At 53.7% G+C, this 57,671-nt stretch carries 38 protein-coding genes and 2 pseudogenes (1 of these 40 running past the window's edge); 25 read left to right on the forward strand and 15 right to left on the reverse strand.

The window, feature by feature from the left end:
* Positions 1–622 precede the first annotated feature (622 nt).
* Positions 623–1,528: a hypothetical protein gene (locus CHU32_RS23220; protein ID WP_032625852.1), complete on the forward strand. Its 906-nt coding sequence runs from the start codon at positions 623–625 to the stop codon at positions 1,526–1,528.
* 331 nt (positions 1,529–1,859) lie between these two features.
* On the opposite strand, the gene CHU32_RS23230 is transcribed toward CHU32_RS23220, so the two are convergent.
* From CHU32_RS23230 to CHU32_RS23240, 3 genes are read right to left on the reverse strand one after another with little or no spacing between them, the layout of a single operon-like run.
* Positions 1,860–2,531: a hypothetical protein gene (locus tag CHU32_RS23230; protein ID WP_103678501.1), complete on the reverse strand. Its 672-nt coding sequence runs from the start codon at positions 2,529–2,531 to the stop codon at positions 1,860–1,862.
* 14 nt (positions 2,532–2,545) lie between these two features.
* A complete protein-coding gene (locus CHU32_RS23235; protein WP_103678500.1) occupies positions 2,546–3,658 on the reverse strand; it encodes a hypothetical protein in 1,113 nt (370 codons plus the stop codon).
* Between the two features lie 2 nt (positions 3,659–3,660).
* Positions 3,661–4,719, reverse strand: a complete 1,059-nt coding sequence (locus CHU32_RS23240; RefSeq protein ID WP_103678499.1) for a PD-(D/E)XK nuclease domain-containing protein — start codon at positions 4,717–4,719, stop codon at positions 3,661–3,663.
* A 199-nt stretch (positions 4,720–4,918) separates the two neighbouring features.
* On the opposite strand from CHU32_RS23240, the gene CHU32_RS23245 reads away from it, so the two are divergent.
* Complete coding sequence (locus tag CHU32_RS23245) at positions 4,919–5,143, forward strand: DUF2188 domain-containing protein (protein WP_032625860.1); 225 nt, start codon at positions 4,919–4,921, stop codon at positions 5,141–5,143.
* Positions 5,144–5,180: 37 nt separating this feature from the next.
* On the opposite strand, the pseudogene CHU32_RS28670 reads toward CHU32_RS23245, so the two are convergent.
* From CHU32_RS28670 to CHU32_RS28810, 3 genes and pseudogenes are all read right to left on the reverse strand, one after another.
* Positions 5,181–5,300: pseudogene (locus CHU32_RS28670) on the reverse strand (phage portal protein); the annotation flags it as partial.
* A gap of 467 nt (positions 5,301–5,767) precedes the next feature.
* Complete coding sequence (locus CHU32_RS23255) at positions 5,768–6,397, reverse strand: hypothetical protein (RefSeq protein WP_103678498.1); 630 nt, start codon at positions 6,395–6,397, stop codon at positions 5,768–5,770.
* 451 nt (positions 6,398–6,848) lie between these two features.
* Positions 6,849–6,974, reverse strand: coding sequence for a hypothetical protein (locus tag CHU32_RS28810; protein ID WP_256098372.1), 126 nt, complete (start codon positions 6,972–6,974; stop codon positions 6,849–6,851).
* 70 nt (positions 6,975–7,044) lie between these two features.
* Here CHU32_RS28810 and CHU32_RS23260 point away from each other — a divergent pair, with 70 nt between their 5' ends.
* Genes CHU32_RS23260 through CHU32_RS23280 form a run of 5 tightly spaced genes read left to right on the forward strand, consistent with a single transcriptional unit; the run spans position 7,045 to position 13,307 of the window.
* Positions 7,045–7,284 carry a hypothetical protein gene (locus CHU32_RS23260; protein WP_103678497.1) on the forward strand — a complete coding sequence of 80 codons (240 nt, stop codon included), beginning with the start codon at positions 7,045–7,047 and terminating at the stop codon, positions 7,282–7,284.
* 51 nt (positions 7,285–7,335) lie between these two features.
* Positions 7,336–7,626: a helix-turn-helix domain-containing protein gene (locus CHU32_RS23265; RefSeq protein ID WP_103678496.1), complete on the forward strand. Its 291-nt coding sequence runs from the start codon at positions 7,336–7,338 to the stop codon at positions 7,624–7,626.
* Between the two features lie 34 nt (positions 7,627–7,660).
* A complete protein-coding gene (locus tag CHU32_RS23270; protein WP_245880265.1) occupies positions 7,661–8,578 on the forward strand; it encodes a reverse transcriptase family protein in 918 nt (305 codons plus the stop codon).
* Positions 8,579–8,618: 40 nt separating this feature from the next.
* Positions 8,619–12,470, forward strand: coding sequence for a hypothetical protein (locus CHU32_RS23275; RefSeq protein WP_103678494.1), 3,852 nt, complete (start codon positions 8,619–8,621; stop codon positions 12,468–12,470).
* Positions 12,471–12,515: 45 nt separating this feature from the next.
* Complete coding sequence (locus tag CHU32_RS23280) at positions 12,516–13,307, forward strand: hypothetical protein (protein WP_245880266.1); 792 nt, start codon at positions 12,516–12,518, stop codon at positions 13,305–13,307.
* Between the two features lie 86 nt (positions 13,308–13,393).
* On the opposite strand, the gene CHU32_RS23285 is transcribed toward CHU32_RS23280, so the two are convergent.
* Complete coding sequence (locus CHU32_RS23285; protein ID WP_103678493.1) at positions 13,394–13,612, reverse strand: helix-turn-helix domain-containing protein; 219 nt, start codon at positions 13,610–13,612, stop codon at positions 13,394–13,396.
* A gap of 39 nt (positions 13,613–13,651) precedes the next feature.
* Positions 13,652–13,915, reverse strand: a complete 264-nt coding sequence (locus tag CHU32_RS23290) for a helix-turn-helix domain-containing protein (protein ID WP_103678492.1) — start codon at positions 13,913–13,915, stop codon at positions 13,652–13,654.
* A gap of 107 nt (positions 13,916–14,022) precedes the next feature.
* Here CHU32_RS23290 and CHU32_RS23295 point away from each other — a divergent pair, with 107 nt between their 5' ends.
* The 6 genes and pseudogenes from CHU32_RS23295 (at position 14,023) to CHU32_RS23315 (ending at position 39,882) form a co-directional block, all read left to right on the forward strand.
* Complete coding sequence (locus CHU32_RS23295; protein WP_103678491.1) at positions 14,023–14,298, forward strand: helix-turn-helix domain-containing protein; 276 nt, start codon at positions 14,023–14,025, stop codon at positions 14,296–14,298.
* Positions 14,299–15,349: 1,051 nt separating this feature from the next.
* Positions 15,350–31,810: pseudogene (locus tag CHU32_RS23300) on the forward strand (Ig-like domain-containing protein); the annotation flags it as partial.
* Between the two features lie 6 nt (positions 31,811–31,816).
* Complete coding sequence (locus CHU32_RS28975) at positions 31,817–35,065, forward strand: beta strand repeat-containing protein (protein ID WP_425444909.1); 3,249 nt, start codon at positions 31,817–31,819, stop codon at positions 35,063–35,065.
* Positions 35,066–35,133: 68 nt separating this feature from the next.
* Positions 35,134–36,540 (forward strand): TolC family outer membrane protein, encoded by a 1,407-nt coding sequence (locus CHU32_RS23305; RefSeq protein ID WP_103750939.1) that lies wholly within the window; start codon positions 35,134–35,136, stop codon positions 36,538–36,540.
* Positions 36,537–38,711 (forward strand): type I secretion system permease/ATPase, encoded by a 2,175-nt coding sequence (locus CHU32_RS23310; RefSeq protein WP_103678488.1) that lies wholly within the window; start codon positions 36,537–36,539, stop codon positions 38,709–38,711. The genes CHU32_RS23305 and CHU32_RS23310 overlap by 4 nt, the downstream gene beginning before the upstream one ends.
* The gene (locus tag CHU32_RS23315) at positions 38,692–39,882 is read left to right on the forward strand and encodes a beta-barrel domain-containing protein (protein WP_103750940.1); all 1,191 of its coding nucleotides are present in this window, start codon (positions 38,692–38,694) and stop codon (positions 39,880–39,882) included. The genes CHU32_RS23310 and CHU32_RS23315 overlap by 20 nt, the downstream gene beginning before the upstream one ends.
* Before the next feature lie 63 nt (positions 39,883–39,945).
* Here the strand turns inward: CHU32_RS23315 and CHU32_RS23320 are convergent, their stop codons facing one another.
* A complete protein-coding gene (locus CHU32_RS23320; protein WP_103678486.1) occupies positions 39,946–40,506 on the reverse strand; it encodes an Ail/Lom family outer membrane beta-barrel protein in 561 nt (186 codons plus the stop codon).
* A 391-nt stretch (positions 40,507–40,897) separates the two neighbouring features.
* Here CHU32_RS23320 and CHU32_RS23325 point away from each other — a divergent pair, with 391 nt between their 5' ends.
* Complete coding sequence (locus CHU32_RS23325; RefSeq protein ID WP_103678485.1) at positions 40,898–42,871, forward strand: PhoX family protein; 1,974 nt, start codon at positions 40,898–40,900, stop codon at positions 42,869–42,871.
* A 137-nt stretch (positions 42,872–43,008) separates the two neighbouring features.
* On the opposite strand, the gene CHU32_RS23330 is transcribed toward CHU32_RS23325, so the two are convergent.
* Positions 43,009–43,344 carry a hypothetical protein gene (locus CHU32_RS23330; RefSeq protein ID WP_103678484.1) on the reverse strand — a complete coding sequence of 112 codons (336 nt, stop codon included), beginning with the start codon at positions 43,342–43,344 and terminating at the stop codon, positions 43,009–43,011.
* Positions 43,345–43,645: 301 nt separating this feature from the next.
* Between CHU32_RS23330 and fhuE the strand changes: the two genes are divergently transcribed.
* Positions 43,646–45,802, forward strand: coding sequence for a ferric-rhodotorulic acid/ferric-coprogen receptor FhuE (fhuE, locus tag CHU32_RS23335; RefSeq protein WP_103678483.1), 2,157 nt, complete (start codon positions 43,646–43,648; stop codon positions 45,800–45,802).
* Between the two features lie 44 nt (positions 45,803–45,846).
* Here the strand turns inward: fhuE and lysM are convergent, their stop codons facing one another.
* Positions 45,847–46,287: a peptidoglycan-binding protein LysM gene (lysM, locus tag CHU32_RS23340; RefSeq protein ID WP_103678482.1), complete on the reverse strand. Its 441-nt coding sequence runs from the start codon at positions 46,285–46,287 to the stop codon at positions 45,847–45,849.
* A gap of 218 nt (positions 46,288–46,505) precedes the next feature.
* Complete coding sequence (locus CHU32_RS23345; RefSeq protein WP_103678481.1) at positions 46,506–46,901, reverse strand: YdeI family stress tolerance OB fold protein; 396 nt, start codon at positions 46,899–46,901, stop codon at positions 46,506–46,508.
* Positions 46,902–47,100: 199 nt separating this feature from the next.
* Between CHU32_RS23345 and CHU32_RS23350 the strand changes: the two genes are divergently transcribed.
* Positions 47,101–47,655 (forward strand): nicotinamide-nucleotide amidohydrolase family protein, encoded by a 555-nt coding sequence (locus CHU32_RS23350; RefSeq protein WP_103678480.1) that lies wholly within the window; start codon positions 47,101–47,103, stop codon positions 47,653–47,655.
* A gap of 16 nt (positions 47,656–47,671) precedes the next feature.
* On the opposite strand, the gene CHU32_RS23355 is transcribed toward CHU32_RS23350, so the two are convergent.
* A complete protein-coding gene (locus tag CHU32_RS23355; protein ID WP_103678479.1) occupies positions 47,672–47,830 on the reverse strand; it encodes a YqaE/Pmp3 family membrane protein in 159 nt (52 codons plus the stop codon).
* Positions 47,831–47,999: 169 nt separating this feature from the next.
* Here CHU32_RS23355 and CHU32_RS23360 point away from each other — a divergent pair, with 169 nt between their 5' ends.
* Together CHU32_RS23360 and alaE are read left to right on the forward strand one after the other, a co-directional pair.
* Positions 48,000–48,179, forward strand: a complete 180-nt coding sequence (locus CHU32_RS23360) for a hypothetical protein (protein WP_103678478.1) — start codon at positions 48,000–48,002, stop codon at positions 48,177–48,179.
* A 442-nt stretch (positions 48,180–48,621) separates the two neighbouring features.
* Positions 48,622–49,071, forward strand: a complete 450-nt coding sequence (gene alaE / locus CHU32_RS23365; protein ID WP_103678477.1) for an L-alanine exporter AlaE — start codon at positions 48,622–48,624, stop codon at positions 49,069–49,071.
* Positions 49,072–49,081: 10 nt separating this feature from the next.
* On the opposite strand, the gene CHU32_RS23370 is transcribed toward alaE, so the two are convergent.
* The gene (locus tag CHU32_RS23370) at positions 49,082–49,432 is read right to left on the reverse strand and encodes a DUF2002 family protein (RefSeq protein ID WP_103678476.1); all 351 of its coding nucleotides are present in this window, start codon (positions 49,430–49,432) and stop codon (positions 49,082–49,084) included.
* Positions 49,433–49,595: 163 nt separating this feature from the next.
* Between CHU32_RS23370 and CHU32_RS23375 the strand changes: the two genes are divergently transcribed.
* The 5 genes from CHU32_RS23375 to nrdF all read left to right on the forward strand — a co-directional run bounded on the left by CHU32_RS23375 (position 49,596) and on the right by nrdF (position 53,925).
* Entirely contained in the window at positions 49,596–49,925 is a 330-nt protein-coding gene (locus tag CHU32_RS23375; RefSeq protein WP_103678475.1) for an ElaB/YgaM/YqjD family protein, read from the forward strand.
* A 242-nt stretch (positions 49,926–50,167) separates the two neighbouring features.
* Complete coding sequence (gene nrdH, locus CHU32_RS23380; RefSeq protein WP_103678474.1) at positions 50,168–50,428, forward strand: glutaredoxin-like protein NrdH; 261 nt, start codon at positions 50,168–50,170, stop codon at positions 50,426–50,428.
* Positions 50,425–50,835 (forward strand): class Ib ribonucleoside-diphosphate reductase assembly flavoprotein NrdI, encoded by a 411-nt coding sequence (gene nrdI, locus CHU32_RS23385; protein WP_103678473.1) that lies wholly within the window; start codon positions 50,425–50,427, stop codon positions 50,833–50,835. Before nrdH ends, nrdI begins: the two co-directional genes overlap by 4 nt.
* Positions 50,808–52,952 (forward strand): class 1b ribonucleoside-diphosphate reductase subunit alpha, encoded by a 2,145-nt coding sequence (gene nrdE, locus CHU32_RS23390; protein WP_103678472.1) that lies wholly within the window; start codon positions 50,808–50,810, stop codon positions 52,950–52,952. The genes nrdI and nrdE overlap by 28 nt, the downstream gene beginning before the upstream one ends.
* 10 nt (positions 52,953–52,962) lie before the next feature.
* Entirely contained in the window at positions 52,963–53,925 is a 963-nt protein-coding gene (gene nrdF / locus CHU32_RS23395) for a class 1b ribonucleoside-diphosphate reductase subunit beta (protein ID WP_103678471.1), read from the forward strand.
* A 442-nt stretch (positions 53,926–54,367) separates the two neighbouring features.
* Here nrdF and CHU32_RS23400 read toward each other — a convergent pair whose 3' ends face one another.
* Positions 54,368–55,471: a cellulase family glycosylhydrolase gene (locus CHU32_RS23400; RefSeq protein ID WP_103678470.1), complete on the reverse strand. Its 1,104-nt coding sequence runs from the start codon at positions 55,469–55,471 to the stop codon at positions 54,368–54,370.
* A gap of 186 nt (positions 55,472–55,657) precedes the next feature.
* Between CHU32_RS23400 and CHU32_RS23405 the strand changes: the two genes are divergently transcribed.
* On the forward strand, positions 55,658–56,665 hold the full coding sequence (locus CHU32_RS23405; protein WP_103678469.1) for a LacI family DNA-binding transcriptional regulator: 1,008 nt from the start codon (positions 55,658–55,660) through the stop codon (positions 56,663–56,665).
* A gap of 355 nt (positions 56,666–57,020) precedes the next feature.
* On the forward strand, positions 57,021–57,671 hold the 5' portion of the coding sequence (proV, locus tag CHU32_RS23415) for a glycine betaine/L-proline ABC transporter ATP-binding protein ProV (protein WP_103678468.1). 552 nt of this gene lie beyond the right edge of the window; only the first 651 of its 1,203 coding nucleotides appear in the window; its start codon is at positions 57,021–57,023; its stop codon lies off the right edge, out of view.

Raw genomic sequence — 57,671 nt, forward strand, 5'->3', positions numbered from 1 at the left:
GAAAGCGTGCGTATTGCCTGAAAACACAACCCGCTACGGGGGAGACTTACCCGAAATCTGATTTATTCAACAAAGCCAAAAATAGTATCCATTATACTCATAAAGGCAATATCCCTCCCTAAAAAAGCTCCGGTCTATCTGGCTGAAACTATGACGCTAACCCATTAGGGAATCTGAAAAAGTTAAGGCGATGTGATTTGATAGCTTGATTGCATTGTAATCCCACGTCACTGCTGATATTGCTGGAACACCATCGGCAAATAGACGATAGTCCACACGAAGAAACGAGGACACATGCCAGCTTATGTTGTCCAGAAACTTCCGCTTAGTGTCATAAGTTGACTCAGTTGGCACGCACATAGTGTGCAACCACAAGCGACCTACTTATTTTGTTCTAGTTTTGTCACTCATGCGTATAGTAATGATAGAAAATTTAATGAGTTATAAGTATTCTCTGGCGGGATAACTCGCATACGTGCTATCGTGAATAAATGGATTTGACAATTGTCAGTAATTGTCTGACTTTAAGTAATGATTCACAGCATGGTCGTGCTGGCTGAACGCGCATGCGCGTTATTAAAATATTAGCCGGTCAAGAGTTCACTTTCACGGATGCAGAAAAATGAAGTTCAAAAATCAAGTATATGAAGATTTAGTTAAAGATTTAATTAATGACGCCTTTTACATTGAATCAAGATCAAATAGAGGTAAAATCTCTACAATTCGACAATATTCAGAAGTTGTCATACGCAAATTATGTGACATCCCTCAAGGCGAAGAAGTTACCCTCGGTAATTTCGAAGTTATTAAAAAGTTAAAGGCCACAAGTTCAGATGATAAATTTTTAATGGGAGCAGTTAGAAAGCTACAAAAATTAGGGAATAAATGCACCCATACAAAAAACACAAAACCTATTCTTGATACTGATGTGGATTCTGCAATTGATGCGTTGTTTAAGTTGTATGCAAGCTTGTTTATTTTGTACTTTAAAAAGTATAAATTTGGTTCCTGTAATGAAATTGTGCGCGCATTTTCCATACTCCCTCCAATCATTAGATTTTTTGTTCTCGACAATCTGTATGACAGTGATAAAAAAAATTTACTAGTTATTGATAAGTTATGTTTGGTTCTGCTCAAAGCATTTGACAAAAAAGATGCATTAAACTGGCTAACTGAAAGGAAAAGTGAGTTATCTGACATATTGCCGTACACGCCTGAAGCTATTTCTGACATTGAAGTTGCCCATGGAAAACTGTATGCGAAGTTAGTTGTAGCTAACGCTCCTGCTAATATGTACATTTGTTGCCTAGACCGATTGGAGGAAGTCGACTTAATACTTAAGAAGCAAGGGTTGCTTTACAATAACTTTGAGCAGGCAAAACCACTCTATTTAGATGAAGGAGTTCTCGATAATAATAGTGCGGAGAATGAGGAATTTAATGACATAATGGAATTTGTCTATCTTGGACGAAAATCCGAAATAAATGAAAAGCTTAATAAACGGCATTTATACAGTATTACGGTTTAGAATAAATAGCTCAACTAAAAAGGCGTTCATCAGATAAACCGTTGAACGCGGAGTTAATGTCTGCTACTCGCTGTGAGTTCAACTGATGGATAGAGAGCTAAACTAGCACCTTATGATTGAGCGGGTCGAAATGATTGCGCGACTAGCAACAGAGGGCGTGTGCTAGGAAAGAGATCGTTGGATATCATTGGGGCTCATTGCAGAAGTCGCAAAGGAACAAACGATGAGAAATAATAGTTCCTCAGTTTTTTAGGCCAGCTTAATAGAAAAATTATAAATTGATTATTTTTGATAAAAGCACTCTGTTCTTAGAGTGCTTTCTTAGAATGCTTCAACTAGTGAAATTTTCAACTGTAGAGAAAATCTCTTTGAATATATCCTCTGAAAAATTTATCGAACCATTAGTATTCACTTCTAGAGTTTCAAAGCCACTAAAGGTTTTAACATTTAGCTTGACTTTATCAATCGTGAATTTTGCATTTTTGAAAATATTATTTATTTCTTCAATGGCATCGCTTGAGGATTCAAGCTCCAATGTTCCAGATGTCGTTTTGCTAAAAGTAAGATCTTTTAACTTAGCCTTGTGTACCTTAACCCTCTCGAAATGAGGGGTAATGCATTGTATGAAATCATCAATTCTAATATTGATACACGACACATTGAAATCAGCTTGCGTTTTTTTAATAATATTGGATATAAAGCTTTTTATGCTTCTAGGCGGAGATTCAATCACTAAAATAAAGTTATTTTTTTGAGTTTTGCAAAACCAAAATTTAAACTGAATATACTTGAAGTGATTGAATTCTGTTTCATTACCATAAGGGTCAATAATAATTTCATTTAGTTCAACTCTTTCAATATACTTTGATGAGATGGTATTATCTTCATACGAATTAATGCTAAAACCCCATCCTTTGTCACTGTCAAACGGAGTGTTAATGATAGCTTTATATAAAATATCAAGTCCACAAGGGAAGTTGGCATTAAACCATTTTGTTTTCATAACAACTCCTTTTACTATTCAGTGACAACCTCAAGTGTATGAGATGAGATTATTTTATTCGCAATTTCTCGCGCTGTTTTTTCTATAGACCACAATAGCACATTTTCTTTATCTTTTACGACATTTTGACGATTAGTAAATTCGTTAATTTTTTTATATTTATAAAGTCCACGAACTAAATAAGAGAAAAGCTTGCAATTATCTGAATCTACAAATTGAGCCTCAAACTCATATTTATCTGAATCTTTAAAACCATCCACAATAGAACACCAAATAATTTTGGAAATGTAGAATCCTTTATTAAGCAATTCTTCAAGTTCTGGTGACTCTAAGACACCTCGGCCTTTGAGAGAGGCTTTAGATATATGATATCCAGTATCTATAACTGAATCATCATCAGTATCCTCATCAGCATCTTTCTCGGATGATTTTCTTGCCTCTAAAATAGGGTGTGTAACATAAACATCAGAAACATCAACGCATTTATATTTAGGCATGCTAACAATTAATTCTTTGAAAAACCTGCTCCGTTCTACAGGATCCTTTACTGATTCTAATGATATTTCTTCAAGGCTTGCTGGGTCGTCTTTATTGTCTTCTTTTATTTTTTCAACTAGACGATCATTAAATTCTCTCGCTTTGGCGTTTTGTGGAAATCGGGTGATATATTCTCCTGTTTCATTAATTTCAATTTGAATTTTAGCTTCGCGAGAGGAAGACTGACGGAATTCACTCATTTTGAAATCGAGTTTTACATATTTAATGGAAACTTCAAAACCTTTTTCAGTAAAGGTTAAATTGGTAACATCTCCATCTTTTTGGAGGTCCTCACAAATAGATTTTACCGTAGCTTCTAAGGCATTGGTATCTATGTTTGTATTTACAATATTTAAAGAAACTTTTTCTCTACGTCCTACTGAGCCAAGAATTTCAGACAGATATTCAAAATCATAATAACCATGATAGTTTTTTGAAAAATCTAAAGCTAAGGCTTTTCTTTTGGTATCTTTCGAAATAATAATGCCTCTTTTAAAGAAAAGGCTTTTTATGTCTTCGTGTGTAACTTTAGTCTGATTGAGGGCATCAAACATAGCTTTGTCATTAACACTATACAAACCAACTTTCATATTTATCGCTCCCAACCAATCTCAACTGAACTAAAACGAGGTTTAGTGAACTCTACCTGATGAAAATCAATTGCATTAATTATTGTTCTTTTATGACTATCAAACCCCCACTCTTTACAATATGTTTCTTTTGCACGCATAAAAATTCCACGAACATCTTTGTATATATTAGGATTGATAATTCTAATTCTTATTTTTTCATTCCCATCTAATAATTGATATTTGGAAAGAGTATCCAATATATACACAAATTCTAACTCATTTTCACCTACCCCATTGTAGTAAATGATATATCCGTGGTCATAAGTTTTTTCCCATTGTAAAGTTTCTTCATTACAATGCTTTACATCTTGGTGCTTAATAATCAGGAATGGCCCTGTAAGTAACTCAATTGTGGCAGGGTGTTCTTCTGGTGCCCCACTTACTTTATGAAGAGATAAGTCAGGATAAAAGAATTGATATTTTTTCCCTAGAGGAAATTCTCTATTATGACTTAACTGCGATAAATCTGAAATTATTGATTGCAAATAATTTATAGTTCTTGGCTCAATGATGTGGATTTTTTGCCCTTGTTTTAAAGGGATGTTGTCAAGATTGATGCCGCGTTTAGTTTTATCAGTCTCGGCATTATGTGATTGATAAAATACATCATAAAATGATTGATCAAATTCACCATCATGATTATAAACAAACAGCATCCCTCTTACTTCTGATGAACCACTTTGGTAAGAATATCTTTCCTTCCATTCCTTACTCCCATCAGCGCAATCAATTGAGTTAGCTAAAGAAACTAAAGCGTTTCTCATTGATGTCGATGTAATCGACCCTTTTACATAACTTTTTAAGTCTGTATTCAAAAATATTGTTCTATTTAAGTAAGGATCTTTGTAGGAGAAAACTACATCTGTAGGATGTTTTCCAGCCTTCGTTTTATGTTGATCTGACTTCATGCATGGAAAATTTTCATTAGTTGCCCCAACTAACTCCCACTTGAACCACTTAAATAAGTCGGCAGAAATTTTTTCTGCCATTTCTGAAATATTTTGAGTTTCACCAGCCATGTATTGTCACCTTGTTATTTATCCTAGGTGGTTATAAGGTCGCTAGCATCAAATGTAAAACAATGAGATAAGCATAACCAACCGATCATTACCACAAACACACATTGTAGGATGAGATCTGTCGCACAATCCCACGGCTGCGCTTCCGTTAATATCCTCATCGGTATGTCATGTTTCCCACCAACAGATGGAGGCTTTAATGGATAACTACCACATTACCAAAGATGGCGATAAGTGGAAGCTTCAAAAGGAAGGAAATGAACGATCTAGCAAGACTGCAACAACTAAGGCTGAAATCATCAAAGCTACTCAGGATTACATGTCCAACAAGACTGGCTCTGTAAAAATCCACAAAGAGGATGGGAAGTTTCAGGAAGAGCGCACTTACCCTCGCAAAGCTGATCCTAAAAAGTCTAAAGGTTAATGAAGTCAAAGCCGCCATGATTGGCGGCTAAACTGGATTATACCGGATTGTCGAGGCTGTACTCTTTGAACTTGATGACCTTCATGCCGAGCCAGTCGTTCACCTCCCTGAACCTGTCCTACAGTGGCAACACCTCGTTACGTACGAATACCTTTGAAGTCGTTAGGCATGTTGGAACCATGTGATATAGTATGGCTCTAATTTATGGTTCCTCTTTGGAACCCACAACAAAAATAATTTTAACAAAAACATTAAATATCAATCAACTAAAATTAAAAACACAGGGACGCCAGCCCACCAAAATCCTTCGAAGATGATTCCAGAGTCATCCGTAGAAGTCCTGAAAGCCCGCACGGTGTAAGCCCTGCGGGCTTTTTTGTGCCTTCAATTTGTCCCGCGAAGTCTGATGCCAACTAATTAAATCCGAACCTTTTAGGCCCATTGATAGGCCCAACGAAAAGCCTGAACTACATCCCAAAAGTTGGACAGTTATATTAAGCGATGATCATGCACATTACGTCTGCTCTTGATGCACCACAGTGGTTTTTTCTGGTATTAAATTGCAGCGACTGGCAGGCAGATAGCAAGTGAATTATCTGTTGGTAGAAGAAAAAGCCAAATGGTCTATAGTTTTCCAGCGCGCACAAAAGTCACACATAACTCTGTAGGAACAATTATGCTTTTCCATGCTCCATTGCTTTTTCCCAAACCAGCGTTAACGAGGCTATCCAAAAAGGCCTCATCCATTTCTACTGGTTGACCAGAGTTGATGGCAGCAAATGCCGCGAGTTCTCTGATATCAAATGAGGGAATACGTTCAAGAGAAACCAGCAAACGCCGAAGAATATTAAAATCGATTTCTTCTCGTGCAAATGCCTTGAGGAACTCTGCCGCAACTTCAGGCTTGTCTGCGCTTTCCATTCTGTCAATGATTTCAATCAGTCTTGCTCCAGCCTTGCCTGCAAACTTATCGTCTTCATTCAATTGCTGGGTCATATTAATCCGTTCAGCGTCGGACAGATCTGAGAATCGAGTAAGGAAACGAATAACCTTTTCAGTAAAAAGCTGATCTCTAACAGTGCTGGTAGCTTTGTATAGTCCGACCACAGTACTGACAAAGGGGATAGATTCAAGAATATTCGATTCAATCAAAGATTGAACGCCAAGCTCAGCATATTCTTTGCCTAATTCGACTACCTCATCAGATTTTAAGGCACTCATTAATGCGCTGCCACGTTTGTTATCTTCTGTCATGATTCCTCAATTACATATTTCGATAGGTGATTCGTGTTGAGATATTGAACCAAACGCAGAGAAAGTATGCGTCTGTTCTTTTAAAAAATAGTAGCTGTAGTAGCGTACTCATTTATCGTTACAAATAAAATTTTGTTATTTATAACTTGGTAGTAGCTTGCACTCTCTTGGATTTTTGGGGATTGATTGCTCCACTCTTCGCCCAAAGCAGACCTAAACCATAAGTACAGAATGTACTATAATGGCAATAAAAATTCACCACTAGTGAAATTTTTATTGCCTAGAATCACAGAATTTGTTTTACTAGTCATAGGTCAGGCGTTCCGCCTGAGCTGTGTTCTTTAAAATGATTGTTCTCATCGTAACAGCGAAGGTTTAGCGTAATTGCCTGTTTAGCAGGCCGCTCCTTCATCCGGTGTTGGAGATTTGACGGGCAGACTAGCGTCATCGGTCAGTCTGAAGCACGTTCGTCATGATGGTGATTCGTAGCCAGTCGCGAAATGCGGCTACTGGGCAACTGCACTGTCGGGATAAACGGGGCTTCATCGTCGCGAAGACTGGTGTTGGGCTTGCGCATCGGGTTGGCTCCTTTCGGCCATCGCCTTGTTACGGGGCTTCGGCGTTTTGCCGATTCAAAGGAGAGCAATATGAAACACGATACTTTAGAGAACACCATCGCAACGCTTGAAAAGCTGCGCGATGCTCACTGCAGCCAACTCGATGCTGGCGCTCTGGCAGAGCTGGAAGATGTATTGCGTCAGTTACGCATACATCGTGACAGCCCGGTAAGAAGCGGGCTTCGGTTTGACGATATCGTCTTCCGGGCACTGCGTATTATTGACGTTGTGGTTCGTCTGATCACAAACATTGATGATTGGATGAAATAATGCAACAGAGCCAAGACGCAGCAGGCCCAATATTTATTTGCGGAGTTAATTATGAATATCGGACAGGCTATCAAGTTATGCCGAACCAGAAGGGGAATATCACAGACGGATTTAGCTCGGAAGGCAGAATGTTCTGTTTCTTATCTTTCCATGCTCGAAAACAATAAGCGAGATCCGACGCTTTCAACCCTTAACAGCATTGCTTCTGCTCTCAACATTCCTGTCAGCATTATTTTCTTTATTGCAGCAGAGGCCGGGGATCTTAACGGTATTGATAAAAGACTCCAGGGAGAACTTGCGCGTACTGCGTTGGAGCTGCTTAATGATTCACACTCCGTCTGACTCACCCTTCTATAGCAAACGACGCATCAGCAGTATGACAGCGCTATCAAAAGCGCTGAACATCTCTCCTATCGAACTACTTAATCTAGCCAATCGTGCGGACCATATGTACCGACTCGCCAGCACGATCACTAAGCCTGACGGAAGTACGCGCCAGACTTGGGATGCATATGCACCTCTAAAAAAAGTACAACGCAATATCAGGCGCAATATTCTTGATTACGTTGTTTATCCAGCATATTTGACTGGTAGTCTGAAAGGCTGTGATTATAAAGTTAACGCATCATTGCACGTTGGCGCAACGATTGTCATTAACGAAGATATCACGCGTTTTTTTCCGTCAACTTCAACCGCAATAGTGCAAAGCATATGGCGGTATTTCTTTGGCTTCAGTCATGAAGTAGCTGAATGTTTGACCAAGCTGACGACCCGGCAAGGGGAGCTACCTCAGGGTGCCATCACTAGTTCATTTCTGGCTAACCTGGCGTTTTGGAAAGATGAACCGGCACTGCAAGCCAGTTTTCGGGCAAGAGGAATAATTTATTCCCGCTACGTTGATGATATCGCCGTCTCGTCAGTAAACTTTCTTGATAAACCGGCAAAAACGAATGTGATAGCCTCGATTTATGGCATGCTTTCCAGGCACGGTTACCAGCCTAAACGAGCTAAACACGAAATCAGAACATCTGGGCAACGGATGGAAGTTACCAAGCTTTCGGTGAATTCAAAACCTGGTATCTCTTCCGCTAAGCAAAGTCAGATACGATCGGCAGTCCATCATTTGGAGCAAGCCATTCTTAGGGGCGAAATTATCGAGTTCGATAAGGGCCCTTATGCACAAACATTGGGACTAGTTCATTTATTGGCCAGATTCCATCCTGGCAAAGCAAAAAAACTTAAACAGCGCTTGCTTGCTCTTAAGAGTTCGGGGTGCACGAATATGTATACATAGTGTAAGAACCAGGGCAAAAATTTTTTACTAAGGTGAAGGCGTGGCAATCTTTGACATTGAAAAGGATGAATTACTTCGGCTCTCCGATGCTCAGTTAGAAGAACTGATAGCTCGGCTAGCAGAAGCTGAAGTGGCAATACATGGTCATAGCCCTGCATGTGTAAATTGGTCTGGCTCAATTACAGCCCCTGACGGAGGGATTGATATCCATGTTCAGGTTCCAGTTGATCAACTGAAACCAGGCTTTCTCGTAAGGCCTAATACGGTCTTTCAGGCAAAGAAACATAAAATGCCAAAGGCTACAATTGAGAAGGAAATGGGCACCGGCCAAACGCTTTCACCCATCATATCTGAACAAGCCAGAAAACAAGGGAGCTACATCATTGTCAGCCTGGGTGATGATTGCTCGCCCTCAGGAAAGGCGGATCGTCTCAAAGCGATGAGGGATGCAGTAAAAGATGATCCTAACAAAAGCAATCTTCATCTCGATTTCTACGACCGTTCCAAACTCATTCAATGGCTGCGCCAACATTCATCAGTCATGCTGTGGGTAAAAGGGAAGCTTGGGCAAGGGTATTCCGGTTGGCAACCCTACGGAGCCTGGAGCAATCCACCACAAGGTGTTACAGACACTTTAATCTCAGCCCCAGGCGTAACCATTACTTTACCATCGGGAAAGGGGCAAAAACTCAAAATTGATGAAGCAATTAACCCAATGCGAGCACTTATCCGTTCGACGAATAAAGCTGTTCGTATTACAGGATTGTCTGGTGTTGGGAAGACTCGAATCGTTCAGGCGCTCTTTGATGAAACTGTTGGAACAGATGCGCTTGACCGGACAGTAGCTATTTATGTTGATACTGGCTATGAGCCAGTACCGTCGGCTACAGCAATGCTTGATAACCTGCTCGCTGAAGGCCGACGAGCAATTATGATCCTTGATAATTGCCCATCAGAACTCCATGCTTCGCTTGCCAGCAAAGTATCATCCGCAGGGAAAGAAGTAAGTCTCATCACGATCGAATACGACATTAGGGATGACAAACCACAGACAACTGAGGTCATCCACATTGAGACAGATGGTCCGGAGGTGGCAGAGCAACTTCTTATCCGTCGCTTCCCTTCTATTGGTCAGAATAATGCCCGTCGGATTGCTGATTTCGCAGATGGGAATGCAAGAGTTGCTTTGGCTATAGCGGAAAGAGTGGAGGAAGGTGAGAGTTTAGCCCTACTTTCAGATGCGCAGTTGTTTAATCGCTTGTTTGAACAACGTAATCATCCCGACGGCCATTTACGGGAGCAAGCTGAAATATTGTCACTGGTGTATTCGTTCTCAATATCTAGTCCAGATGCAGCTACCGATGAACTGGAAATATTGGGTGCGCTCCCTGGGTATCCCAAAATCCAGTTATTCAAAACTGTTACGAAGTTGATGGAACGTCACGTTGTTCAGAAAAGATCCCACTGGAGAGCCATCCTTCCCCATGCCATTGCTAACAAGTTGGCAGCATCTGCACTTAATAGTATTCCGATTGATCAACTTAGGACGACCTTTGAAGCTCCGGATCGACAACGATTATTGATGTCGTTCGCGCACAGGTTGGGACTATTGCACAGCCATGCTGTGGCTAAAGAGATTGTTGAAGCTTGGTTACAGCCCGAAGGGCTGCTTGGAAAAATAATAGACCTAGATGATGTATCGACACGCATTCTGAATTATGTCGCTCCAGTTGCCCCAGGAGCTTTGCTTGAGCGGATTGAAGAAACACTTGTTACGTCTAATTTTGAGCATTTTAAATCACGCTACAACCCACAACGAACAGCAATTATCAAATTGTTGCAGTTACTTGCATATGAATCGAAATACTTTGAACGATGCATTAAGCTCTTAATCCGTATCGCAGATCAGGAAAGCGCGAGCAATAATTATGATTCGGCTCGAAATAAGATAAAGAGGTTTTTCCAACCTTATCTATCCGGTACCCATGCCTCTTTAGAACAACGTGTTGCGGTCATGAATGAATGCATTGGTTCAAGTATGGCCGGACGTAGAAGGCTGGGGCTCGAAATGCTTGAAACTGCTCTCGGCGGACCACCGTGGACAGGATTCGGGATTAATGAGTTTGGTGCTCGGCCAAGAGATTATGGATTTCGGCCCAGCTACAATGAGCTTGTTGAGTGGCTAATCGCCTTCATCGACATTGTGGTGAGATTAGGAACCTCAAGAGTTCCCGAACTTGAAGACGATGCTCGGCTGATCTTAGCTAATAAATTTCGCTGGATTTGGCGTCAGGAAGGAATGAGGTCAAAATTAATTGATGTGGCTCGCAAATTACATGCCCATCGTCCTTGGGGTGAAGGCTGGAAAGCGGTCCGCTCAACAATTTACTTTTCCCATACCAAAAGAAATGACAACGAAGATTTAGATCCTTTGCCGGAAGGACTTGTGACATTGGAACGAGAATTGGAGCCTAATGACTTGGTTCCGGCAGTCATGGCTTATGTACTCAGTAAGGGGCGTGATTTTTGGGCGCTGAATGCCGATTTTGAGCGTGAGGGGCCTAACAAATTCATAAAAATAAAGGAAATACTTAACGCAAAAGCGTTCCAGTTAGGGCAAGACTTTGCAGTATCCACGCATGAACTTGATGAATTAGGCCCTAATTTATTCTTACTAGATGGGATGCCCTATCGCGTCGAATTCGGTAAAGGCTTAGCTAAAGGAGCACCTGACCTACAAGTTTATTGGCAGAAACTCATCACTCAAATGAATCTACAACATAAATCTCAAAGTGATTTTTCTGTTATTCGAGGTTTCATAGAAGAGACGAATTCTATTGATAAAGCATTAGCGCAGGAACTGCTCGATCAGTGCGCACAACATTCCGAACTTCGATTCGGATTAGTCAACCTGCATCCTTGGCAGGAGTTTACTGAAATCGATCTGGATCGCTGCATGTCGCTTCTGGATGACTCTGACATACGGCCCCATATGTATGGGGCAATTCTGTGGGGTGAGCAATTCTCTAATTTGCCAGAAAGTAGTGTTCTCGAGCTTGCTCAAAGGCTGCTGAGTAAACCGAATGGTGATGAAGTAGTATTGGAAGCACTGAGTATGAAACTAGCTGATAAAGGAGATGCTGCGGATATACTAGGTCTTGCGCTACGAACGATCGGACTATCCGCTGCAATCCAGAGGTTCCGAAGAGATCACAAAGATCCCGGCGGATATCTGGATTATGCAATGGAACGTGTTATCGATGCCACATTGCGCTTCGATGGCAACGATGTTGAAAAGTTAGAATGGCTGAATACAATCTTCGCTGTTGTTGATGAATATTTTGGCTACATTTATTCTTTCGAAGACGCTATCGGTATCACCGCTGCATGGATGCCAAAAGAATTTCTCAGTCGCATTTTTGATGGTACGGAAGATCAACAACAGAGGCGGCTGCATTTCATCAATTATGATGATTCACATCAGTCTCCTATTGCGAAAATCGATGTAGATCTTTTGATTGAATGGTGCGGTACCAATAAAGATCATCAGGTTTGGGCTTCAGTCGCTTCAGGTATTAATCTATGGTCAAAAGACGGTGAGCAAAGTCCTCTTTGCTTGCAGGATGATGCACTGAGATTTCTAGAAGCCTCACCCGAGCCAAGAGCCGTCCTTGAGATCTTTGCCGAACACGTAGCACCTTCATCATGGTCCGGTAGTCGTGCGAACGTGATGCAACCCAGGGTTGAAGCGATAGGCCGGTTGGTCACGCACGAGCGTGCAGACATTTCTAAGTCGGCTAGAGCTGTGTATGAAAAACTGACTAACTGGGTTGAAAAGGAAAAAGAACGTGAGCGATTGGAATATGAGGCATTGGAACAACGGTTTGAATGAAGGCTGATAGCCGCCTTGAGAGGAATTCTGTTTAAAGGAGAAATCATGGAATCTGCACGTGATAAATATACCAGTGAGATTATTGAGGCAGAAGATCTTTGGTTACTTGATGTTGTAGATACGAACGGTTACGTATGCTGGGGATGCGGAATTGAGATGTATCCTTCAGCCTGGCAAAAAGGTAGTAAGAAAAGACCGTCGTTTAATAAAATGCCAGGAAAAGAGCACATTAACTGTGATGCTGATGCTGAAAATACAGTGGTTAAACAGGGACAGAAGAAAAGCGTCCGCCATATGCTGGACAGCGCACCGGGTTTGATGCCCGCAGGGTTAAAACTGATTGAACAACGACCAGTTATTGATCCTGACACTACTGATAGCGACAACAAACCCAGTCCCACACGCTCTACATCGTCAGCATCAAGCGAGGTAAATGCTTCAGCGCGGCAATCCCGCCGCCCGGTTAATGCTATTCGCCAGATTTGTAGGGCATTTATTCGCTTCCCATATGACCGTGGTATGTCACTAAATATCCCTGGTATTGATGCCGATACTTACATGACTGTGTTTAAAAAAATTAAAGATCCGGTTCAGCCTTACCCTGAGCGCCGAGTTTTTTATTCGCAGTTGTTGTGGCAGAAATTTGAGCAAGACGAAAACCGAATTGTCATTCCGCTCTCGGGAGAATGGGCAAAAGACGAATCTGGTAAGTTTAAGCCCTCGCGTAGCTATAAACTACACATTGAGTGGGGATACTGGTCAAAGGCTAAAAGGACTATGCTTTTGAAAATGTTTGTTGGAAGGCCGCTACTTGAGAAGCCACTTACTATCACTTGAAGTCTAAATATGGTGGCACTTGCTACAGTAATCATTAACATGTCCACCGCTGCGGCCAAACTTCCAACCCTCATCAAAAACTGCCCTTAAAAGTTAAATAATTCTTTTATATCCACATCCAACCCTTTCCCCAAAACACTTATCACTTCAAGAGTCGGGTTTCTTACTCCCCTTTCAATACCACTTACATAAGTACGATCGAGGCCGCACTTGTCCGCAAATGCTTCCTGAGACAGACCTGACTGAAGTCTGAGTTTTTTTAGATGAGCGCCGAACTGCGCCTGGATGCTGGATGTATTTTTCATCCAGATAAAATGAACTTTCGTTGCCTATCAGACCACGGACTATAAGTCACATTTAATTGATTCGGCTTCCTTTTCAGCGCCATCGTCAAACATGAATAAATGGCTGAGATCCATCCCCAGACCATCCGAAATCGTACTGATGACAATAAGCGTAGGGTTTCTGACGCCTCGCTCAATTCCGCTCATATAAGTGCGATCGATGCCGCATTTATCGGCAAAAGCCTCCTGAGACAGGCCCATCTCACCGCGTAGCGCCCTTATTCTGTTGCCCAGTACTTTTTTGATTGATCCCGTCTTATCCATCTCCTCAGCATCAATCTTTGTCGTTTATCGGTCCACGGACTATAAGTCACATAAAAAGCGTGTTAGCATACATATGTGACTCATAGTCAACGACAGAGGCAAAAGAAATGACTAAAAAAGACTGGCACCCCGCCGATATCATTGCCGCCCTGCACAAGCGCGGCACCAGTATGGCGAAACTCTCGCGGGAAGCGGGACTGGCCTCATCAACGCTGGCGAACGCCCTGAGCCGACCGTGGCCAAAAGGCGAGTGGCTGATTGCCATGGCGCTTGACGTGCATCCATCAGCGATCTGGCCGGGGCGTTATCTCAACACCGCCAATAAACGTGAACCGAGAAAACCACTTCACCCGATGGCAACCACCGTAATCCCCGGGCCGTAACGATCTGCACTGCGGATGCCAGGACGCACTAACCAGAGCATCTGACAGGAAAGTTAATTATCCATACCAAACCACCAGCATGCATCATCACGCTAATCGCAGGTGGCCGCCGCCCTGCCCGGCCACTCGCGATTCATATTCGAACCTTCCACAGCAATCAATTGAATCCCCGGTAGTTCATAATTATTTCGCTCTCACTCAACCTGCACAGAAATTATATAAATACACCGGGCTTTTGTTTTTAATCCACACTCATTATATCCATACCAAAGTCATTAAAATCCAAATAATAAACCATAGTTACCATCTAATAAAAGTGAATGAGATTCATTTGTATAACCAGGCATTATAAAATCACCCTGTTATTGCAGATAAACTATAACCCTATGTTCTTTACGACAATACTTATCCATTATCAGTATATCAATTCATCCCCTGCGCAATTTGCTATAAACAAAATGGCTCTGCCAAAGCCTTTCAGATACCGCAGAACAGCCAGAACATAACCTGCACCCGTTTCAGGCCGGGACCTCTGCTGCCCGCCCTACCGCCGCGCTCCCCGCTCAGACGTAGCGTCATCAATAACCCGAAATTAGTTAAAAAAGCGCGCCGGAAGTGCACCACGGCGGATACCATCAAAAAGGCTAATACAAACAAGGTGCTTCTGTTTTTCTTACCCTTTCCCCCATGTTGATCGCCATCACAAAAACCCCCTATTAATTAACCAACCTACAATTTGCTGTAGGCATCCTTAATTTGCGCTTTTTTTTAGTTCTGGCTATATCATTAATAAGCCAGACGGGAAAAGCATCCGTGAGGAGTACACCCTTTATTCGAGCGCCCCTAAAAAATGTTTTTTCAGGGGCCCAAAATTAAATACCTTTATATAACCACTACCTCTCCATTCGGGAGGCAGTATTACTTGCGAAACGTTAATAAATAACGGTGAGAAACTATTTAAAAATAGCATCTCTGCCGCGGCGATCTTTTACCTGTAATTAAGGGCGACGCGAAAAAAGGCGTCGTTCATATCTGCTGGGAGTAAGAATCAATGGTATCGATATCTGTTATCTCTGCTTTGACTGGCGTAGAAACATCAACCACCGCCTCTGAAGTCACCTTAAGCCATCCCGCCATTGTAAAACTTCAGGTAGCGCGAGCAGATATCGCCTCCTTAGCCCGTAATAACAACGACTTAATCGTTCACCTGCACTCGGGTGAAACCATCGCCATTAAAAACTTTTACCTTGCCGAGGGCGACACCAAAAGTTTACTGGTGCTGGAAGATGGCCAGGGCGCACTGTGGTGGGTGGAAGATCCTGCGGCAGCCGGACTTAATTTTGTGCAAATTGGCAGTATCGACGATCTGCTGGTAACGGCAGGCGCGGGCGCGGCGGCCTCGGATGGCGCAGCGCCGGTGTGGCCCTGGGTGCTCGGCGGCCTGTTGGGCGGCGGCGGTCTGGCGGCGGTTGCGGCCTCCCGCGGTGGAGGCGGCAGTGACGATGATAATTCGCAGAACACCACGCCACCCCCCGGCAGCGAGACGGGAACAGGAGAAGACAACACCCCACCTGGTGCCCCGGAAAATCTGGTTATCAGCGACGATGGTAAAACGATCACCGGCAGCGCCGAACCCGGCAGTACCATCACGGTAACCGACGGCAACGGCACGATTATCGGGACCGGAACCACCGGCAGCGACGGAAACTTCACGGTCGATCTGGATACGCCGCAAACCGACGGCAAACCTGTCGAGGTAGTCGCCACCGATCCCAGTGGCAATACCGGCCCGTCAGCCAGCATCGATACCCCGGACCTGACGGCACCCGATGCGCCAACCAGTTTACTGATCAACGATGACGGCACGACCCTGACCGGCAGGGCAGAAGCCGGGAGTACGGTGCGCGTCACCGATGCCAGCGGCAACCTTCTCGGCACGGCGGTAACGGATGCTGACGGTCATTTTCAGGTCACGCTGAACCCGGCGCAAACGCACGGTGAAACGCTCAACGTCAGCGCGACCGATGCAGCAGGCAATATCAGTCCCTCTGCGACAGTTGTCGCACCGGATCTGGTTACCCCGGAGGACGGGACGTTAGACAGCGTCGTGGACGATACAGGCGCAATTACCGGCGAGCTGCGTAATGGTCAGCTTACCGACGATACCCGTCCGACCCTGAATGGCAGCGGTGAGCCCGGCACGACGGTGACCGTTTACGATAACGGCACCGCGATTGGCAGTACCCAGGTTGATGCCAGCGGCGCATGGCGCTTTACCCCCGACACCGCGCTGTCTGAAGGCGCACATATTTTGACCGTCTCCTTCGGCAATAGCGGGACGTTCTCAGAACCCTTTACCCTGGTTATTGATATTACGCCGCCTCCTGCGCCGACCGACCTCCTCACCTCAGAGGACGGTACGACCGTTACGGGCAGCGCCGAGGCGGGAAGCACCGTTACCATCACCGACGCCAGCGGCAATGTTCTTGGCAGCGGCACCGCCGAAAGCAACGGCAGTTTCACGATTGGCATCACACCGGCGCAGACTAATGGCGAGCCGCTGACGGCCATCGCCCAGGATGCCGCCGGGAATACCGGTCCTTCTGCATCCTTCAGCGGCTCAGCGTCGCTGTACCCTGATGTGCCAACGATCGTCAGCGCCCTTGACGATGCCGGAACCCTGACCGGGCTTCTGGGCAATGGTCAGATCACCGACGATGCCACTCCGACCCTCAGCGGCGACGGTGAGCCAGGCGCAACCATTACGCTCTACAGCGACGATGCGATCATCGGCACCACGCAGGTGGATGCCAGCGGGCACTGGAGTTTTACCCCGCTCGCCGCGCTGGGGGAAGGCGAACACCGCTTTACCGCCACCGCGACTAACGCCAGCGGCACCAGCGGTGCGTCCACGACGTTTACGCTGACGGTCGATCTCACGCCGCCTGCGGCCCCCAACGGGCTGACGATTTCTGATGATGGTACTGCGCTGACGGGTAATGCCGAAGCGGGCAGTACCGTCACGGTCACCGACGGTAACGGTCAGTCGGCTGGCAGCGTGGTGGTCGGCGCTGACGGCAGCTTCACCATTCCGCTTGATCCGCCGCAGACCAACGGCCAGACGCTGAATGTGGTCGCCACCGATCCGGCGGGTAACAGTGGCCCGGTGGCAACGGTAACCGCCCCCGTCAGCGCGCCGGAGGGAACGCCCGTCATCGAGATTGCCCTTGATGATGCCGGACCGATTGTTGGCTCGCTGACCAGTGGTCAGCGCACCGACGATACCACCCCAACGCTTAGCGGCAGCGGCACGCCTGACGCAACCCTGACAGTTTATGATAACGGCGTTGAAATCGGTTCCGTGACGATTGGCAGCGATGGACGCTGGAATTTCACCCCTGATACACCGCTGGGCAATGGCAGCCATGCACTGACCGTCACCGCCACCGATGCGCAAGGTAACGTTAGCCCGGCTTCCGGCGCATTTACGCTGATTATTGATACTGACGCGCCAGCTGTACCCGTATTTATCAGCCTGACCGATGATGCGGGAACCGTTACCGGGCCGCTGATTGACGGCCAGGTAAGCGACGATACCCGGCCAACCTTTACCGGGCGCGGCGAGCCTGGCAGCACCATCACGCTGTATGACAACGACTCGGTTATCGGCCTGGCTACGGTCGATCCTGCCGGGAGCTGGACCTTTACCCCTGCCGACGCGCTGACCGACGGCAGCCATCGTTTTACCATTACCGCCACCGATGCGGTAGGCAATACCAGCGCCGTGTCAGCGCCGTGGACCGTTATCATTGATACTACCGCGCCGGATACTCCCGCCGTGCCAGCGGCAGCGGACGCGTCCGGGTCTCTTACCGGCCCGATTACAGAAGGCCAGACCACCGATGAAACGCGCCCTGTGCTGAGCGGCAGCGGCGAACCCGGCGCTACCGTGAGTCTGTACGATGGCACCACGCTGCTGGGAACCACCGTGATCGCCGACGACGGCGGCTGGCAGTTTACGCCAGTGACGCCGCTGGCTGAGGGTGCTCATGCGCTGACCGTCACCGTCACCGATATCGCCGGCAACACCAGCCAGCCATCAGCACCGCTTAATATTGTGGTGGATACTACGCCGCCTGCCGCGCCAGACGGTCTCATCACCTCTGAAGATGGTACCACCGTGACCGGCAGCGCCGAGGCGGGCAGTACCGTCACCATTACTGACGCCAGCGGCAACGTGCTCGGCAGCGGGACGGCCGGGGATAACGGCAGTTTCAGCATCGGTATTGTTCCGGCGCAGACCAATGGCGAAACCCTGACCGCTACCGCCCGTGACGTTGCAGGCAATGACGGCCCGGCCGCTACCTTCACCGGCTCCACCTCGGGCGTTCCCGACGTCCCGGTACTGGTCTCCATTGTGGATGATGTGGGCAGCATCACCGGTAATCTGACTGACGGGCAGACCACTGACGATACCACGCCCACCCTGAACGGTACCGGCGAACCTGACGCGACCATTACGGTGTACAGCAACGGCGTCGCCATCGGTACCACGACGGTGGACGGCGCTGGCAACTGGCGCTTTACGCCTTCGCCCGCGCTGGCAGAAGGGGAAAATACCTTCACCTTCACGCTGACCGCCACTAACGGCAACGGCACCAGCGGCGTCTCGCAACCGCTGACCCTGATTGTTGATACCACCCCGCCCGCCGCGCCCGAGGATCTGTCAGTTTCTGAGGATGGCGTCACGCTCACCGGGTCGGCGGAAGCTAACAGCACGGTGACCATCACCGATGCCAACGGCAACCTGATAGGTACCGGTGTCGCTGGCCCCGACGGCACCTTTAGCGCCACGCTGACGCCGCCGCAGGTCAATGGCGAAGCGCTGAGCGCCACGGCTACAAACCAGGCAGGCAACGCCGGTCCGGCGGCCAGCGTCAACGCCCCGGACATTACCGCGCCTGCCGCCCCGGACGATCTGGCCGTCTCTGAAGATGGCACTACCCTTACCGGCAATGCGGAAGCGGGCAGCACCATCACCGTGACGGACGGCAACGGTCAGCCGCTGGGAACCACCACCGCCGGGCCTGACGGCTCGTTTACGCTGCCGCTGACCCCGCCGTTAACCAATGGCGAACCCCTGAACGTGGTGGCCAGCGATCCGGCTGGCAACCCCAGCCCTGCGGCGACAATCAATGCGCCGGACACCACACCGCCGGAGATCCCCACCCTGGCGGCAGTCACCGACGACAGCGGTCCGCTGACAGGCCCGCTCACCAGCGGGCAAAGCACAGACGATGCACGTCCGGTGCTGAACGGCAATAGCGAACCGGGCACCACCATCACCGTTTATGACAACGGTACTCTTCTCGGCACCACGCAAACCGATAATGACGGCAGCTGGACGTTCACTCCGCCCACCCCGCTGGCAGACGGCAGCCATGCGCTGACGGTTACTGCTACCGATACCGCGAATAACACCAGCGCGCCCGGTCCGGCGTTTGTCGTGAATGTGGATACCCTCGCGCCGCCAACACCGGCCATTGAGACGATCACCGACAGCGCAGGCACTATCACCGATACGCTGATTACTACCGATCCGCGCCCGGTGCTGAGCGGCTCGGGTGAAGCTGGCACCACTCTCACCGTTTATGACAACGGCGCGCCAGCAGGCAGCGTGGTGGTGGCCGCCGACGGTAGCTGGCGGTTTACGCCTGAAAGCGATTTAAGCGAAGGCAATCACACGTTTACGCTCATCGCACAGGACGCCGCAGGCAACACCAGCTCAGCCTCAGCACCGATCGACCTTGAAGTGGATCTTACCGCTCCCGACGCGCCTGCCACGCCGGTCATTAACGACAACACCGGGATTTACACCGGTCAGGTGGACGACAGCCAGCCGACGGATGAAACGCGCCCGGTGCTTACCGGCAACGGCGAAGCGGGTACGATGATTGCCGCCTGGCGGGGCACCGAAATGCTGGGTACCGCTATGGTCGATGAGGCGGGCAACTGGAGCCTGACGCCGGATACACCACTGGCGCACGGCATCCACGATTTGCGTTTTACCGCCACCGACCGGGCCGGGAACGTCAGCGAGCCGTCAGATACGCTGCGCATTAACGTGGAGCTCGTCGCCCCCGCCGCGCCGAGCGAACTGAACGTATCGCTGGATGGCACAACAGTCACCGGTCAGGCGGAAGCCGGAAACCTGGTGACCATCACCGATGCCAGCGGCAACGTGCTGGGATCGGCGACGGCTGACGATAACGGCGCGTTCTCGGTTAACATTGAGCCTGCGCAAACCAACGGCGAAACCCTGCTGGCGAGCGCCCGTGATAGCGCCGGAAACCGCGGCCCGGAGGCCGATCTTACCGGTTCCACGTCCGGCTATCCTGACGTGCCGACGATCCTCTCCGTGTCTGACGATGTGGGAACCATCAAAGGCAATCTGACCAATGGTCAGCACACTGATGATACCCAGCCAACCCTGAGCGGTACCGGCGAGCCTGAGTCTACCATCACCGTTTACCTTAACGGTGAGGCGGTCGGCAGCGTGCTGGCCGACGCTGCCGGCAACTGGAGCTACACGCCGGAAAATCCGCTGGCGGAAGGGGAAAATGCTTTTACCTTTACCGTAACGGCCACCAACAATAACGGCACCAGCGGCGAATCCCAACCCTTTACCATCGTGGTAGATACCCTCGCCCCGGATGCGCCGGTAATTACCGACGTGCTTGATGATGCAGGCAATATCACCGGCACCCTTACCCGCGGGCAAACCACTGACGATCGCCAGCCGACGCTAAGCGGCAGCAGCGAGCCGGGCGCGACCCTGACGTTCTACGATAATGGCGCGCCGGTTGGCAGCGTACAGGCGGATAACAGCGGTAACTGGCGCTTTACTCCGGCGCAGGCGCTGAGTGAAGGCGATCACAGCATCACCGTTACCGCTACCGACACCGCAGGCAACGTCAGCGATGCCTCCCCTGCCTTTGACTTTACGGTCGTGATCACTGCCCCCGCCGCGCCCGCCCTCACCGCGGGCGCAGACGATGCCGGCCCGGGGACCGGGCCGCTGAGCCGCGGGCAAACTACCGACGACGCTCAGCCACAACTTAGCGGTACGGCCAGCGCCGGTAGCCAGATCGTGATTTACGATAACGGCGTGCAACTCGGCGGGACCACCGCCAATGGCGACGGGCGCTGGACCTTCACCCCTGATGCCGCGCTGAGCGAAGGCAACCATGACTTTACCGCCACCGCCGCCGATACCGCAGGCAACGTCAGCGACGCTTCACCGGTCTTCAGCCTGATCGTTGACCTCACCGCCCCCGATGCACCTGCGCTTCCCACCATCAATGACGACACCGGCAGCATTACCGGGCCGCTGGCTGAGGGTCAGGCAACCGATGATACGCGTCCAACCCTCAGCGGCACGGGCGAGGCGGGTAGCCTCATCACCCTTTACGATGGCGATACAGTCACCGGCACCGCGATTGTTGATGATAACGGACAGTGGAGCTTTACCCCGCAGGCCGCGCTGAGCGAAGGTGAGCACGTCCTGACCTTCACCGCCACCGACAGCGCGGGTAACGTGAGCCAGCCTTCAGCGCCGATCGCGTTTGTAGTGGATACCACGCCGCCTGCCGCCCCAACCGGCCTTGCAATCAGCGAAAACGGCGTTACCGTCACCGGGAATGCCGAAGCAGGCAGTCTGGTGACCATCGTTAACGCGGGCGGCACGGTGCTCGGCTCCGCCAGCGCGGGCGATGACGGCGCATTCACTATTGCCATTTCTCCGGCGCAGACTGCCGGGCAGCCGCTGACGGCCGTCGCCCAGGACAGCGCGGGCAACAGCGGTCCGGCAGCCAGCTTCACCGCCACCACGTCCGGCTTCCCGGCCGTTCCGGCCATCGTGTCTGCGACCGACGACGTTGGCGCACTGACCGCCCCCCTGAGCAATGGCCAGCCCCCAGACGACACGCGCCCGCAGCTTGCAGGCACCGCCGCGCCCGGCACATCGTTGACCGTTTATGATAACGGCAACCTGCTGGGCACTGCCCTGACCGGGGCCAACGGTCAGTGGAGCTTTACGCCCGCGACCGTTCTGGCGGAAGGCTCTCACGCCTTTACGGTCACGGCGACCAACGCTAACGGCACCAGCGCGCCGTCAACGGCCTTTGCCCTGACGGTGGATGTCAGCGCGCCTGCCGCCCCGATTATCGGCGAGATCCTCGACGACGCAGGCAGCCTGACCGGCCCCATTACCGCCGGACAGCCTGTTGACGATCCGCAGCCTCGCGTCACCGGCAGCGGTGAACCGGGGACCACGGTAACGCTTTATGACAACGGTACGGCAATCGGCAGCGCCACGGTAAACCCGGACGGAAGCTGGAGCCTGACCCCCGACGCGCCGCTGGCCGATGGCGAGCACTCCCTGACCGTGGTCGCCACCGACCCGGCAGGCAACGTCGGCCCGGCATCACCGGCGGTCACGCTGACGGTAGATACGCTTGCGCCTGATGTTCCCGCGATTACGGCGATTATTGATAATCAGGGTCCGGTCACCGGTCCGCTGTCAGAGGCGCAGGCCACTGACGCCACGCTGCCGGTGATTAACGGCACTGGCGAGCCGGGCGCTACCATCAGCATTGTGGATAACGGCACGCCCGCCGGTACCGCGCAGGTTAATGAACAAGGAAACTGGACGTTTACCCCGGCCTCACCACTGAGCGAAGGGCCGCACGCCATCACCGTCATTGCCAGCGACGCGGCAGGTAACGCCAGCGCCCCGTCCGCCGCCTTTACGTTTACGGTCGATCTGACTGCGCCTGCCGTACCGGCGCTGCCGACGCTGACGGATGATACCGGACCGCTCACCGGCGTTATCGTCAACGGCGCGCGCACTGATGACAGCCAGCCGACGTTCACCGGCAGCGGCGAAGCTGGCACCACCATCACTTTGTATGATGGCAGCGTCGTCCTCGGTACGGTTCCGGTTAACGAGGACGGGAGCTGGACCTTTACCCCGACTACCGCGCTGGCGGAGGGAAGTCATGCCCTGACCTTCACTGCTACCGACGCGGTGGGCAACGCCAGCCAGCCGTCTGCGGCTATTCGTATTGTGGTGGACACCACCGCGCCTGCCGCGCCGGGCGATCTGGCGGTTTCCCCGCAGGGCACCACCGTCACCGGGACTGCGGAGGCCGGTAGTCTGGTAACCATTACCGATGCCAGCGGTACCGTGGTGCTGGGAAGCGCAACGGCCAATCCTGACGGCACCTTTACGGTCACCATCTCCCCGGCGCAGACCGCCGGAGAATCTCTGCTGGCGCAGGCTACCGACAGTGCCGGTAACGCCAGCCCCGCCACCGCCTTTACCGCGACCGACTCCGGCTTCCCGGATGTGCCGGTTATCGTCTCGGTCAGCGATGACGTCGGGCCGGTAGTGGGTAATCTGAGCAACGGTCAGCGCACCGATGATATGCAGCCGACGCTTACCGGCACTGGTGAGCCGGGGGCGACCGTCACGATTTACAACAACGGCTCGGCGATTGGCACCGCGCTGACCGACGGCGATGGCAACTGGACGTTTACCCCAGCCGACCCGCTGCCGGAAGGGGAAAACAGCGTGACCTTTACCGTCACGGCCAGCAACGGTACCGGCACCAGCGACGAATCGCAGCCGTTTACGCTGATTGTCGACACCGTAGCGCCGGACGCGCCGGTGATCGGACAAATTATTGATGATGTGGAGGGCGGCACCGGGCCCCTGACCAGCGGCCAGCCGTCGAACGACCCGCAGCCAACGCTGAGCGGGACCGCTGAGCCAGGTGCCACCATCACGATTTATGATGGCGTAACCGCCCTGGGCACCGCAGTAACCAACGCCAGCGGCGTCTGGAGCTTCACGCCGCCTGCGCCGCTCGCCAGCGGGACGCATCCGCTGACGGTGGTGGCGACCGACAGCGCAGGCAACAGCAGCGCGCCTTCAACCGCCTTCAACCTGCAAATCGATACCACGCCGCCTGGCGCACCGGTTATCGTCACGGTAACAGATGATATCGCGCCCGGTACCGGCCCCGTCACCAGCGGCCAGCCGACCAACGATACGCAGCCCCGTTTCAGCGGTACCGCCGCGGCAGGCGCGACCGTCACGCTTTACAGCGATGGCGTGGCGATCGGCAGCGCGCGGGTGAGCGAAGCGGGCAACTGGACGCTGACACCAGCGCAGCCGCTGAGCGACGGCACGCATGCCATCACGGCGGTCGCCACCGACGCCGCCGGTAACAGCGGGCCGCTCTCCGCCAGCTTTACGCTGGTGGTCGATATCAGCGGGCCGGACGCGCCGATCCTCACGGCTATCGCTGACGATACCGGGAGCGTTACCGGTGCCGTGGCGGCGGGCCAGACAACGGATGACACCCGTCCGACGCTGAGCGGGACCGCGGAAGCGAATACCAGCGTTGAGATTTTCGACAACGGCACCGCCATTGGCCGCGCGGCGGTGAACGCCGACGGCGAGTGGCGCTTCACGCCTGCCACGGCGCTTGCCGAAGGGCCGCACAGCTTTACGTTGGTTGCCACCGATGCCTCCGGCAACAGCGGCCCGGCCTCGTCGCCTTTTGCCATCACCATCGACACTACCGCCCCGGAAACGCCGCTGATTGACAGCGTCAGCGATGACAGCGGCAGCATTACCGGCACGCTCACTAACGGCCAGGCTACCGACGACACCCGCCCGACGCTCAGCGGCAGCGGCGAACCCGGTTCGGTTATCCGCCTGTACGATAACGGCGTGGAAATCGCTTCGGTGCAGGCCGACGCCGATGGCAACTGGAGCCTGACGCCACAAACGCCGCTGGGCAGCGGCAATCATCCGCTGACGGTCACCGCCACCGATGCGGCCGGAAACAGCAGCGCCCCGTCGCCAGTATTTAACGTACTGATTGACGTGAGTGCCCCTGTCGCGCCGGTTATCGCCAGCGTCATTGATGATGTTACCGGCGATCCGCAGCCGTTAACCAGCGGCCAGCTTACGCGTGATACGCAGCCTGCGCTGAGCGGAACCACGGAAGCCGGAGCGACCGTGCGCATTTTCGATAACGGCGAGCAACTGGGCGTCGTTCAGGCAGACGGCAGCGGCAACTGGCAATTTACCCCGCCTGCCGCGCTGGGCGAAGGGACGCATAACCTTACCGTCAGCGCCACCGACAGCGCGGGTAATAGCGGCCCGGCATCAACGGCCTTTACGGTGGTTATCGACCTGACTGCGCCGGAGGCTGCCGCGCCGACCATCACCGATGATACGGGCCTGATCACCGGGGTGCTGACCGACGGCCAGCGCACTGACGACACGCGCCCGGCGCTCAGCGGCAGCGGCGAACCCGGAAACCGGATCGTGCTGTTTGATAACGGCGCTGAGCTGGGCAGTACCACGGTGGGCACCGATGGACAATGGCAATTTACCCCGGACGCGCCGCTGGCCGAGGGTAGCCACCGCTTTACCGTGCAGGAAACCGACAGTGTCGGCAACGTCAGCCAGCCATCCGCCGCCGTCACGGTGATTATTGACGTGACGCCGCCGCAGGCAGCGGTTATTAACGCCGTCACTGAGGATGGCACCACGGTCAGCGGAACAGCGGAAGCGGGCGCGTTAATTACTATCGTTAACGCCGGAAACGTGCAAATTGGCAGCGGCGTTGTGGATGCTGATGGCAATTTCACCGTGCGTCTGTCTCCCGCCCAGACCATGAGTCAGCCGCTGGAAGCGCGTATCCAGGACAGCGCCGGTAACGTCGGCGAACCGACGCCGTTTACCGGGTCCGACTCCGGCCTGCCCGATGCGCCAGCCATTCTCACCGTGACTGATGACGCTGGCGCGCTGACCGGCAGCCTGAATGCAGGCCAGGCCACTGACGATACGCGTCCGCTGCTGAGCGGAACGGCGGAAGCCAATGCGCAGATTGTGCTGTACAACAACGGCACGGAACTGGGCCGGGTTCAGGCCGATGCCAGCGGCAACTGGAGCTTTACGCCGCAGACGGCGCTGGCCGACGGTCCGCAACAATTCACCGCCACCGCCACTACCGCAGCGGGAATCAGCGGGTTTTCTGCTGCCTTCGCCATTGTGGTGGATACCCTCGCGCCTGATGCGCCAGCGGATCTGAGCGTCAGCGCCGACGGCCTTAGCGTCACCGGCAGCGCGGAAGCAGGCAGCCGCGTCACCATCGCTGATGCCAGTGGCAACCCGCTTGGTAGCGGCATTTCGGGTGAAAACGGCAGCTTCAGCGTCACGCTTACCGCGCCGCAGACTAACGGCCAGCCGTTAACCGCCATCGCGACCGATGCCGCCGGGAACGCCAGCCCGTCCTCAACCATCCGTGCGACAGATAGCACCGCCCCGGATGCGCCAGCCGATCTGGCAATCACTCCGGACGGCAGCGTCGTTACCGGGCGTGCCGAGCCGGGCAGCACGGTTAACATTGTTAACGCCGACAATGAAAATGTCGGCAGCGGCACGGCGGATGAGAACGGCGATTTCAGTATCGAACTGACCACCCCGCAAATCACTGGCGAGCCGTTAAGCGCCACGGCTACCGACGCCGCTGAAAATACCGGACCGGCAGCGACCGTCACCACGCCGGATCTGACACCACCTGTCGCACCGTCCGGGCTGATCGTTTCCGAAGAGGGCACCAGCGTATCAGGCACGGCAGAAGCAGGCAGTACCGTGACGATTACCGGGCCGGGCAACGCACCGCTCGGCAGCGCCACGGCGGATGCCGACGGTCAATTTACCGTGACCCTGACCACGCCACAAACCAATGGCGAGCAGCTCAGCGCCACAGCCACGGATGCAGCAGATAACGTCGGTCCCGCCGCTACGGTTAACGCCCCGGATATTACCGCCCCGCAGCCACCCGCGATCGTAAGCGTAGTGGATGACGTGACAGAGTTCACCGGCGAGCTGACCGACGGGCAAAGCACCAATGATACCCGCCCCACCCTCACCGGGACTGCCGAAGCCAGTGCCACGGTCCGTATCCTTGATAACGGAACCGAGATTGGCTCGGTCACGGCGGATGCCAGCGGCAACTGGAATTTCACGCCGGACACCGCCCTGAGCAACGGCGGACATGTCCTCACCGTCACAGCGACCGACGGCGACGGTAACGTCAGCCAGCCTTCCGCCGCCTGTAGTCTGGTGGTGGACACCGAGATGCCTCAGGTCCCGGCTATCACGCTGGTCACCGATGATATTGCCCCGGTCAGCGGCCCAGTCGCCAGTGGGCAAAGCACCAACGACCCGCGCCCGACGCTCTCCGGCACCGGCGAAATTGGCTCTACGGTGACGATTTTTGATAACGGCACGGCGATTGGCAGCGCGCAGGTCAGCGATACCGGAAGCTGGAGCTTCACGCCAGCAGAGGCGCTGGCAGCGGGCGCGCATCGCCTGACGGTCAGCGCCACCGACGGCGTGGGCAATACCAGCGCGCTTTCCACGCCGTTTACGCTGACGGTGGATACCACCCTCCCGGACGCGCCGGTCATTACAGCCGTCATTGACGACGTCGGCAGCATTACCGGACCATTAACCAGCGGCCAGCGGACCGACGACACCCGCCCGGCCCTCAGCGGTACGGCGGAGGCTAACAGCACGGTACGTATTATGGATAACGGCACCCTGATTGGCACCGTGCAGGCGGGCAATAACGGCGGCTGGAGCTTCACGCCGACCGCCCCGCTGGCCAACGGCGCGCACACCCTGACCGTTACCGCCACCGATGCGGCGGGCAACGTCAGCCCGGCGGCGAGCGTTAATCTGACCGTCGACACCCTCGCCCCGGCCGCGCCGACGATTGTCACCGTCACCGATGACGTCGGCAGCGTGACCGGCACCCTGACGCGCGGGCAGACGACGGACGATACCCGTCCGCTGTTGAGCGGCAACGGCGAACCGGGAGCAACGCTTAATCTGTACGACAATGGCACGCTACTCGGTAGCACGATGGTCAGCCCGGCAGGCGACTGGAGCTTTACGCCAGCCACGGCGCTGAGCGAAGGTTCACACGCCCTGACCGCTGTCGCCGTGGACGTGGCAGGCAATGCCAGCCCCGCCTCCGCCGCGTTTACCATCGTGGTAGATATCACCGCGCCGACGACGCCAGACCTTACCGCCGTGACCGATGATGTGCCGGAAGGCACCGGCAGCCTTGTGTCCGGTCAACAGACCAACGATACTCAGCCGACCCTGAGCGGCAGCGGCACGCCGGGTGACACCATTACCGTTTTTGACGGTGATGATGCGCTGGGTACAACACTGGTGGATATCAATGGTAACTGGAGCTTTACCCCACAGACACCGCTGGGCGTGGGCGGACACAGCTTCACGCTGACCGCCACCGATCCGGCGGGGAACGCCAGCGCGCCGTCTGCGCCATTCACCCTTGATGTGCAGACCGCCGTACCTGACACGCCGGTGCTGCTGAGCGTGAATGATAATGTCGGGGCCGATGTCGGACCGCTCACCAGTGGCGATTTGACCGATGACAACCTGCCTACCCTCACCGGCACCGCTCCGGCGAATACCACCATCACCATTTACAACGATGGCGTGGCGATTGGCACCACGCGTGCGGACGATGAAGGCGGCTGGACCTTTACGCCAGACAGCCCGCTGGCAGACGGCACGTATACCCTGACCCTCATCGCCACCGATACGGCAGGCAATATCAGTCTACCGACCGGGGCGTTTGCCCTGACCATTGACGCCAGCGCCCCTGTCGCACCGGTGATTACCGCTGTTGAGGATAATGTCGGCCCGTTCACTGCGCCGTTGGCCAGCGGCGGTTTTACCGACGATACTGTGCCGCTGGTCCGTGGCACGGCGGAACCCGGCAGCACGGTGACCCTTTACGCCAACGATGTTGATATCGGTACCGCCGTGGTGGATGGCACAGGAAACTGGACCTTTACCCCGTCCACGCCGCTGACCGAAGGAAGCTGGGTTCTGACCGTCAGCGCGGCGGATGCGGCTGGCAACGTCAGCGGCCTCTCTGCACCGTTTACCCTCAACGTGGACCTCACCGCGCCTGACGCGCCGGACGATCTGACCACGCCCGGCGACGGCACCTCGGTGTCGGGTACGGCGGAAGCCGGGGCAACGGCAATCGTCAGCGACGGTCTGGGAAATATCCTTGGACGCGCGGTTGTCGGCGAGGACCGCACCTTTACCGTTCCCCTGACGCCAGCGCAGACCAGCGGCGATCCGCTGACCGTGGTGGTTCAGGATGCGGCGGGCAATATCAGCCAGCCTGCCATTTTCCCATCGTCCGGCTCAGGCCTGCCGTCGGTGCCGGTGATCACCACCATCACTGATGATGTCGGTACGCTTACGGGCAACCTGACCAACGGCCAGAGTACCGATGATAACCAGCTTTCGCTGAGCGGGACCGCGCAGCCGGATGTGCTGGTGACGATCATCGTTGACGGCGCGATTGTTGACACCGTGGAGGCCGATGCCAGCGGCGCATGGTCATACGATCTGCCCGCAACGCTTAACGACGGGCCGCACACCTTTGCAGTCAACGCCACCAATGCTAACGGCACCGGAGGCACCTCTTCACCGGTGACGATTATCGTTGATACCGCTGCGCCGGATGCCCCGGTCATCGCCCAGGTCACGGACGATGTTGAGGCGCTGACCGGCACGCTCCTCAACGGACAGATCACCAACGACGCGCAGCCGACGCTGAGTGGCACGGCGGAAGCCGGAGCCACGGTCAGTATTTACGATAATGGCGATCTGCTGGACAGCGTGGTGGCGGATGCGCAGGGGAACTGGAGCTTTACGCCTGCGGCGGCGTTAGACGACGGCACCCACGATCTGACGGCTATCGCCACCGATACCGCAGGTAATAGCGGCCCGGCCTCGGCACCGTTCACCGTGGTGGTCGATACCCTCGCCCCGCCGCTGCCGGTGCTGACAAGCGTGGTGGACGACGCCGGGACTGTCACCGGACAGCTTGCCACCGGTCAGAGTACCGACGATACCACCCCTACCCTTAACGGCACCGCTGAGGCCAATGCCACGGTACTGATTTTTGATAACGGCAGCCAAATTGGCAGCGCGCTGGTCAGTAATACCGGGGCCTGGACCTTTACCCCGACCACGCCACTCGCCGCCGGGCCACACAGTTTCACCCTGAGCGCGGTGGACACGGCGGGGAATACCGGCCAAACCACGGCACCGTTTGCTATCACCATTACCACGACCGCTCCGGACGTTCCGCTCATCACCACGATTGCCGATGATGCAGGAACGATCACGGGCGCACTGACGGAAGGCCAGTTTACCGATGACAACCTGCCGACCCTGAGTGGGACAGGGATTGCGGGTGCCACGGTACACATTCTCGACAACGGCGCAGAGATTGGCGTGGCGCTGGTCGATAATAACGGCGCGTGGGACTTTACGCCTGAGACGCCGCTGGGCGACGGCGCACACAGCTTCACCGTCACCGCCAGCGATGCGGCAGGCAATACCAGCGCCGCCTCACCGGCGTGTACCATTAACGGCGATACTGCGCCGCCGCTCGCGCCGACCATCGCCGCGGTTGTTGACGCGACCGGTCCGCTGACCGGTGCGCTGGCCGTGGGACAATCCACGGACGAAACGCGCCCGACGCTGAGCGGAAGCGCGGAAGCGGGCGCAACGTTACAGATCCTCGACAATGGTGCAGAAATCGGCGTGGTCACGGTGGGCGATACCGGCAGTTGGGTCTTTACCCCGGACGAACCGCTGGCAGAAGGCCCGCATGACATTACCGTGGTGGCCACCGACGCGGCGGGCAATAGCGGTCTGGCCTCTGCCGGATTTGCATTTACCGTTGATACCCTCGCGCCAGTCGCCCCGGTCATCGTCAGCATTACCGATGATGTCGGCAGCGTAACCGGGACGTTAACCGGCGGCCAGTCTACCGATGACACCCGGCCGCTGTTGAGCGGCACCAGCGAGGCCAACGCGACGGTGCAGATTTTCGATAACGGCACCGCCATCGGCACTGCGCAGGCAAACAACAATGGGGAATGGACCTTTACCCCTGCTGCCGCGCTCGCGGGCGGCAGCCACGCCTTTACCGCTGCGGCAACCGACGCCGCAGGCAACGCCGGTCCGGCCTCCGCGCCCTTTACCATCGTGGTGGATACCGTTGCGCCTGTCGCGCCGGTTATTGCGCTGGCAACCGATGATATTGGCAGCGTGACCGGGCCGCTGACCAGTGGTCGCACTACTGATGATACCCGGCCCGCATTCAGCGGTCGCGGAGAGCCTGGCTCCACCCTGCGTCTGTTCGACGGCGGCGTGGAAATCGGCACCGTCACCGTGGCAAACAACGGCAACTGGAGCCTGACGCCAGCAACCGCCCTTGCCAGCGGCACGCATACGCTGACCGCCACGGTCACTGACGCCGCAGGCAATACCAGCCCGCTGTCCAGCCCCTTCACGTTGACAGTGGATATCACCGCACCGGATGCACCAGCGATCGTCAGCATTACCGATGACATCGCGCCGGTGACGGGCGTGATTGGCAACGGGTCCGCGACCAACGATGCCCGTCCGACGCTGAGCGGCACCGGCGAAGCGGGCGCAACGCTGCGCATTCTGGATAACGGCGCACAAATCGGCACCACCACCGTGGCGGCCAACGGTAGCTGGTCCTTTACGCCCGCCACACTGGCGCAGGGATCGCACAATCTCACAGTGACGGCCACCGACGCAGCGGGCAATACCGGCGCGGCCTCTGCGGTTTACACCATTGTGGTCGATACCGTCGCTCCCGCAGCACCTCAGGCGGCCATTAACGCCGACGGCAGCGTTATCAGCGGCACCGCTGAGGCAGGGAGTACGGTCACCGTCACCCTGCCTGGCAACGTGCAGCTCACCACCACCGCCAGCGACAGCGACAGCGGCGCATGGAGCATTACCCTGACTGACCGACAGACCGAAGGTGAGGCAATTTCGGTGACCGCCCGCGCCGCGGCGGGCAACGTGTCTGCCGCCACGGCCCTGACCGCCCCGGTGCTGCCGCTCTCCGCCAGCGATAACGTTGAGGAGCTGGATCTGACCACTGACGCCACTGTCACGACTGAAAGTTACAGCGACTATGGCATCCTGCTGGTCGGCGCGCTGGGTAACAGCGCCACGGTCATTGGCAACGACACGGCACAGGTCACCTTTAACGTGGCGGAAGGCGGCAGCGCGGATCTCAGTATTGATTCCGCCGCCACCGGTATTGTGCTGTCGCTGCTGAATACCCAGCAGATCGCCGTGCAGCGTCTTGATGCCGCCAGCAACGCCTGGGTGACGGTAGCTGACTCCTCGCAGCCGCAGTTTGCCGACCTGTTGACCCTGAACGGCAGCAGCGTCAACTTCAATCTTAACGGGCTGACCGGCGGCACCTACCGCGTGCTGAGCTATAACTCTAACCTGCTGGCGACCGGCTCCTTCACCAGCCTGAACGTCTCAGTCATCCAGACCAGTGCCGGGACGCTGAACGGTGAAACAACCCACGTCGGCAACGTGATCCAGGATGTCGATCCGGTGAGCGGCGCAGACTGTGCGCCGAACGGCACGGTGGTAAGCCAGGTCACCAGCGCCAGCGGCCAGACGGTCAACGTCGGCGCTGGCGGGGCGAGCATCGACGGTCAGTATGGCACCCTGACCATCAACCCGGACGGCAGCTACAGCTACACGCTGACCAGCACTTCGCCGACGGTACTGGGACGCACCGAAAGCTTCACCTACACCTTGACGCATAACGGCGTCAGCGATAGCGCGCAACTGGTGGTTGCCCTTGGCGCGGGCACGGCGGGCAATGCCGTCACTGCCGTGGATAACACCGCCACGCTGAACTATGAGACGCAGGTCGAGGCGGTTGATAACGGTCAGTCGTCGCAGACCAGCTTCTCCGTGGTCGGCATTGCGCTGGGTAACGTGCTTAATGCCAATATTCTGGACAACCTGACCAACCCGATCATCTTTGATGTTGAGGAAGGATCGACCCGCACGCTGACCCTGCAATCCAGCGCGGGTGGCGTCGCGTTGCTCTCTACTTTCGATCTGTACGTCTATCGCTTTAATGATGCCATTCAGCAGTTCGAGCAGTACCGGGTCGAACCTGGCTGGCTACAGGTTCCGCTGCTGGGCGGTCAGTCCAGTCAACTCACCCTTACCCTGCCGGGCGGCGAGTATCTGTTCCTGTTGAATAACGCCTCCGGTGTCACCGTTCTCACAGGCTACACCCTGAATATTCTTCAGGATCATGTCTATAACGTCGAGAGCGTCAGCGCCGCCACCGACGGCAACGTGCTGGAAAATGACGTTGCCCCGGCGGGCACGCTGGTCACGGAAGTTAACGGCGTCGCGGTGGGTGCAGAAGGTGCAACCATTGAAGGCAGCTATGGCACGCTATTCATCGATCAGGACGGGAACTATAGCTATACCCTGCGCAGCGGCCTCGGCGCTGACAGCATTAACGCGCCGGACAGCTTTATTTATACCGTCCGCACCCCGGACGGCGGCACGGACAGCGCGTCGCTGAATATTAGCGCCACGCCATTGCCTGTCAATGCGGCAGACGACGTCAGCTCGCTGATGACCTTCAACGTCGTGCAGGATACCGCCGCCTTTACCGACAATACGGTCGGCAATGCCAACTGGACCAGTTCGCTGTTCACCCGCACCAGCGGTACCGGCAGCGGCACGATTGAAGTGGCCGCCGGGACGGCGGTGAAAGACGCGGTGCTGCACTTTAACGTGGCCTCCGGGCTGGCGCTGGGCGGACTCACCGTCAACTGGACACTGTATGACGGCGCAACCGCCATCCGTACCGGCTCCTTCGGCGGCGGGGCGCTGCTCGGCAATAACATTGCGGTAAATCTCAGCGGGCTGGAGCTGCATCCGGGTAACTACACGCTGAGCTATACCGGCAGTATCGGCGCGCTTTCGGTAGGCAGTATTACCATCACCCCGAGCGTCACCGGCACCACGTACGATCTCGATAATTTCGAGACCAGCGGTGTGCATACCGTCAGCGGCAATATCTTTGACGGCAGCGACGCGGGCGGCGTGCTGGATCAACTTTCAACCGTCGATACCCGTCTGACCATTACCGGCTACAACGGCAGCAGCACCACGCTGGACCCCTTTGCCAACAGCGGTGCCAGCGGTACGGTGCAGGGGCATTACGGCACGTTGGCGATCAACGTCGACGGCTCATACACCTACACGCTGACGCCGGGTATCGCCACCTCGTCCATTACCACGAAGGAGACCTTCAACTACACCCTGAATGACCAGAACGGGCATACGGATAACGCCACGCTGACCATTGATATGGCCCCGCAGTTCGTGAGCACAGCACAAAGCGACGCGGTGATCGGCACCGCCTATGCCGACACGCTGATTTATCAGTTGCTCGACACCGCCAGCGCCACCGGCGGTAACGGCAACGATAGCTGGAGTAACTTCTCGCTGGCGCAGGGCGATAAAATCGACATCGGCGATCTGCTGGTGGGCTGGAACGGCGATCAGGTAGCGCTCGGCAGCTACCTCAACGTCACCACCAGCGGCAATAACACGGTGATCGCCATTGACCGTGACGGCGGCGGATCAACGTATCAATCCACTAACCTGGTCACCCTGGAGAATGTGCAGACTAATCTCGAAGAGCTGATCCAACAAAATCACATTATTACCTGATGTACACAATAGCGCCGGGCGACCTCGCCCGGCGCAGATAAGCAGTACCATTTTCTTAGGGATAACTTATGCCAAAAATACGGCCCGTTGTCGGGTGGCTGGTTAGCTGCCTGTGTCCGTTTCAGCTCTGCGCCGCCGAAGCGCACCCGACGATTACTTCCGCTGAGCTTGCTCAGCAACAGGCGCTGCCGTCGCTGGACGGCGTGACCGCTTTACCGCTGGAAACCGCCGCGCCCGGCCAGTTAACGCTGGAAAAAGCGGTCGATCGCGCCGTGGCATGGCACCCCTCCATCGGCGAGGCGGTGGGCAAGCTGGCCTCACAAAACGACCAGGTTGATGTCGCCCGGGCGAAATATTATCCGCAGGTCAATGCGGGTATGAATAACGGCTACAGCAATACTTACTCCGACAGCGGATTCAGCCCGTCGCTGGTGTTATCGCTTTCGCAGATGCTCTATGACTTCGGCAAAGTCTCACGCCAGGTGAACGCGGAGCGCGCCGGGGTGGCGCAGGAGCAGGCTAACGTTCTGCTCAGCATCGACACCGTCGGGCACGATACCGCCACGGCGCTGGTGCAAGTGCAAACCTGGCAGCAGATGGTGGCGATAGCGCAAGAGCAGCTTGACGCGCTAAACGCTATCGGACGTCTGGCCCACCAGCGCAACGATGAAGGCGCGAGTTCGCTTTCCGATGTGGTGCAGACCGAAGCGCGTATTGAAGGCGCGCGGGCGCAGCTTGTGCAGTATCAGGCCAGCCTTGAAAGCGCCCAGGCCACGCTGATGACCTGGCTGGGCTGGAATAACCTCAATGGTATCAGCAACGATTTTCCCGCAAAACTGAACCGCAGTTGTGACGTGGCTCAGCCCGACGATCGGCTGGTACCGTCGGTGCTGGCGGCATGGGCGCAGGCCAACGTTGCGCAGGCCAATCTGGATTACGCTAACGCCCAGATGACGCCAACCATCTCTCTGGAGCCGGAAGTCAGACACTATCTTAATGATAAATATGCCAACAGCGCCGAACTGGATCGCACCCAGTACTCCGCATGGGTACGGGTCGAAATGCCGATTTATCAGGGCGGCGGCCTGACCGCACGGCGCAACGCCGCCAGCCATGCGGTGGAAACGGCGCAGTCCACCATCCAGCGCGTGCGTCTTCAGGTGCGCCAGAAACTACTGGAAGCACGCAGCGAGGCGCTAAACCTGGTAACCTCGCTTCAGGTGCAGGCCCGACAGCAGGCGCTGAGTGAACGTACCCGGCAAATTTATCAGCAGCAGTATCTGGATCTGGGTTCCCGCCCGCTGCTGGATGTACTGAATGCCGAGCAGGAGGTTTATCAGGCGCGCTTCGCTCAACAGCAGACGCTTAACCAACTCCACCAGCTTCAGCTTAACTGTCTGTATAACACCGGCAAACTACGCAGCGCGTTTGGCCTTGAAAATCGACGCATTCAGTCGGTGGAGATCCAGCCATGACATACGAAGACAAGGCATTGAGCGGGACCATGCTGGCACGCTGGGCGCTGGCGATGGCCGACGTAGCGGCGCACTATCGCGTCGCCTGTTCACCGGCGACCATCCAGGCCAGCGCCCCGTGGTTTCAGGGGAAATCGTGGCTCCCTGCCCTGACGCAGTTAGCGCGCCAGAGCGGGCTGTCATTCCAGCCGCTGACCGACCCGCAGCAGGCGCTCTCCCGCTGGCAACTGCCGGTGGTCGCCGTGCTGGCAGACGATCAACTGGCGGTGATCGAGCAGTTTGACGGTAACGACACCCTCGAGGTCAGCTTTATTGGCGACCAGCGTCAGCGTAACCGCGTGGCGCTGAGTGCGCTGCTGGCCGACATCCGTTACGTGGTGGCGTTGCGCCCGCTCTCGGCGCTGAAGGACAGCCGGGTAGACGCCTATATTTCCCGCTTTCGCCCCGACTGGCTGAAACGGCTGGTACTGAAAGATCTCAAGCCCTACGGCCCGGTGATGCTGGCGGCATTGCTGATCAACGTACTGTCGCTCTCCGGCATTATCTTTTCAATGCAGGTCTATGACCGGGTGATCCCGGCGCAGTCGTGGCCATCGCTGTATGTTCTTGCCATTGGCGTGTTGATCGCCGTGATCTTCGGCTTTCTGCTGCGCATCGCGCGCGGCAATATTATGGATCTATTAGGCAAACGGGCCGATATGCGCATCTCCGACCGGGTATTCAGCCACGCGCTGCGCCTGCGTAATAGCGCCATTCCGCGCTCTACCGGCAGCTTTATTTCCCAGTTGCGCGAACTGGAGCAAATCCGTGAAATGGTGACCTCATCCACCATGTCAACGGTGGTCGATCTGCCCTTCTTCTTGCTGTTTATAGTGGTGCTGGCGATTATCGCCCCGCCGCTGGCGTGGATCGCCCCGGTCGCCGCGCTGATGATGATCCTGCCCGGCCTGCTGCTGCAAAAAAAACTGGCGGTGCTGGCAAACCAGGCGGCACATGAAGCCACGCTGCGCAACGCGGTGCTGGTTGAGAGCGTACAGGGACTGGAAGATATTAAACTGATGCAGGCGGAAAACCGCTTTTTGCAGCAGTGGAATCACTATATCCGCATTACTGCCGAATCCGGTCTGCAAACTCGCGAACTGTCGCAGGGGCTGATTAGCTGGGGGATCACCGTGCAGAGTCTGGTCTATGCGGCGGTGGTGATGTTCGGCGCGCCGCTGGTGATTGACGGCACCATGACCACCGGTGCGGTGGTCGCGGCCTCAATGCTGGCTTCGCGCATGATTGCGCCGATGGCGAACCTGTGCGGCGTCCTGGCCCGCTGGCAGCAGGTGAAAGCGGCAAAAGTGGGGCTGGACAGCATTATGCAGCTTCCCACCGAGACACAGCGCGACGACAGCCTGATACATCAGGAGATTTTTCACGGCCATTACCAGTTCGAGAACGCGCAATTTCGCTATCACAACGACGACCAGCGTATTCCGCTGCGCGTTAGCAGGCTGGAGATCCAGCCCGGCGAACGGGTGGCGATCCTCGGGCGTAACGGTGCCGGGAAATCCACGCTGCTTCAGGCGCTGGCGGGTGGCGTGGAGCTGGCTGAAGGCGAAGCGCGCCTTGACAGCCTGAGCCTGCCGCACATCGACATGGCGGATCTGCGGCGCAATATCGGTTTTCTCAGCCAGAATGCGCGGCTGTTTTACGGCACCCTGCGCGAAAACCTGACGCTCGGCGCGCCGCACGCCAGCGATGAGGAGATTTTTAATGTACTGGATATCTGCGGCGCGGCGCGTTTTGTTAAAACGCAGCCGAAGGGTCTTGACCATCCGATCATGGAGGGCGGCACCGGGCTTTCCGGTGGTCAGCGCCAGTCGATCCTGCTGGCGCGAATGCTGTTGCGCTCGCCGAATATTGTTTTACTGGACGAACCTACCGCCTCGCTGGACGAACACACCGAACGGGAATTTATTCAGCGGCTGGGGGAATGGCTGGGCAACCGCACGCTGATTGTCGCCACCCACCGCGTGCCGGTACTCGACCTGGTGGAACGGGTGGTGGTACTGAAAGAAGGACAACTGGTCATGGACGCGCCAAAAACGCAGGCGTTAAGTCAGAGCCGTAAAGCCACGCCGATAAATGGACGGGAGGATAACAATGAAAACCAGTCAGCGTGACGCCGCATTTGACGATCTGGATCTCAGCCGCGAGAACGCCTTTTCCGGATCGACCCGTATTATCGTGCTCTGCACTCTGCTGTTTGCGATTGCCGGCGTCTGGGCGTGGTTTGGCGTGCTGGACGAGGTCTCTACCGGCACGGGTAAAGTCGTGCCCAGTTCGCGCGAGCAGCTTTTGCAGTCGCTTGATGGCGGCGTGCTGGCGGAGCTGATGGTGCGTGAAGGCGATCAGGTGCAGGCGGGCCAGGTGGTCGCACGTCTCGATCCCACCCGCTCTGAATCCAACGTCGGCGAGAGCGCGGCGCGCTACCGGGCCTCTCTTGCCTCCAGCGCACGCCTGTATGCCGAGGTTAGCGACAAACCGCTGGTGTTTCCCGACTCGCTAAAAGCCTGGCCGGATCTGATCGCCGCCGAAACGCGATTGTATAATTCTCGCCGCGCACAGCTTGCCGATGCTCAGGCGGAACTTAAGGACGCCCTGACCTCGGTAAATAAAGAACTGGCTATCACTCAGCGGCTGGAGAAAAGCGGCGCGGCAAGTCACGTCGAAGTGCTGCGCCTGCAACGGCAAAAAAGCGATCTGGGGCTGAAAATGAGCGATCTGCGCTCTCAGTATTACGTTCAGGCGCGCGAGGCGTTATCCAAAGCCAACGCTGAAGTCGAAATGCTCTCGGCGATTATTAAGGGCCGGGAAGATTCAGTAACGCGTCTGACGGTACGCTCGCCGGTGCGCGGCATCGTGAAAAACATTCAGGTGACGACCATCGGCGGCGTCATTCCGCCTAACGGTGAAATGATGGAGATTGTGCCCATCGACGATCGGCTGCTTATTGAAGCCCGGCTCTCGCCGCGCGACATTGCCTTTATTCACCCGGGCCAGCGCGCGCTGGTAAAAATTACCGCCTGGGATTACGCCATTTATGGCGGTCTGGAGGGCGAAGTGGAAACCATTTCACCGGATACGATTCAGGATAAAGTAAAACCGGAGATATTTTACTACCGGGTATTTATTCGCACCCATCAGGATTTTCTCGTCAATAAAGCAGGCCGCCGGTTTTTCATTGCGCCGGGAATGATTGCGACGGTCGATATTAAAACCGGGGAGAAAACGATTGTGGATTACCTGATAAAACCCTTTAACCGCGCGAAAGAGGCGCTGCGGGAGCGTTAATCGCGCTTGATAATATGGTGACTGTGCTGGTTTTAAATAACGACCAGCACAGCTATTCAAAGATTAAAAGCGATAACCGACGCCTACGTTAAAGCCGTTAATAGAACGATCGCCATCAATATCAATATTGGTGCCTTCATAACCCACGTTAACGCTCAGATCCTCAACCGGGTTAATAATTATCCCTGCGCCATAAGCGAAAGAAGTGGATTTTTCACTGAGGCTTTCGCGACCAACATAGCCGTCGCCTGCGTTACGCCAGGTGGTATGGGCATCCACTTTCGTGTGCGCTACGCCGCCCAGGGCGTACAACGAGACATATTCATTAATGCGGTATGCCGGACCAGCCAGCAGGGAATAATATTTTGCGTCGATGTCATTATGCACCGCATCGCCATAATAATAATAATCCTGATTTTCATCGCCTTTCATCCAGCTAAAAGAGCCTACCGCACTCCACGGAGAATCAAATTCGTAGCGATACTGGAGGTTAACGCCGCGAATATTCTTGAAGCCTTCGAGTTTACCTTGCGCATAACCTACTGATACCGATTGGTCATCTGCCATCACCGCGCCGCTTAGCAGGCTGCCTGCGAGCATCACAACCAGAGAGATTTTTTTCACTTTTTTTCCTTTATATTCTGTCAGAGATTATCCCGGTTTTGCTGCCATATTCAGTAAAATGAAAATATTCATTACTGAATGAGACTTATTGTTACCGTTCCTGCCTGGGGAGGAAATACAGAACAATCTTAAAGGGTCGAATATAGTCGGATTGTTCCCACTAAATATAGTAGGCAATAACGATTATTATTTATATTTCACCATTATCTGTCGTTGAGAAATTATATTCTTGCAGGGCTGCACGCCCCGGCAGCTCTGATGCCCGTCCAGTGAATCGCTTGTCAGGGCATACTTCGTGCGGATAATCAGACAAATGTTATTAATCTGTAACAATCAGTTCCTATCATGGCCTGCAACTTTTGTCCCTCTGGCACACTGACAGGAAGCCGCTATGAGCAGACCATTACAATCCGTGTTTAAAAAAGAACACAGCGAAGACATCAATAATCACAGTGCTAACCCGGTATTCTCCGAGGTAGCAGAGGTATTCCTTTCCCGCCGTCGTTTTTTACAGGCCGGAGCGGTAGCGGGAGCCGCTTTCTCTTTTCCGGCATTAATGCGATCGGAAAGCGCGTTCGCGGCTCTTAACTCCCCTTCGCCGCTGGCAAAGGCCGTTTCGCTGGGTTTTACCAGCATTCCGCTGTCGACTGACGATACCGTTATCGTACCCGAAGGCTATATTGCCCGTCCCTTTTACCGCTGGGGAGACGCAGTTGGCCTGAAGGGAAATCTTCCCGAGTTTAAAGCAGACGGCAGTAATACCACGGATGAGCAGGCCGCCCAGGCCGGCATGCATCATGACGGGATGGCGTGGTTTAGCCTGCCACGTGGCGAGGATAACCCCGCGCATGGCCTGCTGGCGCTCAATCATGAGTACATTGATAACGGCATGCTTTTCAAGGATGGCGTGGCGAACTGGAACAAAGACAAAGCCCTGAAGGGGCAGAATGCGATGGGCGTATCGGTCATTGAGGTGAAAAAGAGCGGTAATGACTGGCAGGTGGTGCGCCCTTCGTCATACGCGCGGCGGATCACGGTGAATACGCCGATGCAACTGACCGGCCCGGCGCGACAGCAGGATCTGATGAAAACCGCCGCCGATCCGCAGGGGGAAACGGTGCTGGGTACCATGCAGAACTGTGCTAACGGCCTGACGCCGTGGGGCACCTATCTGACCTGCGAGGAGAACTGGTCGGATATTTTCGTCAAGAAAGCACCGCGCAACGCGCTGGAAAAACGCTACGGCATCAGCGACACCGACGCGTCCTATCGCTGGAGCGAAGTGGACGATCGCTTCAACGTCGATAAAACCCCTAACGAGCCGAACCGCTTTGGCTGGGTGGTCGAGATCGACCCTTACGATCCCGCCTCCACGCCGCGTAAGCATACCGCGCTGGGACGCTTTAAGCATGAAGGTGCGGCGGTAACGCTGGCGGCAGACAACCACGTGGTCGTTTATATGGGTGACGATCAGAAGTTCGAGTATATCTATAAATTTATCTCGGATAAAAAGTACGATCCGGCGCACCGTGAGGCGGGAATGCACCTGCTGGAATCGGGTACGCTGTACGTGGCTAAATTCAACGAGGACGGCAGCGGCGACTGGCTGCCACTGGTATTTGGTGAGAATGGGCTGGATCAGAGCAACGGCTTTGAGAGCCAGGGCGACCTGCTGATCAAAACCCGTCTGGCGGCAGATACCGTGGGCGCGACCAAAATGGACCGCCCGGAATGGATTGCCGTCGATCCGCACAGCGCGGGCAGTGTTTACTGTACTCTGACCAACAACAGCGATCGCGGTATGGAAGGCAAAGCGCCAGTGGATGCCGCTAACCCGCGTGCCGCCAATCTGTTTGGTCATATCATGCACTGGAACGAAGAGAACGGCGATCCGGCGGCTACGCGTTTTAAATGGGATATTCTGGTACTGGCAGGCCGTACCGATAACAAGGACGTAAAAGCCAAAGGGAATATGCAGGGTGCGGAGTTTGGCAGCCCCGACGGTTTGTCCTTCGACCACCGTGGCGTGTTATGGATTCAGACCGATGTCTCTTCCAGTACGATTAACCAGAAAGATTACGCCGGCATGGGCAACAATCAGATGGTCGCCACTATTCCCGGGACTAACGAATACCGCCGTTTTCTGACCGGCCCGCGCGGCTGTGAAATTACCGGTATCGCCTTTACGCCGGATAACCGCACGCTGTTTATTAATATCCAGCATCCGGGAGAAGGCGGTGATGATGTGACCGACCCGGCCAATCCACGCGCGGTCTCTAACTGGCCGGACGCCGATCCGCAGGGCCGACCGCGCTCGTCAACGGTGGTGATCACCAAAGCGGATGGCGGAATGATCGGCCTGTAAAACGGACGATAACGCCAGTCGTCAGGCCGGGTGGCGGCTGCGCCTTACCCGGCCTACAATTCTGAAATATCAATAAGTTATGTGTAATCTGTAGGCCTGTGCAAGCCAAGCGCCGCCTGGCATGGTTCCACGGTGGATCAGCCGTTGTCGCTCAGCTCATTCAACACAATCTGTTTTGCGCTGGCGGTTTCCAGCCGGTCGCCATAGTCAGCCGATAAATCCGGCAGACTGGTAAACTGCCCGTCGAGAAACAGGAAATCAATGTTGCCGGCGATATTGTCCAGCGCGTCCTGTTCAGACGCAAGTCCTTCCCCGTGTTCCTTATTGCCGTCCAGTAGCCATGAAATCCCCCGCTCCTGCGTATCATAGCCGCCAATATCGATAATGTGACCGTCAATGTTTTGCGCCAGAATGCGCTGCTCATACAGATAAATAAAATAAGGCATACGGTCCTGTTTTGTATTTCCGGCCATCGTTGCGCTCCTCGTCGTGTCAGGCGTTGGATAAAAGCTGCATCTTTACAGAATGCGTAAGTATAGGCGACACAAGCACAAAGCGGCGTACGGGTCCATTGCTCTCCCCCTGATGAGCGCGGAACAGTACTACCTTTCTTCGCAAAGAAACGTAAATATACGCTGGAAATTGTAAAGGATAATAATTATCATTGCCATTCTCAAACAGGAAGCTTCTTCCCTTTCCGGGTCGCGCAGTGAACACCACCGCGTCATAACACTATAAAAGAAGCGACATTATCCTTTCTGACAGGAACCAGGTATGTCTTTTGATAGCAAGGGAACCGGCCCGTCCGGTCTCACCGTTTCATTACTGGCGCTGGCCATTCACGCTATTGTTTTCCCCGCTTTCGCCAGTGCTGAAGAAGTGAAAACACCGGAACAAACGATGGTGGTGGAAGGTAAATCCGGGGCGGCAGAGAGTGAAACCGCGCATGATTACAACGTCGCTACCACTCACGCGGGTACCAAAATGACTCTGACGCCGCGCGATGTGCCGCAGTCCTTCAGTGTAATCACACAGCAGCGTATGGAAGATCAGGACCTGCAATCCATTGGTGAGGTACTGGACAACACCACCGGTATCTCTTCGCAAATCGTTGATAGCGAGCGCTCCTCCTACTTCTCACGCGGTTTTGAGATCAGCAACTATACCTATGACGATATCCCGACTTCTGTTAGCGACGTCTGGAACTACGGGGATGCCGCGTCGGATACCGCCATCTACGATCGTATTGAAGTTGTGCGCGGCGCGACGGGCCTGATGACTGGCGCGGGCAGCCCGGCTGCGTCGGTGAATATGGTGCGCAAACATGCGGACAGCAAAGAATTTACCGGCAACGTCAATGCCAGCTACGGTAGCTGGAATAAGCAGCGCTACGTGGCAGATGTCTCCGGTCCACTCAATGAGATAGGGTCGGTACGTGGCCGTATTGTTGCAGGCTATCAGGATCAGGATGGCTGGTTAGATCGTTATCATAAATCCAAAAAATTTCTCTACGCCGTAGTGGATGCGGACGTCTCCGCCAATACCACGCTGTCGCTGGGCTATGATTATCAGGAAAGCAATACCGGCAATCCTACCTGGGGCGGGCTGCCGACCTGGTACAGTAACGGCGTGCGTACCCATTACGATCGCAGCACTAACACCTCGGCGGACTGGGCGCGCTACAGCCTCGACTCACGTAAAGTGTTTGCCAATGCCACGCATAATTTCGATAACGGCTGGTCGCTGCGCCTCAATGGCACCCACGCGGAGGAGAATTTCAACGATAAACTGCTCTACGTAATGGGTTCTCCGGACATGATCACCGGCGAAGGCACCAGCGGCTTTGGCAGCAAGGATAAAGGCAAGCGTAAGCTGGATTCGGTCGATACCTACGCCACCGGGCCGTTCTCTCTGCTCGGACGCCAGCATGAACTGGTTGCCGGAGTGAGTTACAGCCGCCAGCATAACGCCACTTATAGCGCGGATGGCCCCATCGATAGCGAACAAATGGGGCGTTTTGATGATAGCTGGAACGGTGATGTCATCGATCCGGAATGGGGCGACTGGTATCTCAACGCCGACGATGTGGTGCGCCAGAAATCCGCCTATTCCGCCGCCCGCTTCTCACTGGCCGATCCGCTCTCTCTGATCCTCGGCGCACGCTACACGCAGTGGAGCACCAACGGCAGCAGCGGGGATATGAGCAAAACCAATATCACGCCGTATGGCGGTCTGGTGTATGACATCAATGATATCTGGTCAGCCTACGCCAGCTATACGTCTATCTTCCAGCCGCAAACCAAACGCGACAGCAGCGGTAAATACCTCTCGCCAGTCACCGGTAAGAGCTATGAAACCGGGCTGAAATCCGACTGGCTGAACGGCCGCCTGACGGCAACCTTTGCCGTGTTCCGCATTGAGCAGGACAACGTCGGCCAGGCTATCGACGGCTCGTTCGTCAACGGTGGCAGCGAGCAAGCATACTACCCGGCGAAAGGTGCCACCAGCAAAGGCGCGGAGTTTGAGCTGAACGGCGCGGTAACGGACAATCTGCAAATGACATTCGGTGCCACACGCTACGTGGCCCGCGATTCGTCAGGCCGCTTTAACAGCAATATGCCGCAAACCACGTTCAAACTGTTTACCCGCTACCAGTTGCCGATGTTGCCTGACGTCACGATTGGCGGCGGTGCGAACTGGCAGAATGGTGTGTATAAAGACGCGACCGCGCCGGACGGCGAAACGAAGCGCGTATCGCAGGGCAGCTTCCCGCTGGTTAACCTGTTTGCCCGCTATCAGATGACCAGACAGCTGGCAGTGCAGGCCAACGTCGAAAACCTGTTTGACCGCAGCTACTATACCTGGCTGGGGGATTCGGAAGTATATGGCGAACCGTTGAACTATTCGGTCAATCTCTCTTATAGCTTCTGATGTAATGGCCCCGGTCGGGGCCATTCATCATCGTCACGTATCGCTTACTCCGGAATACGTAGCACCTGCCCCGGATAAATTTTTTCCGGGCTTTTCAGCATCGGTTTATTGGCTTCAAAAATCTTGTTGTACTGATTCGCATCGCCATAAACCTGTTTGGAAATAGCACTCAGGGTATCGCCAGATTTAACCGTATAAAACTGGCTTTCTTTCGCTGGCGCATCGGTTTTAACCTGATCATCAACGCTGGCAATACCCGCAATGTTGCCTACCGCGACCAGCAGCTTTTCTTTCGCTTCCTGACTCAGCGCAACACCGGAAACAACCGCAGCACCATCCTTCACCTCGACATTGACTTTGTCTGCGTCCGGAATACCAGATTTATTAAGATGATCCTGGATCTTTTTAGATTGGTCATCATGATGACCTGATACCGCATCCCAAAGTTTCTCGCCAGCATCTTTTACAAAGTTAAACAGTCCCATTTTTACCTCGTTATATGCAGTGAAAACAATATAAGTGTAGCAAAAAATAATTTACCCACCCATTGAATGCTAGTTGAATAAATATTTATGCAGAAAATTTATAGTACGCACGTTAGAATAATTTCATCAGTTAATTCCGATAATAAATATTCCGGGCGCTAGCCACTCAACGCTAATGTTAGGGCAGCAGAGTAAATCCCCCTGCTGCAGAGTTAACTCTATTTTTCAAGATGGCTGACGCGCACCAGCGGTGGGTCCTGCTTTTTGTCCAGGCTGCCGCTGAGCGTGACTAAATGGTCGGGTTTGACTTCCCGCTCATCAAAGACACTGGGCGGAATTTGAACGTCAATTTCACCGGTTTTATCACGAAACTTGAAACGGTCGTCAGCGGTTTTTTTCAGCAAATTCCCGCGAAAGGACACCGATGCGCCATCATGCATTTCTTTGGCTTTTTCAACAGTTGAGATACGGGCATCTTCAATACCACGATACCCCTCATCCATTGCGTGCGGGGGCGGCGGAGCTTCACCCGGCTTCAGGCCACCTTTTTCTTCAGCATGCGCGCCGACGCTCAGCAGCGAGCCAAGGAGAATGAAAAGTACTTTCTTATCCATCTGAGCCTCTCCGGTCATTCTATGTAGATAATAAGCCTGGCAGCCATCTTTCGTTCCTGCAAATTCGTGCACGTTATCGCGAACGCAGATAAAGTCAAACGAAGCGGCGACAGGTTTTATTTCATCACGGCCAGCGCCATCTTTAGCTATATTGAGTAGAACGTTTATTTAAATTAACACCGCAAGAATGAAGGTAGTGATGAATAAATCCGTAAGTTCTTCTGTTATTGAACAAGGCGATCTGTTCCAGTTCAGCGTCGGGCAAATAGCTGATCGCCTGGGCCACGCGCTTACGCAAAAAAATTTACGCCTGACCACGGCTGAATCCTGCACTGGCGGGCAAATTGCCACCACATTATGCGCGGCAGAAAATACCCCTGACTTTTATGGCTGTGGATTCGTTACCTTTACTGATGAAGCAAAAATTACCCTCCTCCACGTCAATCCCCGGACACTGGCTAATTATACGGCGGTAAGCCGCCAGACCGTTGAAGAAATGGCGCTGGGTGCAAGGAAAGTGTCAGGTGAACCACTTTCCGTCTCGGTCAGTGGCTATGCCGGGCCGGAAGACGGACCGGATGGAACTCCCGCAGGCTTAATCTGGTTCGGATGGTCAATGTTTGATTTACCGGTAATGAGCGAATACCGGCAGTTTAGCGGGGAGCCGAAAGCCGTGATTAACCAGGCGGTGAAATTTGCCCTGGGAAGAGTATTGCAGCACCTGGAAAAAGAAAATCCTGCAGCCCCAGAATAGTTCTGAGGCCAGCATATTAATTACGCGTTTGTACCCAGAACGCATGAATTAACCCTGGGATATAGCCCAGCAACGTCAGAATGATATTTAACAGAAACGCCCAACCAAAGCCTTTACCGATAAGCACACCCAACGGGGGAAGAATAATCGTAATGACCACGCGCCAGAAACCCATAAAAACTCCCTATAAAAGTAGACCATTGTAAAAAAAGAGATTTTATCTCTAAGATAAGAGAGTGTAGCCAATGCTGTTAGTTGTGCCCTGCCTTTTTACCCTCTTTTACCTTCCTGACATTACTATGCTAATGTTTTAACTGCGATCCACATCTGAAAGGAGACTAAGTATGTTCTCAGTAGGTGATATTGTGCAGCCACGCATCGGCGGTCCGAAATTAAAGATTATTGATATTAATGAGGACCAGGTCGTTGCTGTCCCGGCAAACAATGAGCAGGGTGATAAAGTTACGCTTAAAGCTGCCGATGTCGTGCTCTATAGCGAAGATGGCGATTTTGGTGTTTGCTAATGGCTGGCGGTGGGCTGGCTCCCGCCGCGGCGACGCCTCTTTTTTATGCGATTTATTTGCATAAAAAACCATAACGCGTTTTAGCATTATCATCTGGTAAAAACGCATTTTCCTTATAAAAAATGCTTTCCCTCCTCGTACGGCGATATCCCTCCCGATCCTCTGCTGAAAAACACGACGCAGCATAGAGTACGCAAAATGCACTTAAACCATTTACCACATAAATGTTTGATTTATATAGAATAAAACAAAGAAAGCAACGAAAATAACGAAACCCTGAAAAAACCACCGCCCACAAAGAGAATTATCCATAAAAAAGAAATAAATAAAAATATTACACTAGTTGTTAGTTTATAATCAGCCATATAATCTATACGCATCCAGTGAAGCGGTCTTTACCGCTACTAATCCCGATTTATTTTGTTCTCTCAGGAGCATAACCATGTTTTCTGCGCAGTCCCGTCTGCGTCATGCGATGGCTGACACATTTGCAATGGTGGTCTATTGCTCCGTCGTCAATATGATGATCGAGATATTTCTCTCCGGAATGACATTTGAACAGTCACTTTCCTCGCGTCTGGTCGCCATCCCGGTCAACATTATTATTGCATGGCCTTATGGATTTTATCGTGATGCTATCATGCGCGTGGCTCGCCGGCTCAGCCCGGCAGGGTGGGTTAAGAATCTGGCGGATATCGTGGCCTACGTGACCTTCCAGTCACCAGTGTACATAGCGATTTTATTAACGGTGGGCGCAGGCTGGCCGCAAATTGTGGCGGCCGTTAGCTCGAATATTGTGATTTCCATGTTGATGGGCGCGGTTTACGGCTACTTCCTTGATTATTGCCGCCGCCTGTTTCGCGTCAGCGCATGTCAGCAGGTAAAAGCCTGAGTCTGAAGCGTTAGCCCGGTTGATACTCACCGAATACGCCTTTAACAAAACGTTCAAGCGCCATGCGTGAACTGAAGCCGTGGGGGATGCCATAATGCTCCTCACGGTGTCCGCCCAGATAAAGCGGGAATTGCTGATAGTGATCGCAGGTTTTTATATCCGAGGCCGGGTCCGCAAGCGTCATGCACCGTTCTTTCAGGGTCGGATGAACAATCAACGCCGTTCGCCCCATCCTCGCTTCGCGATTGACATAAACGTAGTCATCACCACGCTGATATCCATAGGTTTTCTGTGTTACCACATCCATAGTAAAACCCATTCTTTCCAGAACGCGTGCCACCTCATCGGGTCGTAAATACATATTTTATCCTCGTTATCTTTTACTGCATCGCCAACCTTACCGTATTCAGCATTAGCATCGCTTTCAGAAAAGTCCATAAAAGCATTGATCGCGCTGCGCTTAATTTCCGGGCTAAAAAAGGTGGTCTACACTTAAAAACACATCGAATTCAATGGAGGAGCCTATGTTTAATCGACCGAATCGTAACGATGTAGATGATGGCGTTCAGGATATCCAGAATGACGTTAATCAACTTGCCGATAGCCTGGAGGCCGTGCTGAAATCCTGGGGCAGCGATGCTAAAGGTGAAGCTGAAGAGGCGCGTCGCAAAGCGAAAGCGCTGCTCAAAGAGACACGGGCGCGCGCTCAGGGCCGTACTCGCGTGGGTCAGGCGACCCGCGACGCGGTTGGCTGTGCCGAATCCTTTTTGCGTGACAAACCGTGGTGCGGCGTCGGTACTGCTGCTGCCGTCGGTATCTTTTTCGGTGCCCTGCTCAGTCTGCGTCGCCGTTAATTATTGTCTCTGATTTCCCCCCACCCTCGCGGCGTCCGCTGCGGGGGTTTTCTTTTTTTATCTCCCTTTTGCCCGAAGCCAGTGATACCGCCCTCTCCCGCGCTGCGTTTATCAGCCAGGCTAAACTTAGCTAAAAATACTATATCTTGTATGGTTGAACTTTTATCTCTCTACATCTAGTATCTCTTCTTATCAGGCAATACATTATCGACGCGTTCCTCGCGCCATCACTCTCATTCTAAATGGAAATACGAATCATGAGCATTATTATTTACACTCGAAATGATTGCGTTCAATGCCACGCCACCAAACGGGCGATGGAAAGTCGTGGCCTGGCCTTTGAGATGATCAATCTTGATGTGCAACCAGAAGAGATTGAGACCCTGCGCGCGCAAGGTTTTCGTCAGTTACCCGTGGTGATTGCCGGGGAAACCAGCTGGTCTGGCTTCCGCCCGGATATGATCAACCGTCTCACGGCAGCCCCTATTGCTGCACGCGCATGAGTACCCTCGTCTACTTTTCCAGCAGCTCGGAAAATACGCTGCGCTTTATCGAGCGGCTGGGATTACCTGCGGTGCGCATTCCGCTTAATGAACGCGAACGCATCCGGGTTGACGAACCTTATATTTTGATTGTGCCGAGCTACGGCGGGGGCGGAACGGCGGGTGCAGTGCCACGCCAGGTGATCCGCTTTTTAAATGATGAACATAATCGTGCGCTGATCCGTGGGGTCATCGCGTCAGGAAATCGCAACTTTGGCGACGCTTATGGGCGCGCCGGTGATGTTATTTCTCAGAAATGCAGTGTTCCCTGGCTCTACCGTTTTGAGCTCATGGGCACCCAGCGTGATATCGACAACGTGCGAAAAGGAGTGAGCGAATTTTGGCAACGACAACCGCAGAACGCGTAACGCAGGCCGCGCCGGATTATCATGCGCTTAACGCGATGTTAAATCTGTACGACAAAGACGGACGCATTCAGTTTGAAAAAGACCGCGAGGCGGTAGACGCTTTTTATACCGCCCACGTTCTGCCGAATACCGTCTCATTCCCTCACCAGGATGCGCGCCTCGACTGGCTGGTCAGCGAAGGATATTACGACGAAAGCGTACTGGCCCGTTACGACCGCGCTTTCGTGGTCGATCTTTTTGCTCACGCCCACGCCAGCGGTTTTCGTTTCCAGACGTTCCTTGGCGCGTGGAAGTTCTACACCAGCTATACGTTGAAAACCTTCGACGGCAAGCGCTATCTGGAGCACTTTGAAGACCGGGTGACCATGGTGGCGCTCACGCTGGCGCAGGGCGATACCGCGCTCGCGCAGCAGTTGACCGACGAAATGCTGTCCGGACGTTTCCAGCCCGCGACGCCCACTTTCCTGAACTGCGGTAAACAGCAGCGCGGCGAACTGGTTTCCTGCTTCCTGCTGCGTATAGAAGACAATATGGAGTCCATCGGGCGGGCAGTTAACTCCGCACTCCAGCTCTCCAAACGCGGCGGCGGGGTGGCGTTTTTGCTCTCCAATCTGCGTGAAGCGGGCGCGCCGATTAAGCGTATTGAAAACCAGTCGTCCGGGGTGATCCCGGTGATGAAAATGCTGGAAGATGCCTTCTCCTACGCCAATCAGCTTGGTGCGCGTCAGGGCGCGGGCGCGGTCTATCTGCACGCACACCATCCGGATATTCAGCGTTTCCTGGATACCAAGCGCGAGAACGCCGACGAAAAAATTCGTATCAAAACCCTCTCGCTTGGCGTGGTGATCCCGGATGTCACCTTCCGTCTGGCGAAAGAGAATGCACAGATGGCGTTGTTCTCGCCCTACGATGTAGAGCGCATTTACGGCAAACCGTTTGGCGATATCGCAGTGAGCGAGCTTTATGACGAGATGGTCGCCGACGAGCGAATTCGCAAAAACTGGATTAACGCCCGCGATTTCTTTCAGACGCTGGCGGAGATCCAGTTCGAGTCCGGCTATCCGTACATTATGTTTGAAGATACGGTTAACCGCGCCAACCCGATTGCCGGGCGCATCAACATGAGTAATCTGTGCTCAGAAATTTTGCAGGTTAACAGCGCCTCGACGTTTGATGAAAATCTTGATTACGCGCAGACCGGACATGATATTTCATGCAACCTGGGTTCGCTGAATATTGCGCATACCATGGATTCACCGGATTTCGGCCGTACCGTCGAAGCCGCCGTTCGCGGCCTGACCGCCGTCTCCGATATGAGCCATATTCGCTCAGTTCCCTCGGTAGCGGCGGGCAATGCTGACTCTCATGCCATCGGACTGGGACAGATGAACCTGCATGGTTATCTGGCGCGGGAAGGGATTGCCTACGGTTCGCCGGAAGGGCTGGATTTCACCAATCTTTATTTTTACACCATCACCTGGCATGCGTTAAATACCTCAATGATGATCGCCCGCGAGCGAAACCAGCGTTTCGCCGGGTTTGAGCAGTCGCGCTATGCCAGCGGTGAATATTTCCGTCAATATCTTGAAAATGACTGGCAACCAAAAACGGCAAAAGTCGCGGAACTGTTTGCACACGCCGGTATTACCTTACCCACCCGCGCGATGTGGCAGCAGTTGAGCGAGGATGTGAAACGCTACGGCATTTATAACCAGAATTTGCAGGCGGTGCCGCCGACCGGGTCGATCTCGTATATCAACCATGCCACGTCCAGCATTCATCCGATCGTCTCGAAGGTAGAGATCCGTAAGGAAGGCAAAACCGGACGCGTGTACTATCCCGCGCCGTTTATGACCAACGATAATCTGGCCCTGTTCCAGGACGCCTATGAAATTGGCGCGGAGAAAATCATCGATACCTATGCCGAAGCCACGCGCCATGTCGATCAGGGGTTGTCGCTGACGCTGTTTTTCCCGGATACCGCCACCACCCGCGATATCAATAAAGCGCAAATTTACGCCTGGAAGAAAGGCATCAAAACGCTGTACTACATTCGCCTGCGCCAGCTTGCGCTGGAAGGCACCGAAATTGAAGGCTGCGTGTCATGCGCGCTGTAAGGAGAAAAGGATGAACCGCCTGTCGCGCGTGAGCGCCATTAACTGGAATAAGATCCAGGACGATAAAGATCTTGAGGTCTGGAACCGTCTGACCAGCAACTTCTGGCTACCGGAGAAAGTGCCGCTGTCGAATGATATTCCCGCCTGGCAGGGGCTGAGCGCCGCAGAGCAGCAACTGACGATCCGCGTTTTTACCGGTCTGACACTGCTCGACACTATTCAGAATACCGTCGGCGCACCGGCACTAATGGCCGACGCGTTGACCCCGCACGAAGAGGCGGTACTGTCGAACGTCAGCTTTATGGAAGCGGTGCACGCCCGCTCCTACAGCTCGATTTTCTCCACCCTGTGCCAGACCAGAGATGTTGACGCCGCTTATCTGTGGAGCGAGGAGAACGCACCGCTTCAGCGCAAGGCGCAACTGATCCTGGAACGCTATCGCGCTGACGAGCCATTAAAGAAAAAAATCGCCAGCGTGTTTCTGGAATCGTTTTTATTTTATTCCGGTTTCTGGCTGCCGATGTATTTCTCCAGCCGCGGCAAGCTGACCAATACCGCCGATCTTATCCGGTTAATCATTCGTGATGAAGCGGTACACGGTTATTATATTGGCTACAAGTATCAGAAAGGGCTGGAGAAAATTAGCAGCGAAGAACGGGAAGGGTTAAAAACGTTTGCCCTCGATTTGCTGATGGATCTATACGAGAACGAGATGGCCTACACTCACGATCTTTATCACGGTACGGGCTGGGAAGAAGATGTACAGGCATTCCTGTGCTACAACGCCAATAAGGCGCTGATGAACCTGGGTTATGAACCGCTATTCCCACCAGAAATGGCGGAAGTCAACCCGGCGATTCTGGCGGCGCTTTCGCCAAACGCCGATGAAAACCACGATTTTTTCTCCGGGTCCGGGTCATCTTATGTGATGGGCAAAGCGGTGGAAACCGAAGACGAAGACTGGAATTTCTGAACTCGTGGCAGTGATCGGGCAATACGTCCCTGAAAACCATGCCGGATGGCGGCTTCGCCTTATCCGGCCTACAAATGATGGTTATCAGGTAATATGCCCGTGGAAACCGTGCCGCATGGCAGCTTCGCCTTATCCGGCCTACAAATGATGGTTATCAGGTAATATGCCCGTGGAAACCGTGCCGGATGGCGGCTTCGCTTTATCCGGCCTACAAATGATGGTTATCAGGCAATATGCCCGTGGAAACCGTGCCGGATGGCAGCTTCGCCTTATCCGGCCTACAAATGATGGTTATGAGGCAATATGTCTGTGGAAACCATGCCGGATGGTGGCTTCGCTTTATCCGGCATGCGGGCAACCTAAATTTGTAGGCCTGTGCAAGCAAAGCGCCGCCAGGCACAGGTTCCACGGTGTTACGTGATTCACCGACCATTGCCTGTCTTTACCGCATCGCTCCACGTGGGTGCAAGCCAATGCGCGTCAGATGCGATACCAGTTCCAGTTCAGCTTTCCGGAATGGAAGCCCGTTTTCATCGAATACATCGTGGAACCAGAGATGCGCATAATCCCCCTGCTCTTTTAGCACCCCAGGCCATGGCATATAGGTCTGGGTTTTGCCACGCACCAGCCCCCATTGATATGGCACCACGTTACAACCGTGCATCAATGGTAACTGCGCTTCAAATGTACTGCCGACGTGACGTGCCAGCCATTCGGTACAAAACAGAGGGCGGCCAAACTGCTCCACATGATGGATAGCTCGCACCATTTTCACAGTGCCGACATAAGCGTGAAAACTGATCACATCCGACAGTTCCAGCGCCGCGCGATCGACCGGGTCCTGATAAATCTCCTCATCCGGCTGATCCGGGTCCTGCGACAAATGCCAGGCTCCCACGGTTAAGGGTTGGGTTGGGTCTTCTTCCCTGGCCCACTGGAACGTTTTTTTCATTAATTCCAGTGCAAAGTGCTCCAGCTTTTCATCGTACAGGATTTCTTCCGTCCCGCTGGCAAAGGTGCCGCGGTTGCCGGGCTCATTATACAAATCCCACACAACGATACGGGAATCCTCCCGGAAGGTACGGATGATATCGCGCACATAACGCTCGATCTCTGGCCAGACGCTATAATCGCAAACCTTATCACGTCCAGGGCTGGCGGCGGCCTGGCTGTTATGTTTGCCGGGAACCGGCGCTTTCTGCGGCCCAAGATAAGGCTCATCGCCGGAGAAACCGCAGTCATCCATCAGCGTCAGCATGGTGCGGAAACCATACTTCGATGCCAGGGTCAAAAAGGTGTCGATACGCTTAATCAAACCATCACGATCAATCTGCCAGACGATAAACGGCAAATTAATCCGCAATGTGTTGTAACCAACCTTCTGCGCCCAACCCAGCTCCTGATCGATGGTGGGTACATCAAAGGTTTCAGCCTGCCATATATCTGTCCAGTTCACTGCAGTGCGTGGCAGATAATTAAAGCCACACATCCATCCCTGCTGCTGGTACCAGCGGTTGGCCTCATCTCTGCTCCATTGTTGGCGCATAATCTCTCCAGTACTCATCGTTGATAAATATTAGCTAATAAATATTACTCAGTGAATTTGATGGCAACGGTGGAAAGAGATAACTGCTATAGCGATCACATTTTGCCGCTTTTACTTCGGGGAGCATAAAACCATTTTCAGCCTGTGGTATAGTGGCTATAAACCAAATAACCGATAGCGAAGGTTATGAAAAAAAAAGAGAAAATCACGATGAACGATATCGCCCGTGAAGCAGGCGTATCGCAGGCCACCGTGTCATTGATCCTTAATAATTCCCAGAGCATTAAGCTCAGCGATGAGACCCGCCAGCGCGTCATTAGTACAGCGCAAAAATTAGGCTACAAGAAAATTCCTTCGCCGCACCAGATGGAGGGACAAGAAGAAATTGCTGTGCTGGTTAATGGTATGCCAGGATATGATCCTTTCGTGGATGCGTTTAATCAGGCCCGTGACGCCGCCTGGCGTAACAGCACCCTGCTCACTATTTATGACTATGGCAATGATGATGAACTGGCGATTCATATCATTCGTCAGCTTGAACAGCGACGCTGCACCGGGATCATCCTGGCCGCGCCGATTACCAGCGCCATCAACTTTGCCCCTTTCGAAAATTGCACCCGCATCCCGCTGGTATTGCTGAATGTCTACGATCGAAATTATCCGATGGTGCCGACATTTTTACCCAATGATTATGCCAATGCGCTACAGATCACACGCCATCTGATAGCCCAGGGAGCAAAACGCATCGCTCATATTACCGGCGATCGCTGGATGGATGCTTCACAACATCGCCTGGAAGGTTATAAGGCAGCGTTGTCTACGGCCGGGTTAACCTGCGATCCTGAGCTGGTTATTCACACTAACTGGCAGCTTAATGAAAGTTACCGCGCTACCTGTCAGCTTATGCAGTCCTCTCAGCCACCGGACGCTATTTTTTGCAGCAGTGACTGGATTGCCCTCGGCTGCTATCAGGCGCTGGCCTCATTGCAAATCAACATTCCGCAGGAAGTGATGGTGGCAGGCTATGACGATCAGCGTTACACCAGCCAGCTCACCCCTGAATTAACAAGCGTTCAACTTCCTTATGCCGAACTCGGCCGCCTTGCCGTTGAATACCTTTGTGAAGGTGAAGATGCCGCCACTCAAGTGACGATGACCGGCAAATTAATGGTTCGTCAATCCACACAGCGGTAGCCATTTATGAATTGTCCGGCCAAAGATATTACCTGGCCGGATATATCTTAAAAACTGCATAATTATCACCCAAATATTTCAATTTAGGTTAAGGTTAATATTGTACAAAACTCCCGTCAGAATCATCCGATTCAGGACGTCCTTCTGCTGTGGATATAAAAAAATATCAACTTTATTTGACTACCGCTCAGCCCTTTAATCATGGGAAATCCCGCCGATCCTGGTGCGGCAATATTCATGCCAACCGGCAGAGCGAGGGTTGTCACAGATTCTCAGTGTGCTAGGGTATACCCCGGTGATTATTTCTTACAGGTAGCAAATCGACAAGATCAAATAACGGGAATCTTTTTATTGCATGGCAATTAAATTAGAAGTTAAGAATCTATATAAAGTATTTGGCGAGCATCCACAGCGCGCGTTCAAATATATCGAAAAAGGACTTTCGAAAGAGCAAATTCTGGAAAAAACGGGGCTATCGCTTGGCGTTAAAGACGCGAGTCTGGCCATTGAAGAAGGCGAGATATTTGTCATCATGGGATTATCCGGATCGGGTAAATCCACTATGGTACGCCTTCTCAATCGCCTGATTGAACCCACCCGTGGACAGGTGCTGATTGACGGCGTGGATATTGCCAAAATCTCAGACGCTGAACTCCGCGAGGTGCGCAGAAAGAAGATTGCTATGGTTTTCCAGTCCTTTGCGCTAATGCCGCATATGACCGTACTTGATAATACCGCCTTCGGTATGGAACTGGCAGGTGTGCCCGCGCAGGAGCGTCAGGAAAAAGCGCTGGATGCACTGCGTCAGGTGGGGTTGGAAAATTACGCTCACGGTTACCCGGATGAACTCTCTGGCGGTATGCGTCAGCGCGTCGGACTGGCCCGTGCGTTAGCCATCAATCCTGATATTTTATTAATGGATGAAGCTTTCTCGGCTCTCGATCCGCTTATTCGTACCGAAATGCAGGATGAGCTGGTGAAACTACAGGCGAAGCATCAGCGTACC

Source organism: Superficieibacter electus (assembly GCF_002915575.1).
Taxonomy (GTDB): domain Bacteria; phylum Pseudomonadota; class Gammaproteobacteria; order Enterobacterales; family Enterobacteriaceae; genus Superficieibacter; species Superficieibacter electus.

What these genes read in the sequence shown, in the direction of transcription:
- CHU32_RS23230 (WP_103678501.1), bottom strand. Translation starts at nt 2,531, where the DNA reads ATGAAAACAAAATGGTTTAATGCCAACTTCCCTTGTGGACTTGATATT.
- nrdI (WP_103678473.1), top strand. Translation starts at nt 50,425, where the DNA reads ATGAGTACCCTCGTCTACTTTTCCAGCAGCTCGGAAAATACGCTGCGC.
- CHU32_RS23350 (WP_103678480.1), top strand. Translation starts at nt 47,101, where the DNA reads ATGAATAAATCCGTAAGTTCTTCTGTTATTGAACAAGGCGATCTGTTC.
- CHU32_RS23370 (WP_103678476.1), bottom strand. Translation starts at nt 49,432, where the DNA reads ATGTATTTACGACCCGATGAGGTGGCACGCGTTCTGGAAAGAATGGGT.
- CHU32_RS23345 (WP_103678481.1), bottom strand. Translation starts at nt 46,901, where the DNA reads ATGGATAAGAAAGTACTTTTCATTCTCCTTGGCTCGCTGCTGAGCGTC.
- CHU32_RS23360 (WP_103678478.1), top strand. Translation starts at nt 48,000, where the DNA reads ATGTTCTCAGTAGGTGATATTGTGCAGCCACGCATCGGCGGTCCGAAA.
- CHU32_RS23375 (WP_103678475.1), top strand. Translation starts at nt 49,596, where the DNA reads ATGTTTAATCGACCGAATCGTAACGATGTAGATGATGGCGTTCAGGAT.
- CHU32_RS23310 (WP_103678488.1), top strand. Translation starts at nt 36,537, where the DNA reads ATGACATACGAAGACAAGGCATTGAGCGGGACCATGCTGGCACGCTGG.
- CHU32_RS23305 (WP_103750939.1), top strand. Translation starts at nt 35,134, where the DNA reads ATGCCAAAAATACGGCCCGTTGTCGGGTGGCTGGTTAGCTGCCTGTGT.
- CHU32_RS23270 (WP_245880265.1), top strand. Translation starts at nt 7,661, where the DNA reads ATGACAGCGCTATCAAAAGCGCTGAACATCTCTCCTATCGAACTACTT.
- CHU32_RS23400 (WP_103678470.1), bottom strand. Translation starts at nt 55,471, where the DNA reads ATGCGCCAACAATGGAGCAGAGATGAGGCCAACCGCTGGTACCAGCAG.
- CHU32_RS23295 (WP_103678491.1), top strand. Translation starts at nt 14,023, where the DNA reads ATGACTAAAAAAGACTGGCACCCCGCCGATATCATTGCCGCCCTGCAC.
- CHU32_RS23315 (WP_103750940.1), top strand. Translation starts at nt 38,692, where the DNA reads ATGAAAACCAGTCAGCGTGACGCCGCATTTGACGATCTGGATCTCAGC.
- nrdH (WP_103678474.1), top strand. Translation starts at nt 50,168, where the DNA reads ATGGAAATACGAATCATGAGCATTATTATTTACACTCGAAATGATTGC.
- CHU32_RS23240 (WP_103678499.1), bottom strand. Translation starts at nt 4,719, where the DNA reads ATGGCTGGTGAAACTCAAAATATTTCAGAAATGGCAGAAAAAATTTCT.
- nrdF (WP_103678471.1), top strand. Translation starts at nt 52,963, where the DNA reads ATGAACCGCCTGTCGCGCGTGAGCGCCATTAACTGGAATAAGATCCAG.
- CHU32_RS23260 (WP_103678497.1), top strand. Translation starts at nt 7,045, where the DNA reads ATGAAACACGATACTTTAGAGAACACCATCGCAACGCTTGAAAAGCTG.
- alaE (WP_103678477.1), top strand. Translation starts at nt 48,622, where the DNA reads ATGTTTTCTGCGCAGTCCCGTCTGCGTCATGCGATGGCTGACACATTT.
- CHU32_RS23355 (WP_103678479.1), bottom strand. Translation starts at nt 47,830, where the DNA reads ATGGGTTTCTGGCGCGTGGTCATTACGATTATTCTTCCCCCGTTGGGT.
- CHU32_RS23220 (WP_032625852.1), top strand. Translation starts at nt 623, where the DNA reads ATGAAGTTCAAAAATCAAGTATATGAAGATTTAGTTAAAGATTTAATT.
- CHU32_RS28810 (WP_256098372.1), bottom strand. Translation starts at nt 6,974, where the DNA reads ATGCGCAAGCCCAACACCAGTCTTCGCGACGATGAAGCCCCGTTTATC.
- fhuE (WP_103678483.1), top strand. Translation starts at nt 43,646, where the DNA reads ATGTCTTTTGATAGCAAGGGAACCGGCCCGTCCGGTCTCACCGTTTCA.
- CHU32_RS23235 (WP_103678500.1), bottom strand. Translation starts at nt 3,658, where the DNA reads ATGAAAGTTGGTTTGTATAGTGTTAATGACAAAGCTATGTTTGATGCC.
- lysM (WP_103678482.1), bottom strand. Translation starts at nt 46,287, where the DNA reads ATGGGACTGTTTAACTTTGTAAAAGATGCTGGCGAGAAACTTTGGGAT.
- CHU32_RS23255 (WP_103678498.1), bottom strand. Translation starts at nt 6,397, where the DNA reads ATGACAGAAGATAACAAACGTGGCAGCGCATTAATGAGTGCCTTAAAA.
- CHU32_RS23325 (WP_103678485.1), top strand. Translation starts at nt 40,898, where the DNA reads ATGAGCAGACCATTACAATCCGTGTTTAAAAAAGAACACAGCGAAGAC.
- CHU32_RS23285 (WP_103678493.1), bottom strand. Translation starts at nt 13,612, where the DNA reads ATGAAAAATACATCCAGCATCCAGGCGCAGTTCGGCGCTCATCTAAAA.
- CHU32_RS23330 (WP_103678484.1), bottom strand. Translation starts at nt 43,344, where the DNA reads ATGGCCGGAAATACAAAACAGGACCGTATGCCTTATTTTATTTATCTG.
- CHU32_RS23265 (WP_103678496.1), top strand. Translation starts at nt 7,336, where the DNA reads ATGAATATCGGACAGGCTATCAAGTTATGCCGAACCAGAAGGGGAATA.
- CHU32_RS23245 (WP_032625860.1), top strand. Translation starts at nt 4,919, where the DNA reads ATGGATAACTACCACATTACCAAAGATGGCGATAAGTGGAAGCTTCAA.
- CHU32_RS23280 (WP_245880266.1), top strand. Translation starts at nt 12,516, where the DNA reads ATGGAATCTGCACGTGATAAATATACCAGTGAGATTATTGAGGCAGAA.
- CHU32_RS23290 (WP_103678492.1), bottom strand. Translation starts at nt 13,915, where the DNA reads ATGGATAAGACGGGATCAATCAAAAAAGTACTGGGCAACAGAATAAGG.
- CHU32_RS23405 (WP_103678469.1), top strand. Translation starts at nt 55,658, where the DNA reads ATGAAAAAAAAAGAGAAAATCACGATGAACGATATCGCCCGTGAAGCA.